Annotated in this window: 56 protein-coding genes and 1 tRNA gene (2 of these 57 only partly in view); 4 read left to right on the top strand and 53 right to left on the bottom strand. The window is 37.0% G+C overall.

Annotation, left to right across the window (positions count from 1 at the left end; all coding sequences use genetic code 11):
* The 6 genes from KQI83_RS04905 to KQI83_RS04930 form a co-directional block, all read right to left on the bottom strand.
* Positions 1-172: the start of an acyl-CoA carboxylase subunit beta gene (locus KQI83_RS04905; RefSeq protein WP_216555139.1), read on the bottom strand. It extends 1,259 nt beyond the left edge of the window; the window shows 172 of its 1,431 coding nt (coding positions 1-172); it begins with the start codon at positions 170-172; its stop codon lies beyond the left edge, outside the window.
* Between the two features lie 133 nt (positions 173-305).
* Positions 306-1,526: a D-alanyl-D-alanine carboxypeptidase family protein gene (locus KQI83_RS04910; protein ID WP_216555140.1), complete on the bottom strand. Its 1,221-nt coding sequence runs from the start codon at positions 1,524-1,526 to the stop codon at positions 306-308.
* A gap of 210 nt (positions 1,527-1,736) precedes the next feature.
* Entirely contained in the window at positions 1,737-2,576 is an 840-nt protein-coding gene (locus tag KQI83_RS04915) for a methyl-accepting chemotaxis protein (RefSeq protein WP_216555141.1), read from the bottom strand.
* A gap of 70 nt (positions 2,577-2,646) precedes the next feature.
* Positions 2,647-3,216, bottom strand: a complete 570-nt coding sequence (gene scpB / locus KQI83_RS04920; RefSeq protein ID WP_216555142.1) for an SMC-Scp complex subunit ScpB — start codon at positions 3,214-3,216, stop codon at positions 2,647-2,649.
* A 19-nt stretch (positions 3,217-3,235) separates the two neighbouring features.
* Positions 3,236-3,982 carry a segregation and condensation protein A gene (locus tag KQI83_RS04925; protein WP_216555143.1) on the bottom strand — a complete coding sequence of 249 codons (747 nt, stop codon included), beginning with the start codon at positions 3,980-3,982 and terminating at the stop codon, positions 3,236-3,238.
* Positions 3,983-4,049: 67 nt separating this feature from the next.
* Positions 4,050-4,922, bottom strand: coding sequence for a metallophosphoesterase (locus tag KQI83_RS04930; RefSeq protein WP_253295490.1), 873 nt, complete (start codon positions 4,920-4,922; stop codon positions 4,050-4,052).
* A 99-nt stretch (positions 4,923-5,021) separates the two neighbouring features.
* On the opposite strand from KQI83_RS04930, the gene KQI83_RS04935 reads away from it, so the two are divergent.
* A complete protein-coding gene (locus KQI83_RS04935) occupies positions 5,022-6,197 on the top strand; it encodes a D-alanyl-D-alanine carboxypeptidase family protein (RefSeq protein WP_216555144.1) in 1,176 nt (391 codons plus the stop codon).
* Between the two features lie 10 nt (positions 6,198-6,207).
* Here KQI83_RS04935 and cls read toward each other — a convergent pair whose 3' ends face one another.
* The 19 genes from cls to infC all read right to left on the bottom strand — a co-directional run bounded on the left by cls (position 6,208) and on the right by infC (position 24,360).
* Positions 6,208-7,746 carry a cardiolipin synthase gene (gene cls / locus KQI83_RS04940; protein WP_216555146.1) on the bottom strand — a complete coding sequence of 513 codons (1,539 nt, stop codon included), beginning with the start codon at positions 7,744-7,746 and terminating at the stop codon, positions 6,208-6,210.
* 38 nt (positions 7,747-7,784) lie between these two features.
* On the bottom strand, positions 7,785-8,669 hold the full coding sequence (locus tag KQI83_RS04945; RefSeq protein ID WP_216555147.1) for a S8 family peptidase: 885 nt from the start codon (positions 8,667-8,669) through the stop codon (positions 7,785-7,787).
* Positions 8,670-8,781: 112 nt separating this feature from the next.
* A complete protein-coding gene (locus tag KQI83_RS04950) occupies positions 8,782-10,875 on the bottom strand; it encodes a polyribonucleotide nucleotidyltransferase (protein ID WP_216555149.1) in 2,094 nt (697 codons plus the stop codon).
* Positions 10,876-11,153: 278 nt separating this feature from the next.
* Entirely contained in the window at positions 11,154-11,420 is a 267-nt protein-coding gene (rpsO, locus tag KQI83_RS04955) for a 30S ribosomal protein S15 (RefSeq protein ID WP_216555151.1), read from the bottom strand.
* A 138-nt stretch (positions 11,421-11,558) separates the two neighbouring features.
* Positions 11,559-12,611, bottom strand: a complete 1,053-nt coding sequence (locus tag KQI83_RS04960; protein ID WP_216555153.1) for a C40 family peptidase — start codon at positions 12,609-12,611, stop codon at positions 11,559-11,561.
* A 162-nt stretch (positions 12,612-12,773) separates the two neighbouring features.
* A complete protein-coding gene (locus KQI83_RS04965) occupies positions 12,774-14,405 on the bottom strand; it encodes a Na/Pi cotransporter family protein (RefSeq protein WP_216555155.1) in 1,632 nt (543 codons plus the stop codon).
* A 5-nt stretch (positions 14,406-14,410) separates the two neighbouring features.
* Positions 14,411-15,340 carry a bifunctional riboflavin kinase/FAD synthetase gene (locus KQI83_RS04970; RefSeq protein WP_216555157.1) on the bottom strand — a complete coding sequence of 310 codons (930 nt, stop codon included), beginning with the start codon at positions 15,338-15,340 and terminating at the stop codon, positions 14,411-14,413.
* Positions 15,341-15,349: 9 nt separating this feature from the next.
* Entirely contained in the window at positions 15,350-16,282 is a 933-nt protein-coding gene (gene truB / locus KQI83_RS04975; protein WP_216555158.1) for a tRNA pseudouridine(55) synthase TruB, read from the bottom strand.
* Positions 16,283-16,289: 7 nt separating this feature from the next.
* Positions 16,290-17,237: a DHH family phosphoesterase gene (locus tag KQI83_RS04980; RefSeq protein WP_216555159.1), complete on the bottom strand. Its 948-nt coding sequence runs from the start codon at positions 17,235-17,237 to the stop codon at positions 16,290-16,292.
* A 3-nt stretch (positions 17,238-17,240) separates the two neighbouring features.
* Positions 17,241-17,597, bottom strand: a complete 357-nt coding sequence (rbfA, locus tag KQI83_RS04985; RefSeq protein WP_216555161.1) for a 30S ribosome-binding factor RbfA — start codon at positions 17,595-17,597, stop codon at positions 17,241-17,243.
* A gap of 16 nt (positions 17,598-17,613) precedes the next feature.
* Positions 17,614-20,310 carry a translation initiation factor IF-2 gene (gene infB, locus KQI83_RS04990; protein WP_216555163.1) on the bottom strand — a complete coding sequence of 899 codons (2,697 nt, stop codon included), beginning with the start codon at positions 20,308-20,310 and terminating at the stop codon, positions 17,614-17,616.
* 16 nt (positions 20,311-20,326) lie between these two features.
* Positions 20,327-20,647: a L7Ae/L30e/S12e/Gadd45 family ribosomal protein gene (locus KQI83_RS04995; protein WP_216555165.1), complete on the bottom strand. Its 321-nt coding sequence runs from the start codon at positions 20,645-20,647 to the stop codon at positions 20,327-20,329.
* The gene (gene rnpM, locus KQI83_RS05000) at positions 20,634-20,906 is read right to left on the bottom strand and encodes an RNase P modulator RnpM (RefSeq protein WP_216555166.1); all 273 of its coding nucleotides are present in this window, start codon (positions 20,904-20,906) and stop codon (positions 20,634-20,636) included. The genes KQI83_RS04995 and rnpM overlap by 14 nt, the downstream gene beginning before the upstream one ends.
* On the bottom strand, positions 20,899-22,029 hold the full coding sequence (gene nusA, locus KQI83_RS05005; RefSeq protein ID WP_216555167.1) for a transcription termination factor NusA: 1,131 nt from the start codon (positions 22,027-22,029) through the stop codon (positions 20,899-20,901). Before nusA ends, rnpM begins: the two co-directional genes overlap by 8 nt.
* 51 nt (positions 22,030-22,080) lie before the next feature.
* Positions 22,081-22,548 (bottom strand): ribosome maturation factor RimP, encoded by a 468-nt coding sequence (gene rimP / locus KQI83_RS05010; RefSeq protein ID WP_216555168.1) that lies wholly within the window; start codon positions 22,546-22,548, stop codon positions 22,081-22,083.
* A 546-nt stretch (positions 22,549-23,094) separates the two neighbouring features.
* Positions 23,095-23,166, bottom strand: a tRNA-Glu gene (locus tag KQI83_RS05015).
* Between the two features lie 95 nt (positions 23,167-23,261).
* Positions 23,262-23,618, bottom strand: coding sequence for a 50S ribosomal protein L20 (rplT, locus tag KQI83_RS05020; protein WP_216555169.1), 357 nt, complete (start codon positions 23,616-23,618; stop codon positions 23,262-23,264).
* 26 nt (positions 23,619-23,644) lie between these two features.
* On the bottom strand, positions 23,645-23,842 hold the full coding sequence (rpmI, locus tag KQI83_RS05025) for a 50S ribosomal protein L35 (protein WP_075719429.1): 198 nt from the start codon (positions 23,840-23,842) through the stop codon (positions 23,645-23,647).
* A gap of 23 nt (positions 23,843-23,865) precedes the next feature.
* Positions 23,866-24,360: a translation initiation factor IF-3 gene (infC, locus tag KQI83_RS05030; RefSeq protein WP_216555171.1), complete on the bottom strand. Its 495-nt coding sequence runs from the start codon at positions 24,358-24,360 to the stop codon at positions 23,866-23,868.
* Between the two features lie 353 nt (positions 24,361-24,713).
* On the opposite strand from infC, the gene KQI83_RS05035 reads away from it, so the two are divergent.
* On the top strand, positions 24,714-25,247 hold the full coding sequence (locus KQI83_RS05035) for a nitroreductase family protein (RefSeq protein ID WP_216555172.1): 534 nt from the start codon (positions 24,714-24,716) through the stop codon (positions 25,245-25,247).
* Complete coding sequence (locus KQI83_RS05040) at positions 25,244-26,101, top strand: PHP domain-containing protein (RefSeq protein ID WP_216555173.1); 858 nt, start codon at positions 25,244-25,246, stop codon at positions 26,099-26,101. The genes KQI83_RS05035 and KQI83_RS05040 overlap by 4 nt, the downstream gene beginning before the upstream one ends.
* Before the next feature lie 96 nt (positions 26,102-26,197).
* On the opposite strand, the gene KQI83_RS05045 is transcribed toward KQI83_RS05040, so the two are convergent.
* Genes KQI83_RS05045 through pheA form a run of 5 tightly spaced genes read right to left on the bottom strand, consistent with a single transcriptional unit; the run spans position 26,198 to position 33,207 of the window.
* Positions 26,198-27,022, bottom strand: a complete 825-nt coding sequence (locus KQI83_RS05045; RefSeq protein ID WP_216555174.1) for a Cof-type HAD-IIB family hydrolase — start codon at positions 27,020-27,022, stop codon at positions 26,198-26,200.
* 43 nt (positions 27,023-27,065) lie between these two features.
* On the bottom strand, positions 27,066-29,192 hold the full coding sequence (locus KQI83_RS05050) for an RNA degradosome polyphosphate kinase (RefSeq protein WP_216555175.1): 2,127 nt from the start codon (positions 29,190-29,192) through the stop codon (positions 27,066-27,068).
* A gap of 12 nt (positions 29,193-29,204) precedes the next feature.
* Positions 29,205-30,740, bottom strand: coding sequence for a Ppx/GppA phosphatase family protein (locus tag KQI83_RS05055; protein ID WP_216555176.1), 1,536 nt, complete (start codon positions 30,738-30,740; stop codon positions 29,205-29,207).
* 30 nt (positions 30,741-30,770) lie between these two features.
* A complete protein-coding gene (locus KQI83_RS05060; RefSeq protein WP_216555177.1) occupies positions 30,771-32,063 on the bottom strand; it encodes an ATP-binding protein in 1,293 nt (430 codons plus the stop codon).
* A gap of 13 nt (positions 32,064-32,076) precedes the next feature.
* Positions 32,077-33,207, bottom strand: a complete 1,131-nt coding sequence (gene pheA / locus KQI83_RS05065) for a prephenate dehydratase (RefSeq protein WP_216555178.1) — start codon at positions 33,205-33,207, stop codon at positions 32,077-32,079.
* A 179-nt stretch (positions 33,208-33,386) separates the two neighbouring features.
* Between pheA and KQI83_RS05070 the strand changes: the two genes are divergently transcribed.
* Complete coding sequence (locus tag KQI83_RS05070; RefSeq protein ID WP_216555180.1) at positions 33,387-34,424, top strand: DUF5050 domain-containing protein; 1,038 nt, start codon at positions 33,387-33,389, stop codon at positions 34,422-34,424.
* A gap of 71 nt (positions 34,425-34,495) precedes the next feature.
* On the opposite strand, the gene KQI83_RS05075 is transcribed toward KQI83_RS05070, so the two are convergent.
* From KQI83_RS05075 to KQI83_RS05185, 23 genes are all read right to left on the bottom strand, one after another.
* Positions 34,496-39,004: a PolC-type DNA polymerase III gene (locus KQI83_RS05075; RefSeq protein WP_216555182.1), complete on the bottom strand. Its 4,509-nt coding sequence runs from the start codon at positions 39,002-39,004 to the stop codon at positions 34,496-34,498.
* 2 nt (positions 39,005-39,006) lie between these two features.
* Entirely contained in the window at positions 39,007-40,074 is a 1,068-nt protein-coding gene (gene ispG, locus KQI83_RS05080) for a flavodoxin-dependent (E)-4-hydroxy-3-methylbut-2-enyl-diphosphate synthase (protein ID WP_216555184.1), read from the bottom strand.
* A gap of 11 nt (positions 40,075-40,085) precedes the next feature.
* Complete coding sequence (rseP, locus tag KQI83_RS05085; protein WP_216555185.1) at positions 40,086-41,120, bottom strand: RIP metalloprotease RseP; 1,035 nt, start codon at positions 41,118-41,120, stop codon at positions 40,086-40,088.
* A gap of 1 nt (position 41,121) precedes the next feature.
* On the bottom strand, positions 41,122-42,264 hold the full coding sequence (locus KQI83_RS05090) for a 1-deoxy-D-xylulose-5-phosphate reductoisomerase (RefSeq protein WP_216555186.1): 1,143 nt from the start codon (positions 42,262-42,264) through the stop codon (positions 41,122-41,124).
* Positions 42,265-42,277: 13 nt separating this feature from the next.
* Positions 42,278-43,078 (bottom strand): phosphatidate cytidylyltransferase, encoded by an 801-nt coding sequence (locus KQI83_RS05095; RefSeq protein WP_216555187.1) that lies wholly within the window; start codon positions 43,076-43,078, stop codon positions 42,278-42,280.
* 2 nt (positions 43,079-43,080) lie between these two features.
* Positions 43,081-43,788 (bottom strand): isoprenyl transferase, encoded by a 708-nt coding sequence (locus KQI83_RS05100; RefSeq protein ID WP_216555188.1) that lies wholly within the window; start codon positions 43,786-43,788, stop codon positions 43,081-43,083.
* Positions 43,789-43,855: 67 nt separating this feature from the next.
* Positions 43,856-44,410 carry a ribosome recycling factor gene (gene frr / locus KQI83_RS05105; protein WP_216555189.1) on the bottom strand — a complete coding sequence of 185 codons (555 nt, stop codon included), beginning with the start codon at positions 44,408-44,410 and terminating at the stop codon, positions 43,856-43,858.
* A gap of 31 nt (positions 44,411-44,441) precedes the next feature.
* Positions 44,442-45,137, bottom strand: coding sequence for a UMP kinase (pyrH, locus tag KQI83_RS05110; protein WP_216555190.1), 696 nt, complete (start codon positions 45,135-45,137; stop codon positions 44,442-44,444).
* 1 nt (position 45,138) lies between these two features.
* The gene (locus KQI83_RS05115) at positions 45,139-45,921 is read right to left on the bottom strand and encodes a polymer-forming cytoskeletal protein (RefSeq protein ID WP_216555191.1); all 783 of its coding nucleotides are present in this window, start codon (positions 45,919-45,921) and stop codon (positions 45,139-45,141) included.
* 23 nt (positions 45,922-45,944) lie between these two features.
* Positions 45,945-46,955, bottom strand: a complete 1,011-nt coding sequence (locus KQI83_RS05120) for a polysaccharide deacetylase family protein (RefSeq protein WP_216555193.1) — start codon at positions 46,953-46,955, stop codon at positions 45,945-45,947.
* Positions 46,956-47,170: 215 nt separating this feature from the next.
* On the bottom strand, positions 47,171-48,103 hold the full coding sequence (tsf, locus tag KQI83_RS05125) for a translation elongation factor Ts (RefSeq protein WP_216555194.1): 933 nt from the start codon (positions 48,101-48,103) through the stop codon (positions 47,171-47,173).
* Positions 48,104-48,191: 88 nt separating this feature from the next.
* Positions 48,192-48,926, bottom strand: a complete 735-nt coding sequence (gene rpsB, locus KQI83_RS05130) for a 30S ribosomal protein S2 (RefSeq protein WP_216555195.1) — start codon at positions 48,924-48,926, stop codon at positions 48,192-48,194.
* A gap of 143 nt (positions 48,927-49,069) precedes the next feature.
* Complete coding sequence (locus KQI83_RS05135; RefSeq protein WP_216555196.1) at positions 49,070-49,618, bottom strand: hypothetical protein; 549 nt, start codon at positions 49,616-49,618, stop codon at positions 49,070-49,072.
* Positions 49,619-49,622: 4 nt separating this feature from the next.
* The gene (locus tag KQI83_RS05140; protein WP_216555197.1) at positions 49,623-50,309 is read right to left on the bottom strand and encodes a DUF6115 domain-containing protein; all 687 of its coding nucleotides are present in this window, start codon (positions 50,307-50,309) and stop codon (positions 49,623-49,625) included.
* Positions 50,310-50,318: 9 nt separating this feature from the next.
* The gene (locus KQI83_RS05145) at positions 50,319-50,633 is read right to left on the bottom strand and encodes a hypothetical protein (protein WP_216555198.1); all 315 of its coding nucleotides are present in this window, start codon (positions 50,631-50,633) and stop codon (positions 50,319-50,321) included.
* A gap of 14 nt (positions 50,634-50,647) precedes the next feature.
* On the bottom strand, positions 50,648-52,249 hold the full coding sequence (locus KQI83_RS05150) for a DUF342 domain-containing protein (protein ID WP_216555199.1): 1,602 nt from the start codon (positions 52,247-52,249) through the stop codon (positions 50,648-50,650).
* A 20-nt stretch (positions 52,250-52,269) separates the two neighbouring features.
* Positions 52,270-53,034: a FliA/WhiG family RNA polymerase sigma factor gene (locus KQI83_RS05155; protein WP_216555201.1), complete on the bottom strand. Its 765-nt coding sequence runs from the start codon at positions 53,032-53,034 to the stop codon at positions 52,270-52,272.
* Between the two features lie 20 nt (positions 53,035-53,054).
* Positions 53,055-53,348 carry a hypothetical protein gene (locus KQI83_RS05160; protein WP_216555203.1) on the bottom strand — a complete coding sequence of 98 codons (294 nt, stop codon included), beginning with the start codon at positions 53,346-53,348 and terminating at the stop codon, positions 53,055-53,057.
* A gap of 13 nt (positions 53,349-53,361) precedes the next feature.
* On the bottom strand, positions 53,362-53,844 hold the full coding sequence (locus KQI83_RS05165) for a chemotaxis protein CheD (protein ID WP_216555205.1): 483 nt from the start codon (positions 53,842-53,844) through the stop codon (positions 53,362-53,364).
* Between the two features lie 13 nt (positions 53,845-53,857).
* The gene (locus KQI83_RS05170; protein WP_216555207.1) at positions 53,858-54,478 is read right to left on the bottom strand and encodes a chemotaxis protein CheC; all 621 of its coding nucleotides are present in this window, start codon (positions 54,476-54,478) and stop codon (positions 53,858-53,860) included.
* 87 nt (positions 54,479-54,565) lie between these two features.
* Positions 54,566-55,027: a chemotaxis protein CheW gene (locus KQI83_RS05175; RefSeq protein ID WP_216555209.1), complete on the bottom strand. Its 462-nt coding sequence runs from the start codon at positions 55,025-55,027 to the stop codon at positions 54,566-54,568.
* Positions 55,028-55,040: 13 nt separating this feature from the next.
* Positions 55,041-57,134 carry a chemotaxis protein CheA gene (locus tag KQI83_RS05180; RefSeq protein ID WP_216555211.1) on the bottom strand — a complete coding sequence of 698 codons (2,094 nt, stop codon included), beginning with the start codon at positions 57,132-57,134 and terminating at the stop codon, positions 55,041-55,043.
* Between the two features lies 1 nt (position 57,135).
* On the bottom strand, positions 57,136-57,671 hold the 3' end of the coding sequence (locus tag KQI83_RS05185) for a protein-glutamate methylesterase/protein-glutamine glutaminase (protein WP_216555213.1). The gene runs 541 nt beyond the window's last position; 536 of the gene's 1,077 nt are visible here — the last part of the coding sequence; its start codon lies beyond the right edge, outside the window; its stop codon occupies positions 57,136-57,138.

The raw sequence follows: 57,671 nt of genomic DNA on the forward strand, positions 1-57,671 counted from the left end.
AATTTCCATCAATCAGACCATAACCAGTAATTACTCCATCTGAAGGGGTTTGGGACTGTTGTAAATTAAAATCTGTGTTTCTTGCAGTCACCAGAGCACCGATTTCCATAAAGCTTTTCTCGTCAAGAAGACTGATAATCCTCTGTCTTGCTGAGTTTGTAGTATTGCTCATTCCTTAGACCTCCATGTGTATTTTTAATTTTTCTTACTTTTTATCCAATATAATTGTATATCTTTTGCACATATTTTTCAATAGACATTTTCTTATTTTTGTTTATTTTTTTGCCATTTTCCAGTATATTCCACTATTCATTTATACATAATTTTTTCACCATCCAGAATCTTTCCAGTAAATAATGTATGTACCATATTCCATCTACTTTTTTTACTGTTTTCTTTGCTCTTATGGCAAACTTTCCTATTTCTTTTTCGTCCAAATAATAGGTTACTGAACCAATCTTTTCTCCTGCTTGAACAGGTGCTTTTAATTTTTTGGGAATATCATATACGGTATGTATTTGCTCATCGCTTCGTTTTAACACACGCAATGTATTTTCCTCTAATTCTATTGGAACGGTTACTTGCTGATAAAGCTCATCATTTTGGGGAACCGCCATTTGAACAACTAGTTCTGCAAACTTCTTATCACGTTCAAATACATCTTCATAATGATAGTTTTCTAATGCATAATTCATTAATTGTTTGGTATCAGACCATTTATAAGTTTTATTGTTCGGCCATCCGCAAGCCAACAGACTTACAATAAATGTTCGGTCGTCTCGTCGTAGTGCACCTACATAACAATACCCTGCATTTCCTGTAAACCCGGTTTTTCCAGACAATGCCCCCTCCATCATTTGCAAAAATGCATTATGATTACTGCAACTATAATTTTTCGTTCCGGCAATATTAGAAAAGCTGTGATTAGGTGTTCGGGTTATCTCCAAAAATTTTTCATCTTTAATACAATAGCTCATAATTCGTGCCAAATCTGCTGCTGTTGTTCCATGGATTCCATTTTCATTCTGAGCATCCAGACCATTCGGTGTAATAAAATAGGAATCCGTACAGCCCAACTCTTTTGCTTTTCTATTCATCATATCCGCAAACCCTTCTACACTTCCACCGATATGTTCTGCAATTGCAACTGCCGAATCATTATGTGATTCCAGCATAAGGGAAAATAGCAAGTCTTTCAAATAAAAAGTATCTTCCGTAGTCACTCCCAGACGTACCTTAGGCATTGATGCCGCATAACTGCTTACTTTCACTTCATCATCTAAATTTCCATTTTCAATTGCCAGTATACAGGTCAGAATTTTCGTTGTACTGGCATTTGGCATGTGCGTATGCCCATCTTTTTCGTATAGGATTCTTCCACTATCTGCATCCATCAACACTGCACTTTTTGCATAAAGATTTAAGTTCGCCTGCTCTTGAGCACAAGTGGGAACAGATAAAAAATTGCACATTTGTAAGCTTAAGATAACAGATAAAAATATCAGCACATATTTCTTTTTTATCATTTTATCTTCTTTTCTGCTTTTTTCTTTTACTATATGCAAATTTTCTTTTCCATAGAACAAAGAGTCCGGGCAGTGTCGTTTACGACTAATTTCTTCTCCGCGAGATGCGTATCCTTAGCGGAGCGTTTTTATGCAATAGGACGTAATTTCCTATTGCATAAAAAACGTCTCTTACACGCATTGTATAAGAGACATTCTACTATCATGTTTTTAAGATTTTTTAACAAAAGTTGATAATTCATTTGCCCAGGAAACAACATCCTCTAAAGTTGAGATAATTTTATCTGTCTCTGTTGCCTGTGCTGTTGCAACTTCCGTTGCCTGTGTTACTTCATCTGTTACTTTTTTTATCGCTTCAAAGATATCTGTAAGAGATGTATCTATTTCCTTCGCAGAGCTTCCACTAACCTGTGCTAATTTTCCCATTTCATTTGCTACTACCGCGAATCCTCTTCCGGCTTCTCCTGCTCGCGCTGCTTCAATAGAAGCATTTAATGCAAGGATATTAGAACGTGATGCATTTCCCTGAATAGCACTTACTAACTTAGATGCTTTGTCTGCCTGATCTCTTACCATCTCAGATGTTGTATGTATATTACTCAGTTTTTCTGATAAATCAGTAGCACCCTGAGCTATTTCTTCTATGCTCTGTAATGACTCAATCAGATTAGAATCCAAAGAATCGGTCAATGCACCAACGCGAACTTTTTCTTTCGTAGAAACAAGGCTTGTCAATAATCCAACTACTTGTCCATCCTCGTAAATCGGAATCAGTTTTCCTCTTACCGGTATTCCAAATATTTCTTCCGGTGCCTCTTCTTCTGTTGCACTTCCATTTGCCATCGCATTGAGAACAAACTCATGTTTTGGGTTGGATGCGCTCAATGTTTCTCCCACCTGTACAAAATCAATTTGAAATCCATCTGCCTTCCATACCCCAAGAACCTCTGTTCTGCTAAATAATGCAAGATGCATATCATTTGTTGCCAACTGACGAAACAATGGCATTGTTTCCTTTAATTCCTCCAAAATTCTGCTTTCATTTCCCATTTATGAATTCCTCCTTCGTTTATCCGCTATGTAAATATCTTATGTGGCGGCAATATACTTCTATGATATTTTATACATCAAGTTTTAAATGCATTTCTTCTTCTGCCTGTTGCTTAAATTCCTCTACCTGTTCTGCATTTAACACTGGAAGTTCCTCTAATGACTGTACTCCAAAACTTCGTAAAAATTCTTCTGTTGTTCCGAAGAGTAACGGTCTTCCCGGTGCATCTAATCTTCCAAGTTCACATACCAAGTTATATTCTACTAACTTATTTACTGCATGGTCACAAGAAACACCTCGTATTTTTTCAATTTCCAATTTTGTAATTGGCTGTTTGTAAGCAATAATAGACAATGTCTCCAAGAGAACATCCGTCAGCACATGCCGTTTCGGTTGCTTGGCAATCTTGATTAAATACTCATACATTTCCTTTCTGGTACACATTTGAAATGCATCTTCTATCTCGATAATCTGAATACCACGATTCTCTTTTTCATACTTCTCCATCATGCCATAAATAATTTTTTTTGTTTCTTCTTTACTTAACTCTAATACTTCTGCTATTTTCTCAAGTTCTACTGATTCTCCCATGGAAAAAAGAACTGCTTCTATAATCGCTTCCTGTTGTTCTAATACCATTATTTTACTCCTTATATTCCTAAGCTGCAACCCTTGATTCAATAAAAATATCATCAAAAATATTTTCTTGAGATATGAAAATCTTTCCTGTTTTCATCAACTCTAAAATCGCTAAAAAAGTAACAATAATTTCCATCTTGCTGCTCTGTTCTTCAAGTAATCCGCGAAAGCTGAAATTTTTATGTTCCATAGCATACTCTTCTAAATATACCATGCGCTCCTCTAAAGACACTTCTTCCTTCTCTATCTTACCGAATTGAGAGCGAATCGGGTCAATCTTATCTACTTGTTTTTTCATTACAGATTTGAATATGGCGTTCAACTTTGTAAGAGTAATATCGGAAACCAGTTCTTCTATATCTATAGGTTCTTCATACTGTCTGACTTCGTCCGGTATCGTAGGCACTTTAAACAATACTCGTTCTGCATCCATTTGTCGGTCTTTTAGCTCATATGACATGCACTTGTACATCTTGTATTCTAATAACTTCTGTACCAATTCTGCACGAGGGTCTTCTTCCTCTTCTTCTGTCTCCTCTTTCGGCAATAACATTTTTGATTTAATATCAATCAAAGTTGCTGCCATTACCAAAAATTCGCTCATTATATTTAAATCCTGACGTTTCATTTCACCAATATATTCTAAATACTGATTTGTAATTTCTACAATTGGAATATCATAAATATTTACTTTATTCTTTTCTAACAGATGCAATAGTAAATCCAATGGACCTTCGAACACCTGCAACTTTACTGTTAATTCCATATACACGCTCCCATAATATCTAACATCCTCTATTTTACCTTCTGTTTCAAGAAAATTCAAGAAATTTTTATATGCACTCTCGTGAATTTCGAGGTACAAACCGGATGTCTAATAACTCTGCCCGATTAAATATACGAATGTGAAAGGTATGGGTTCCAAGCCCACGACTTACAATCACATTTTTATCTCCAAATTCAAATCTTCCTGCATCGTATTTCGGAAAAAAAGTGAGCTGTGGAGACAATAGGCTTCCTACTCCCGGAATTCGTATCAAGCCACCATGATTATGCCCGCAAAAAGTCACATCCGCTCCCCATGCAGCATACTGCTGCGCATAAGCCGGATTGTGCGCAAGTAAAATACCAAAAGCCTCCCCTGCCGGCTTGGGTAAAAAATCTTTCAGATCATTTTCTGCCATCGATACAATTCTTCCTTTTTCATAATACTCTATGGGAAGTTCTAATCCGGTAATGCGCACTCCCTCCCAGTCCTTTAACGAAACACTCTCATTATTTAAAACTTTTACGCCTAATTTTTCTACTTCTGACATATATGTTTCAAACGCCTTATGATTTTTTCTTTTTTCTTCACGCAAACGTGTTTCATGATTTCCGAAACTATAATATACCGGTGCAATCTGTACTAAATTCTTTAGAAATTCCAGTGCAACGTGAAATGTCTCCGAATATTTTGATACAATTAAATCCCCCGGAATAAGTATGATTTTTGGATGGCGTTTTTCTATTTGTTGCAATAAGCGTTGATTTTGTTCACCATAGGAAAACCCATGAAGGTCTGCAATTACAACTGCATGCTGTTCTTCTTTTATCTTTTCTGATTCTATCACATAATCATTTACTTCAAACTTTGTTAATTCCCATCTTTGCCAGAACACAAAGACTACCACAAGTAAAATTAAAACTATCAGTATTTTTATCATTTTACTACCTTTCTCTCTTATAATTACATACTTGTAAAAAACAAGAATAACAGACAAGTATCCTGCTTAAACTGTATTATAATATTTGGAGGTTATGCCATGCGTTGTATTTTATCGCTATTTTTATCAGCATCCATGTTGTTTACTTCTCTTTCTTTTACCGCTGAAACGCCTGCTCAGACTTCTACCGAAGAATTAAATATTTCTGCTCCCTCCGTTGTATTAATGGAATCTTCTACCGGACAAATTATCTATGAAAAAGATTCCCATACCTCTCTTCACCCAGCCAGCATTACCAAAATCATGACTATGATTCTTATCTTCGATGCATTAGAAAAAGGAACCATCACTTTAGATGATACGGTTACAGTATCTGATTACGCTGCAAGTATGGGCGGTTCCCAGGTGTTTTTAGAGCCCGGGGAAACCCAAACAGTCGATACCATGTTAAAATGTATTTCCATCGCAAGTGCTAATGATGCCTGTGTGGCTATGGCTGAATATATTTGTGGTAGTGAACAGGAATTTGTAAACCAAATGAATCAACGCGCCAAAAGTCTTGGTATGAAAGATACTACTTTCGTAAACTGCTGCGGACTTGATACCGATGGTCACATGACTACTGCCTATGATGTAGCATTAATGTCTCGTGAACTGATTACAAAATATCCCCAAATACATAATTACTGTACTGTCTGGATGGATACCATTACCCATGTAACGGCTAAAGGTTCCTCGGAGTTTGGCTTGACTAACACAAACAAACTCATTAAACAGTACGAATATGCCACCGGACTTAAAACCGGTTCCACCTCACAGGCGAAATATTGTCTTTCCGCAACTGCCAAACGGGATGATATGGAACTTATTGCTGTGGTGATGGCAGCTCCTGACTATAAAGTTCGCTTTCAGGATGCCGTATCGCTTCTAAATTATGGATTTGGAAAATGCAATATCTATCATGACGAAAATCAAGACGAATTACCGAACTTACCGGTTACCGGCGGTGTCTCTGACTCTGTGGCAATCGCCTATGAATCCGAATTTTCTTACTTGGATGTATCCGGTGCGGACCTTTCTAAAATTACGAAAGAACTAAAACTTCCTAAGACAATTTCCGCTCCTAAAAAGAAATCCTCTATTGCTGGAAAAGCAGTTTATAAGCTCAATGGAAAAGAAATCGGCTCTGTTAATATTCTCTTTCAAAGTTCTGTAAAAAAAGCTACCTTCCGTGATTACTTTAAATGGACACTGGATGCTCTTTTTATGTCTTAATTTTAAATTTTTATAATAATGGTGCAAATATTTTTAAAACACCTAACATTGTACGGATAACTGCCGGTCTTTTCCGGCAGAATTCCATGGTAATCTCTTCACACTGTTGCAAGGTATCCAATACATCTTCTTTTACCTGCATGACTGCCTTTGACTGGTACATCCATACTCCACATTCAAAATGCAAGTATAAACTCCGGTAATCCATATTAATGCTTCCAACGGTAGCAATCTCATCATCACAAACAAAGCATTTTGCATGTACAAACCCTGGTTTGTACTGATATATTTTCACGCCACATTTCAACAATTCTTCATAATAAGACTGTCCCATCCAATAGATAATTTTCTTATCCGGTATTCCCGGCATAATAATCCGCACATCCACGCCACTTTTAGCTGAGTTTTCCAAACACTTAATCATTTCATGATCCGGAATTAAATATGGCGTAAAAATATACACATAATCTTTCGCACGGCTAATCATATTCAGATAAATATTTTCACCGGAAGTTTCATGATCCAATGGACTGTCATCATATGGTTGCACATACCCATCATTCTCATTTTTTTCTTTTTGATATACCTGTGGTTTAAAACAAACAATGTCTTTTTCAATTTCTTTTGTAATATAGCTCCACATTTCTAAAAACATTACTGTAAAGCTCCAGACAGCCTCCCCTTTTAAGCGAAGTCCCGTATCTTTCCAATATCCAAATCGTTCAATGGCATTAATGTATTCATCTGCCAGATTGATTCCTCCGGTAAATCCAATTTTGCCATCTACCACTAAAATTTTACGATGATCTCTATTATTCATAATTACGGACATCACCGGATACAACGGATTAAATTTTACGCATTTTATACCAAAGGACTGCATAGTCTCATAATATCTTGCCGGCAGTGTGGTAACACAGCCGAAATCATCATAGATAAAACGCACATCTATCCCAACCGCTGCTTTTTCCTTTAAAATATCTAATATCTGATTAAACATTACGCCTTCTTCCACGATAAAATATTCCATGAAAATAAAGTGTTCTGCGCTTTTTAATGCCTCCAATATGTCAGGGAACATTTCTTCTCCAACACGATAATACTTTGTTTCTGTGTTTCCATATACCGGGAAATTTGCCCAATCACTGATATATTTTGCCTGATTATAAATACTCTTATCCTTTTGGCGTATTTCTTCCATGTATGAACCTCCATCCGGAAGTTCTTTTTCAAGTTCTCGGTTAATTATTTCCATTCTTTTTCTTGTTCTTCTAGTCATTTCAGAACGTCCAAAGATAAAATATATCAACAATCCCACAATAGGAATGGAAAGTATCACAAAACTCCAGGCAATCTTATATGAGGGATTACTTCTTTTATTTACTATGACCAAAACCACAATAACCGCAATTAATTGTACAATCGTATCTACATACGAATATTTCGCCATAACACCATTCAAAAGCGATAATAGCCATAATAACTGTATGAGAATTGCCATGGCTACAATCATAGTTCTTCCCATTAAAAGTTTCTTTATTTTCTTCACATAACCATCCTCTCATGTACATTATCTCTTCTACTTTATCACAATAATCTTCCAATGTCTACCATTCCCCACCCCTGTTTCGACGGCACCATTCCTAAGTCTAAGGCTCTTTCATAAAGTCGAAGTTTTACTTCTGCCGGGGAAAATCGCGGATATTTTGAAAGCAAAATTGCCACACAACCACTGACAATCGGTGCTGCCATAGAGGTCCCGCTTTTTTTAACATATTCCCCTGTTATAGAACAACTGATGATATTTGTTCCCGGAACCACCAATTCCGGCTTTACAACACAATGATCGGTAGGTCCTTGACCGGAATAGTCTGGTTTTAGTCTGGAAACACCAATCTGTTCTTTGGTATCATCACAACATCCTACGGTTATAATTTTTCTTGAAATTCCCGGAACCGTTACACTATTCTCTCCCGGGCCATTATTTCCGGCTGCCGCCACAACTACAATTCCATTATCCCAGGCATAATCTACTGCCTGAAGCAATCTTCTTCGTTCTGAACTTTCTGCTTCTAATACCATTCCAATGGAAATATTCACTATTCGGATTTTATATTTTACTTTTTCAGCAACCAGCCATCGAATGGATTCTACTACATTTTCGGTGTTTCCGTTTCCCTTCTGATCCAATATTTTTACAACTATAAAATGTGCTTTTGGTGCAACTCCCATATATTTTCCACCGGAAATACTACCGTTTCCGCCAATGATACCGGCAATATGAGTTCCATGTCCATTGTCATCATAGGGCTTTGTTCTTCCATTTATATAATCACGAAAACATACCACCCTTTTTTCAAAGTCCTGATGTAAAAAAATCCCCGTATCTAAAACTGCAACCCCAACACCTTCACCATAATAACCGCGACGATATGCCTGATTCGCACTGATAGTCCTTCTTACTCTGTCCATTGTTATTTTCCTTTTTCTATTACTATATGCAAAAAAGTTTACCGGGGCTATGTAAAATACATAAAAAGAGGTCTGTTTTCTATCTGAAAACAAACCTCTTACCTTTTTCCTTTTATGCTTCTGCCGGAACGTCTTTGATAGAGAAACTGATTCTTCCCATCTTATCTTTTCCAAGACAAACTACTTTTACCATGTCTCCTAATGTCAAAACATCTTCTACATGATTGATACGTTCTTTTGAAATCTTAGAAATGTGAACCATTCCTTCTTTTCCCGGAGCAAACTCAAGGAATGCACCAAATTCTTTGATACTGATGACTTTTCCTACAAAAATCTGTCCTTCTTCAAAGTCCGTAGTAATAATCTGTATCATCTTTACAGCCTTGTCCATCATTTCTTTATCTGTACCGCAAACAGAAACTGCTCCTTCATCAGAAATGTCAATCTTTACACCTGTCTGTTCGATGATTGCATTGATTGTCTTTCCACGCTGTCCAACTACATCACCAATCTTAGCCGGGTCAATCTGAATCTGAACAATTTTTGGTGCATACTTGCCAACTTCTTTTCTTGGCTCTGCGATTGCCTTAGACATTACATTATCCATAATATAAAGCCTTGCTTCTCTTGTTCTTGCGATTGCTTCTTCTACGATTGGTCTGGTTAATCCGTGAATCTTAATATCCATCTGGATAGCTGTAATACCATCATGTGTACCGGTTACCTTGAAGTCCATATCTCCAAAGAAGTCTTCTAAGCCCTGAATATCGGTAAGTACTACATAATCTTCATCTGTTTCTCCGGTTACCAAACCGCAGGAAATACCTGCTACCATCTTTTTAATCGGTACACCGGCTGCCATCAATGCCATACAAGAAGCACAGGTAGATGCCATAGAAGTAGAACCGTTGGATTCAAATGTTTCGGACACTGCACGAATTGCATATGGGAATTCTTCTTCTGTAGGAAGAACCGGTACCAATGCTCTTTCTGCTAATGCACCATGACCGATTTCACGACGTCCAGGACCCCTGCTTGGCTTTGTTTCTCCAACAGAATATGCAGGGAAATTATAGTGATGCATATAACGTTTGTTTACTTCATTTTCATCTAATCCATCAATTCTTTGTACTTCTGATAACGGCGCTAATGTTACAACATCACAAATCTGAGTCTGTCCACGGGTAAACATAGCCGAACCATGAACTCTTGGAATCAAATCTACTTCTGCTGCCAATGGACGAATCTGATTGATAGCTCGTCCATCCGGACGCTTATGATCCTTTAAAATCATCTTACGAACAGTCTTCTTCTGATACTGATAAATTGCTTCTCCTAATACAGCAAGCCATTCTTCATTATCAGCAAATGCTTCTTCTAATTGCTCTGTAATCTTTCTGATATTTTCTTCACGTTCCTGTTTTACATCTGTGAAAACAGCTTTCTCCATTGCTTCCGGAGGTACAATTTCTTTAATTGCTGCAAATAATTCTTCTGGTACTGCACAACTGGTATATTCATGCTTTTGTTTTCCAACTTCGGCTACGATTTCATTGATAAATGCAATAATCTTCTGATTGATGTCATGCGCCATATAAATAGCTTCAATCATTTTTGCTTCCGGAATCTCATTTGCCCCTGCTTCAATCATAATTACCTTTTCACCAGTAGAAGCTACCGTTAAGTTCAAATCTCCGTTCTTCCACTGTTCCTGACTTGGGTTGACGATAAATTCTCCGTCAATCATCCCCACCTGTGTCATTGCACATGGACCGGCAAATGGAATATCAGAAATACTTGTTGCAATAGCAGAACCTAACATTGCTACGATTTCTGGACGACATTCCGGGTCTACACTCATAACTAAGTTATTCAAAGTCACATCATTTCTATAATCTTTCGGGAATAATGGTCTCATAGGACGGTCAATAACACGAGAAGTTAAGATTGCATTTTCAGATGCTTTTCCTTCTCTCTTATTAAATCCTCCCGGAATCTTTCCTACTGCATATAATTTCTCTTCATATTCTACACTTAATGGGAAAAAGTCAATTCCTTCTCTTGGCTTTTCTGATGCAGTTGCAGTACTAAGTACTACAGTATCGCCATAATGCATCAAAGCAGCTCCGTTTGCCTGTGCAGCTACTCTTCCGATATCTACGCAAAGAGTTTTTCCTGCAAGTTCCATTGTAAACTGTTTAAACATTCTTCTATCTCCTTCATATATATTCTGGAAGACATTGTCCTCCGTTATGGCAGAAGAGACCGAAACTACTGAGTTACACACAAGTATTTATGTACATCTCAGTGGTCTCGGAAGTGCCTCCCGCCAATTTTTCTCCTCTACACGAGTAACGAAAAACTTCAGTGCTTGTATGAAGACTTGACAAGTACTGCGATAGCTTCTAACACTCGCAAAGTGTGTTTTTCATAGTTATGAAAATAGAGCGGAACTCCGCTCTATTTTCTATAACCGCCAGAAAATTACTTTCTGATACCTAAACGGTCAATTAATGTACGATATCTTTCGATATCAACCTTCTTCAGGTATGCAAGTAAACCACGTCTCTGACCTACCATTTTCAAAAGTCCTCTTCTGGAATGATGATCCTTTGGATTCTCTTTTAAGTGATCTGTTAACTCCTGAATTCTTGCTGTTAAAATAGCAACCTGTACTTCTGGTGAACCTGTATCTCCAGGTGTTCTTCCGTACTCAGCGATGATTGCCTGTTTCTTTTCCTTTGCTATCATAATGATAACCTCCTCTAATTCTTAAAATCGCCCTGTTACTGTGCATATTAAGTAATGGTTGGAGTGTCCGATTACTGAATATGGGCTTACTCACACCAATGCATTATAACATAGTTATTCTATGCTTGTAAAGCACTTTTAATCATTTAATAAACGAACAACACAAATCGGTGTACGATAAAAAGCATTTGAAATTTTAATTCCAGTTTTTGCTGAACTTGCATGTACAACTTGTCCACCGCCGATATACATTGCAACATGGCTGATGCTCTTACCACTTCCATAGAAGAACAAATCTCCCGGTTTTGCCTGTGAAGCATCAATTCTTGTACCGCAGTTCGCCTGTGCTTTAGATGAATGAGGTAAATAAATACCGTACTTTTCATAAATTCTCATCGTAAATCCGGAACAATCCACTCCGTTTGTAAGGCTTGTGCCGCCCCAAACATAACGGTTCCCTACGAACTGACATGCATATTGTATCATATCTACACGAACATCCGATACACCCTGTCCATACTGAAGTTCTGTTAATGTCATCGCCTTTGGCAACTCTTCTGCTAAAGTTACAAATTCTTTTGCAACATAACATTCATCACCATCTACATCTACTTTTATCCAATCACCTAAGTCTTCTAATACTTGTAATTCTTCGCCTTCAGCTATGGTTGTCCAAATACTGCATTCTGTATTGGGTTCGGTTCTTGCATTTAAAGTCATTGTATTAGAAGTTGCCATCGTAGACTTCACTTCTTCTGCCTTTTGTGCTGCCACATCTCCGGTAAATAAAAACTCACTTTTTACATATCCGGTAACATCACCTGACTGTATCTTGGTCCATTCTCCTTCGGTACCTAATATTTCACATCCGGCATCCTTTGGTAACTTTCCTACCAAATCATAATCTTCCCCGGCACCTTCACGAATATTCAAATGATTGTCAACATTTGCAATTCCAAGATTTGTATATCCACATATCGTAATTGCTGTGGCATCCGGATTTGCAGCTGTTGTATTCTGTGCCTCTACCGCAGATATTCCCACACCTGCACCACTGACAAGGCTCTCACCTAATACAGCGGTAATTCCTGCATTTACTCCATTTGCTGCTTCTGTATAAGTAGGAACTATACTACAAATTGTAACGCCTGTCATACAGGCTGCAATTATTTTTTTCACTTCATATCTCATATTTAACCTCCGTGCTGACTCTCCCGCTGGTTACTACTCAAATTTTTCGCTAATTGCGTAAACAAAAAACAGTAGAATATTTATGATACTCTACTGTTTTTCGTTGTTATTATATCAACAAAAAATTACATTGTCAAGTATTTCGTAACATTTATGTAATATTTATATGGTTGCTTCTTCTGGATCTTTCTCCAAAATAGAAAATGCAATATTGGTAGAATGATCTCCGATACGTTCCAATCCTGTCACCAGGTCTGTGAATATAATTCCTGCCATTGGAGAACATTTTCCCTTTGCCATACGTTTTACATGATTCTGCTGAAGCTCACGTTCCATACGGTCAATGCTGTTTTCTAATTCCATGATTTCATTTTGCATGTCCGCATTCTGTGTAATAAACATTTCCATGGATTCTTTGAAAATGCGCATCGCTCTTTCATGCATTTCTAAAATTTCTTTTGTTCCCTTCTTAGTAAAGGAAATTCCATCTTCGATACATTTGATTGCCGCATCTGCAATGTTTTCCGCATGATCGCCAATTCTTTCGATATCACTTACTACATGGAACAACCCGCCGATTCTTTCTGCATCTGTAACAGGAAGCTGCAACTGATTAATCTTTACCAGATAATTTGTGATTTCATGACTCAAAAAGTCAATCTGTTTTTCGGTTTCATATACCTGTTGAATCTTTTCCTGTGAACCATCAAAAAAGCCTTCCATAGAAAATTCCAAATTGTCATATGCCATCTTTGCCATACGTTCAATTTCCTGTGTTGTTTCTACTACAGCAGTAGATGGAGAGAAAATATTTTGTTTTCCAATATACATGAGTTGATAGTCCTGATTTTCTTTATCTTCTCCCGGAATAATCAGCTTTGTCAATGCCACAAATTGTGACGATAGCGGCAAGAACAAAATTGTCTGGAAAGTCTTAAACAATGTATCGGCATTTGCCACACATCTTCCTACGTCAGAACCTGATATTTTTAAAATAAACGGTTCGAAATATTGCATTCCTAACGCCAGCAGCAATCCGATAATCACCATTCCGAACACGTTAAACATTACATGGATTAACGCTGCTCGTTTTGCCTCTTTTCTTGTATCTAAGCTTGCTAAAACCGCCGGTGTACAGGAACCGATATTACATCCCAAGATTACATAGAAACAAACAGAAAGGTCTATCAATCCCTGTCCTGCCATTAATAATAAAATACTAACGGTAACGGAAGAACTTTGTACAATAACTGTAATTACAGTTCCCATTAAAATTCCAAGTAATGGATTATCAAGACTTCCTAATACATGAAGTACAGATTGATAATTTCTTAAATCTGCCATGGCATCTTTCATCATACTGATTCCCATAAACAGCGCACCAAATCCCAGAATTACCTCACCGATTTTCTTTACCATAGGCTTCTTTCCAAACATCATGAAAACGGCACCTACAAACAAAATAAACGGTGCTACTCCGGTTAAATTAAATGCAACTAACTGAGAAGTGATTGTTGTACCGATATTCGCACCAAATATAATTCCTACAGATTGTGCTAACGACATGATTCCAGCGTTAACGAAACTAACTACCATTACTGTAGTCGCACCTGACGACTGAATAATAGCCGTAAATAATGCTCCAAAAATAACTGCAACAATTTTGTTTTTGGTCATCACCTCTAAAATACTACGAAGTTTTGCTCCTGCTGCCTTTTGTAATCCCTGACTCATAAAAGTCATTCCAAATAAAAATAGTCCAAGACCACCTAACAATGTTAAAATAAGCTCCATATTTTTCACCCTTGATTTTCTCTGAAATATTGTTTTCCTAATGCAACATCATGTGACATCTGCTTTTTTAAATCCTCTAACGATTCAAACTTTTTTTCCGCCCTTATTTTTGTGATAAAGCTTACCTTTACTTCTTTTCCATAGATATCTTCATCAAAATCAAATATATGAGTTTCTACACCTACCGGATTTTTCCCTTCTACTGTGGGTTTGCACCCTATATTGGTTATTCCCGGATGTATTTTTCCATCCCATTCTGTTACAGAAAAATATACCCCAAAAGGCGGTAACAGTTTTTCATCTGGTGGAATCAGATTAATTGTGGGAATTCCAAGCACTGCTTTTCCCATTTTTTTGCCGTGAAGAATTGTTCCTTCTACGAAGTAACGATATCCCAACAATTCATTTGCCTTTTCAATATTGCCTGCTACTATCTGTTCTCTTACAAATGTGCTGCTAATATCTCTTCCATCCTCTTGCATCTTATCTACTACTTCTACTTCATATCCGTATTTAGAAGCATATTGCCGAAGCATATGATAATCTCCTCGGCGATTATGACCGAAATGAAAATCTTTTCCTACTACCATACACTTTACATTGAGTTGATTAACCATATACTCAATAAACAATTCCGGTTCCATGCACATAATCTCTTTTGTAAATGGACATTCTATAAGATAATCAACGCCAATCTTTTCAAAAAGCTGACTTTTTTCTTCGTTTGTAGTAAGTACCTTTGCCGCTACATGATTCACACTTTTTCTTGGAGGAATATCAAACGTGAAAACGACTGCTTTTAATCCCTCCTGTTTCTTTTGAAACATATAATCCATTAACAATTCATGTCCTCGATGAAGTCCATCAAATTTTCCCAAAGACAAAACCGTTGGTTCCTCTATTTTAAATGCTGTTGTTCCTTTTATGTATTCCATGATTGTGTCCTATTCCCTAAAAATCTTAATCGGTCTGATATCCTTATACTTATCGTTATATTGATAAACACCTATAAATTGATGCTTAGAATCATAAATTCGAAGTTTTTGTTGTTTTAAATCTTCCTGCCATCCCACCAGCCATTCTGCTTGCATAGCATTTCCATTATACAACATTTTGGTAAATTCTTCTCTGACACTAAGTTTTGGATATCCCTCAAAGACTTCTTCTATTTTAAGAATTACATCTCCTAAGCTTTCTGTGCTAAGTTCCTGTCCTTTTTCTTCTCGGACTTGTGCTGTAATCTGCTCTATCTGTGTTAAACGCAATGCATTTTCCAGTGTAAACCGAGATACTTTCGTACGAAGTAAGGATTCCATACATCCTCCGCACCCCAATTTTTCACCAATATCCTGACAAAGCGTACGGATATAGGTGCCCTTGGAACAGTGCACAGTTAATTTTACTTGTGGAAGCTCAATTTTTTCTATATCTATAGAAAAAATCTGCACTTCGCGCGGTTTTCTCTCTACCTCGATACCTGCCCTTGCCAAATCACAAAGCTTTTTCCCATTCACTTTCAATGCTGAATACATTGGCGGAATCTGGGCATAAGTACCTACAAATCCCGCTATTACTTCTTTTACTTGTTCTTCGGTGCAGGTAACTTCTCTTTTTTCCAGTACTGTGCCGGTGATATCCTGTGTATCTGTTTTTTCTCCTAGCAACAATACCGTCTCATATACTTTATCTTTTTCTGTAAGCATATCACATACTTTTGTTGCTTTTCCTAAGCATACAGGAAGAACCCCTTCTGCCTCCGGATCCAGCGTTCCGGTATGTCCTATTTTCTTTTGTTTGAGAATTCCACGAAGTTTTGCTACCACATCATGGGAGGTAAATCCTCTTTCCTTGTACACATTAATTATGCCATTAATCATAACGATATTACAGTTGCTCCTTTATATCTTCACACAATACACTGATGATTCGCTCCGGTGTCTCACTCATTGTAGCACCTGCTGCTCTAACATGTCCACCACCTTGATGTTTCATCGCAATTGCCGCCACATCAACCTTACCATTAGAACGCATACTTACTTTCCAGGTTCCGTCTTCATTTTCATATAAAAATATTGCCACTTCCACATCTTTTGTGATTCGTAACTGACTTACAATTCCCTCTAAATGTTTCGGTAAGACATGGTAATGTTCCATTTCTTTTTGAGAAATAGTCGTTGCAATACATGCTCCTTCTAAATACAGCATACTATTTAGTAATGCCTGACCTAATATCTTATTCTGTTCAAAGGTCTTTGTATAAAAAGTTTCATCTACAATCTTGGAAAAATCAATTCCTTTTTCCATCAATTTTCCTGCAATATTCATGGTTTTTGCCGATGTACAAGAATACTGAAATACACCTGTATCATGTACCATACCTACATAGATACATTCTGCAACCTCTTTTGTGATTTTTTCTTCCTCTAATAATTCAAAAACCAGTTCGGATGCCGAACTTGCTTCCGGAAAAATATAGTTTTCATCTGCAAAACTTGCATTACTTACATGATGGTCAATACATACTGTTTTTTTTGCAGTTTCAAAGTATTTCACTGCGTTTCCAAGTCTTCCTGTATCGCCACAATCCTGTACAATACACAAATCATACACTTGGTTTGAATCACAGTTATTTTTTATTTTCTCTGCATTTTTCAAAAACTTAAAAATATTAGGGATTGGTTCCAAATACAAATCTACTTCAATATTCGGATACCATGTTTTGATATAATTATAGGTCGCTAAACAGGAACCTACACAGTCCCCATCCGGACGTACATGTCCGGCAATGGCAACTGTTTCTACCTGTTCCAGCTGTGAAGCCAGATTCTCCATAATTTACTGCTCCTTATTTACATCATCAATCAGCTTTGACATATTTACACCATATTCAATAGACTGATCCAGTACAAACCGAATCTCCGGTGTATTTCTCAGATTAATATTCTTTGCTAATTTACTCCGAATATATCCTTCTGCACTCTTTAAACCTGCCAAAGTATCTTTTTGAGATTCTTCATCTCCCAATACACTGATATATGCTTTGCAGCTCTTTAAGTCCGGAGCAACTTCTACTGCTACCACGGAAGTTAACGGATTGATTCGTGGGTCTTTTATTTCCCCACGAATGATATTACTTAATTCTCTTAAAACTTCTCCGTTTACTCGTGTATTTTTAATACTGTTTTTTCTCATATTCTTTCCTCAAGTCCTATCGTGGAACCTCTACCATAGTATATGCTTCTACTATATCCTGTTCCTGAATATCATTAAATCCTTCAAAGACAAGACCACATTCATAGCCTGCTTTTACTTCTTTTACATCATCCTTAAATCTCTTCAAAGATGCCAAATCTCCTTCAAAAATCTGTTCACCTTCACGAGAAATACGCACTTTGCAACCTCTCTGGAATACACCGTCCAATACATAGGAACCAGCAATATTTCCAACTCCGGAAGCTTTGAATATCTGGCGCACTTCTGCATGACCCAAAACTTTTTCTTCGAATATTGGGTCTAACATGCCCTTCATAGCTGCCTGAACGTCTTCAATAGCGTTATAAATAACCTTATACAGTCTAACATCTACGCCTTCACGCTCTGCGGTTGCTTTTGCTGTTGCATCCGGACGTACATTGAATCCAATAATAATTGCATTGGATGCAGATGCAAGGCTTACATCAGATTCATTGATAGCACCAACACCACCATGAATTACCTTTACAACTACTTCTTCATTAGAAAGTTTTACAAGACTTTGTTTTACGGCTTCTACGGAACCCTGAACATCTGCCTTTACAATGATTGGAAGTTCTTTTACATTACCAGACTGAATCTGAGTGAACAAGTCATCCAGTGACATTCTGGATTTTGTTTCTTCCAACATTTTTTCTCTTCCTTCAGAAATAAAGGTATCTGCAAAACTCTTAGCTTCTTTTTCAGAATCTGTACATACAAAGATTTCCCCAGCATTTGGAACATTATTCAATCCTAATATTTCCACCGGTGTAGAAGGTCCTGCTTCTTTTACTCTTCTTCCCTTGTCATCAATCATAGCTCTGACTTTACCATAGCAGCTTCCGCATGCAATCGGCTGTCCTACTTTCAAAGTACCTTTCTGTACTAAAACAGTTGCAACAGAACCTCTTCCCTTATCAAGCTGTGCCTCGATTACAACACCTCTTGCATTTCTCTTTGGATTTGCTTTTAATTCACAGATTTCTGCTGTTAAAAGTATCATCTCTAACAACTGCTCAATACCTTCGTGTGTACGCGCAGAAACCGGTACGAAAATAGTACTTCCACCCCAGTCTTCCGGAATCAATTCATATTCTGCTAATTCCTGTTTTACACGCTCGATATTCGCACTTGGTTTATCCATTTTATTTACAGCTACAATAATTTCTACTCCTGCTGCTTTTGCATGGCTAATTGCTTCTACCGTCTGTGGCATTACACCATCATCTGCTGCTACTACAAGGATTGCAATATCTGTAGAATTAGCACCACGCATACGCATTGCAGTAAATGCTTCATGTCCCGGTGTATCTAAGAATGTAATCTTTTCTCCGTTACACTCAACCATATATGCACCAATATGCTGTGTAATTCCACCTGCTTCACGGTCAATTACATGTGTATCACGAATTGCATCCAACAGGGATGTTTTACCATGGTCTACATGCCCCATAACACATACAACCGGTGGACGTTTTACCATATTTGCTTCGTCCTCGTCATCCTCTTTCAAAAGTTCTGCAATAACATCAACTTTTTCTTCCATTTCACAAATACAGTTGAATTCTAATGCAATTTCTTCTGCTTCTTCAAATGTAATCTCACTGTTTACAGTTACCATATTTCCCTGTAAGAATAATTTCTTGATAATTACAGAAGCCTGAACTTTCATGCGATCTGCTAATTCTTTGATAGTCATCTTTTCTGGAAGTGTAATTGTTTTAATGGTATCTTCTTCCTTCTGCTGTGGTTGTGGAGCAGGTTGCTGTTTTTTCTTTTTAGTGCTCTTCTCTAAATTATCAAAACGCTCCTGCTTCTTTCCCATAATATCCTTTTCATGACGCTGGTTATTATTCTTACGGTTTTCGCGTTCGCGACTTTCTTTTCCTCTTTCCTCTACTGCCGGAACAGGAGAATTCTGATTCAACTTACTAATTTCCTGTTCAAAGCGGTTCTTGGAATTATTGGAACGGTTCTGACCATTTCGGTTATTATTTCTATCGCCTTGTGGACGTTGACGGTTTCCGTCCTGTCTTTGTCTCTGGTCGTTCTGCGGACGCTGCTGACGATTTCCGTCCTGTCTCTGTCTCTGGTCATTCTGCGGACGCTGCTGACGGTTTCCGTCCTGTCTTTGTCTCTGGTCGTTCTGTGGACGCTGCTGACGATTTCCGTCCTGTCTTTGTCTCTGGTCGTTCTGTGGACGCTGCTGACGGTTTTCATCACCATTTTGTCCCTGTGGACGCTGTTGACGATTTCCATCACCATTCTGTCCCTGTGGACGTTGCTGACGGTTTACATCCTGCTTTTGTCTTTGGTCATTCTGTGAATGTTGCTGACGATTTCCATCCTGTCTTCCACCCTGCTGTGAACGTTTTGGTGCAGTTTTGCTATTTTGTGGATTGAAAACGGCTGTGATACTGGACTTCTTCTTTGGGCGTTCTGCTGCCTTTTTGTCCTTGTTTTCCTCTTTATTTGTTTCCTTCGTTTCCTTTGTTTCTGCTGTTTTCTCTGTCTTACCGGAAAACTTCTCTTTTACCATAGAAATCACATCATCCTCAATGGAACTATTTGCTACTTTTCCGGTAATATTCTTCTCTTCAAGAAATTTTATAATATCTTTTGACTGTATATCTAATTCTTTTGCAAGTTCATGTACTCTGACTTTTGCCATACTCTTGTTACCTCCGCTATTTAGTTTTTTCCAATAATTTTAATTTTTTCTCCAGACTCTTGGCAAATCCTTCATCTAATACTGCCACTGACGCTCTGAATTGTTTACCTATTGCATGCCCTAACGCTTCTTTCTGAGCATATATATACATTGGAACCTGATAAAAGGAACACATATTGCGAAACATTTTTCTCGTATTGTCTGATGCCTCTTCTGAAACCAATACCAGAAATGCTGTGCCGCTTTTTACCGCTTTTTCTGTTGAAAACTCGCCGCTTGTCACTTTTCCTGCTTTTGCTGCTAATCCAAGCATTGACAATATTCTATCTTGCTGCAATGTTTTCCATCTCCTTTGTCAGATTCTCGATTACTTCCTGTGGTATGGCAGTTTTTAAGGAACGTTCCAGTCCTTTACTTTTAATTGCCTTTTTCAGACATTCTCCATTAGGACATATATATGCACCTCTGCCATTTTTCTTTCCAGTTGTATCTAAAAGGATTTCTTCTTCTGATGTTTTTATCACACGAAGCATTTCCTTTTTGTTTTTCATTTCACCACAGCCTACACATTGACGCATGGGAATTTTTTTATTCATTCTCCTGCTCCTCTTCATAACTTGAAGCTTCTAAATCTTCTTCAAAATCATCCTCATAGTCATTTTCATAATCCATGAAATCACCTGCTTCTCTTGCCTGTGTTTCACTCTTAATATCAATCTTGAATCCGGTTAATCTTGCTGCAAGTCTTGCATTCTGTCCTTCTTTACCAATTGCAAGTGATAACTGATAATCCGGTACGACTACTTTTGCTGTCTTTTCTTCTGCATCTGCAATAACAGAAATAACTTTTGCAGGACTTAATGCATTTTCAATAAGCATTGCTGCATTGTCACTCCAGTTAATAATGTCAATTTTTTCTCCACGAAGCTCATTTACAATCGCATTTACTCTGGCACCATTTAGTCCAACACATGCACCTACCGGATCTACATTCGGATCATTGCTCCATACTGCAATCTTAGTTCTGCTTCCTGCTTCTCTTGCAATACTCTTAATTTCTACGATACCGTCTTTTACTTCTGTTACTTCAGATTCAAATAAACGCTTTACTAATTCCGGATGTGTTCTGGAAACTAAAATCTTTGGTCCTTTGGAAGTTGATTTTACTTCTAAGATATATACCTTGATTCTTTCTGTTGGCTGGAACACTTCTCCCTTAACCTGTTCGTTTTCGCTTAAAATCGCATCTGCTTTTCCAAGGTTAATGCTGATATTCTTACCTACATAACGCTGTACCACACCGGTAACAACATCTTTTTCTTTTCCATAATATTGGTTAAATAATACTTTTCTTTCTTCTTCACGAATTTTCTGTAAAATTACGTTCTTTGCATTCATAGTAGCAATACGTCCAAATTCTTTAGACTTTACTTCTACATTTACAATATCACCCAGCTCATACTTAGAATCTATCATTTTTGCATTTCCTAAGCTGATTTCCAATGCATCATCCTGTACTTCTTCTACTACAGTTTTTTCTGCATACACATGGAATTCGCAAGTTTCCGGGTTGATATTTACCTTAATATTGTCTGATTTTCCAAAATGGTTCTTGCATGCTGTAATCAAAGAATTTTCAATTGCTTCTAATAAGGTATCTTTACTGATGTCTTTTTCCTTTTCCAGTATGTTTAACGCTTCTAATAACTCATTGTTCATTTTTTTATCCTCCTGAATATTTTCTTGTTATCGACGCATTTATGACGTATTCTAAAAATCAAAAGCTAAACGAATTAGCGCTATGTCTGACTTATTAAATATCATTTCTTCTTCATCTTCTGTTTGAATGGTAACAGTATTTTCATCATATGCTGTTAAAATACCATAAAATTCTTTTTGTTTGTTAATTGCACGGTAAGTTCTAATCTCTAATTCTTTTCCCATGCTTCTTACATAATCCTTTTCTTTTTTTAATGGTCTTCCTAACCCCGGAGAGCTCACTTCAAAAATATAGGATTCTTCAATAAAATCTGCTTCATCTAGTAAATCACTCATTTTCCTGCTTACTACCTCACAGTCATCTACAGTGATTCCGCCTTCCTTATCGATGTACGCACGAAGATACCAGTTGCCACCTTCTTTTACATATTCCACATCTACCAATTCAAAATTATTTTCTTCCATGATTGGCAGTAACAATTCTTCCGTACGTTGTTCATACGTCTCTTTTCTTGACATATTCTACACCTCTTTCCATATTCAGTTTTCTTTGCCTCACATAAAATTGAGAGTGGACCAATGCCCACTCTCAAGTCTAAGATTATCTTTGTTATCGTAAACATCATATCACTTAAATCACGGAATTGCAAGGGTTTTACTGAAATTTTACAAATTTAAGCCTATCTCTTGCTCTCTTTCCTGATTTCCAGATTCCTCCTATTGCAAAAATATTACGATTTTGTTACAATTCTTTTGTAATCAGCTGATACACACAAAAAAAAGAAATAAGGAGGACGAAACTATGTGTTTTAATTTCAATAGCTGTTCCGAGTTATTTAATGCTATCTGCAAATATTTTAACCTCGGTTGTTAATTTTATTGCCCCGACAAATGTCGGGGCTTTTTTATGCAATAGGCAATTGCGTCCTATTGCATAAAAAAGCTCCGCCAAAGTGTAAAAATCATAATTTTCCTATTATATTTCAACAAATAAAAAATGCTCAAAGTATGATATACTCAATACTTTCAGCATTTTCTACGGGTTGGGCTATTCTAAATAGCTAGCAGCTCGTAGGGGAATCGAACCCCTGATTCCGCCGTGAGAGGGCGGCGTCTTAACCGCTTGACCAACGAGCCATGTTGAAACTCAACAATAAAGATTATATATGCTGAGTTTCAAAAAGTCAAGTACTATTTTTCAAATTTTTCAAAAAATTGAAACAACTTGGAAATTAAGCTACTTTAGATTTTGCTAATTCTGCTAATGTTGCAAATCCTTCTGCATCATTTACAGCCATTTCAGCTAACATCTTACGGTTTACTTCTACACCAGCTAATTTTAAACCATGCATAAACTGGCTGTAAGAAATTCCGTTGATTCTTGCTGCTGCGTTGATACGAGCAATCCATAACTGTCTGAACTGTCTCTTTCTCTGCTTTCTACCTGCATAAGAACTTGTTAATGCTCTCATAACAGACTGTTTAGCTACTCTATACTGTTTGGAGCGTGCTCCTCTATATCCTTTTGCTAATTTTAATGTTCTATTATGTTTCTTTTTAGCATTTAATCCGCCTTTAATTCTTGCCATGACTTCTATTCCTCCTTAACTTATTCTTACAAATATGGTAAAATCTTCTTCATATTCTTAACATTAGTTGCATCTGTCATTGCTGCTTTTCTTAAGTTTCTCTTAGTCTTAGTAGACTTCTTTGTTAAGATATGTCTCTTATAAGCTTTATTTCTCTTTAACTTTCCTGTACCTGTCACTTTGAAACGTTTTGCTGCTGCTCTGCTTGTTTTAATTTTTGGCATTTTTGTTTCCTCCTTAAATCCTGTTATTTCTTTTCCGCCAGCACCAAACTGATACTGCGGCCTTCTAATTTAGGTGCCTTTTCCACTACTGCAACATCTGATAAAGCTTCTGCGAACTCATCCAGAATGTGCTTGCTGCTCTGCATATGAGCCATTTCTCTTCCGCGGAAACGCAATGTTATCTTTACTTTATTACCTTTAGCAATAAACTTTCTTGTTGCATTAATTTTTGTATTCAAATCATTGGTCTCAATGTTTGGTGATAAACGGATTTCCTTTACCTCAACAGTTTTTTGCTTTTTCTTGGCTTCTTTTTCTTTTCTAACAAGCTCGTATTTATACTTGCCATAATCGATAATCTTACATACCGGTGGCTTTGCAGTCGGGGCGATTTTTACCAAGTCAAGATCTGCCTCCTGTGCAAGCTTTAATGCCTCTCTTGCTGACATAATACCAAGCTGATCTCCGTTCTCGCCAATCAAACGAACTTCCTTATCTCTGATTTGTTCATTAATCATTAACTCGCTAATGGTTTTGCACCTCCAAAAATTAATATAAATAAAGTGGATAGGCAGACTATCCACTAATATTCAAATACTTCCGTATTTTTATCGAATATAAACCATTAGTCACTCAATTGTGCTAAGGTGAGAGTGGATACTCTACTTTGTTTTCTACTTACAACTTCATTACTTTACCACACATTTTTACTATCGTCAAGTGTTTTTTTCTATTCTTTATAAAACGATAAAAAACCTCAATTTATCTTAGTGGGAATGATGAATTATAATTGACGTATCAACATCTGTTGACGTACAATTATCTTGTATATTTTAATACAAAACATTGTACAACGCAAGGAGGAACTAGCATGGAATTTCAAAATGTATTAGAACAAAGAAGAAGTATTCGCCAATATACGGCACAACCTGTGGAAGATGAAAAACTCCACCAGATGATTCAGGCAGCAACACTTGCCCCTTCTTGGAAAAACTCACAGGTTACCCGCTATTATGTAGTAAAGGATTCAAAAAAACTTGCTGAAGTTACTGCTGCTTTGGCTGAATTTAATCAAAAAAATGTTGTAAATGCACCAGTCTTAATTATTCCTACAATCGTATTAAATCGTTCCGGTTTTGAAAGAGATGGTTCTCCAACAAATGAACTTGGAAATGGATGGGGATATTATGACTGTGGTTTGCACAACATGGCTTTGTTATTAAAAGCAACCGAACTTGGTCTTTCTACCCTTGTTATGGGAATCCGTGATGCAGAAAAAATAAAAGAGATTCTTGATATTCCAGAAAATGAATCTGTTGTCAGCGTCATCAGCGTAGGATATAGTGATGCTACACCTGATATGCCAAAAAGAAAAACCGTTGAGGAGATTGCACATTTCTTATGATTGACTTACATACACACTCCACAGAGTCTGATGGAACCCTTACTCCTCAGGAGTTAATGCAATTAGCCAGCGATATAGGGCTTTCTGCAATTGCACTCACTGACCACGATACCGTAGGTGGGCTATCCAAGGCAAAGCCTGTTGCCGAAAGTCTGGGGATTGAACTGGTACCCGGTATTGAACTTTCTACCGATTATAATGGTACGGAAGTGCACATGCTTGGTTTTTATATTGATGATACCAATCCTGCCTTTCTTAAAAAGCTACAGGAATTTATTGACAGCCGCAATCTCCGTAATGAAAAAATGGCATTTTTGCTTCAAAAAGAAGGATTCTCTATTACTTTAGAGGATTTATATCGTGAATATCCTGACAGTGTCATTACCCGTGCTCACTTTGCACGTTATTTAGTAGAACATGGCTATGTTAAAGACCGGGATACCGTTTTTCGCAAATATCTTGGTGATAACTGTCGCTGCTATGTTCCACGGGAAAAAATCACTCCATTTGAAGCAATTGACTTAATTCATCTTGGTGGTGGACTGGCATTTTTCGCTCACCCGGTACTCTGTCACATGAATCATGACAGACTACGTTTCTTTGTTCGGGATTTAAAAGAAGCCGGTCTTACCGGAATGGAAGCCGTCTATTCCATGAACTCTCCCGGAGATGAACGGAATATGAAAAAACTTGCTCAGGAGTTTGACTTACTTATCAGTGGTGGTTCTGATTTTCATGGAGAAAACAAACCTTATATCCATCTTGGAACCGGAAAAGGTAACTTAAGAATTCCCGATAGTATATTAGATGCTATCAAAGCAGAAAAAGAAAGAGTGTCCCAAAAGTCTTTATAGACTTAAGGGGCACTCCCTTTTTATATCATAGGCAATTAGTCATAAGTGACACCGCTCAGGCACGAAAGAGTCCGGCAAGTGACTCTTTTCATAATATTAATTCAAGATAAATTTTTCAATTACTTCTGCTACTGCGCCATGACAGTAATCATGTTCTGTAATGTAATCTGCCACTTGTTTTAATTCTTGCATACCATTTTTTACAGCTACTCCGACGTTCGCTTTTTGAATCATGGAGATATCATTTCTGGCATCTCCTACCGCCACTGTGTTTTCTATTGGTATATTTAAAAATTCTGCCAGGTACTGCACACCCATTCCTTTATTAACATCTTTGGGACAAAATTCTAAATATTCATCATTGGAAATAAAACAGTTGCAATATCTTTCCATGTGTGGATATTTGTTTTGTAATTTTTCTCTAAATTCCTGTAAAACATTGATTCCATCCACACTAATAGCTACTACTTTGTTCGGTTCCTTTTCCAAACAGTAAAAAACATCGGGAACTAACTTATATTCCATTTTAGTCCACTGCAAATAGAATTCAAGTTCTTCGGTATGCTCCTGGGTCAAAATATGATTGTTCTGATACGTCTGAACATAAATACTTTCTTTATCTGCTTCGTCAAAAATCTCTCTTACTACTTCTAACGGAAGTGTACGTTCCATTAAAATACGGTCTGCCGCACAATCATAAATAACCGCACCGTTGAATGCCGCCATATAGCATCCCGGCATAGTTAAACCCAAGTCTTTTATCACATTTCTCCCAACTACAATGGGCTTTCCTGTCACTGCCACAAAGTAGTGTCCCGCCTCTAGCATTTTTACAATGGCATCGCGGTTCTCCTTAGAAATTGTTTTATCTGGATTAACTAATGTATCATCTACATCAGAAAACAAAATCTTACTGTTCACTTTTTCTACCCCTCTCATTTCCTTTTTCTTTGGTTTTTATATTTTATTCTATCGGTTCCGCCGGTATAAACACTCTTTCCTGATAAATATTTTTCTGCTTTGGAATCGCCTTTTTCGCTTCTTTGCAGAATTGTTCCTGAGAATTTACCAAACGTTTACCTCTTTTATCTATTTTAGCATATTCACCATCACTTTGCAAAACATGTGCTTTGGTATTATCTTCTAACTGAGTGTTTAAAATGTGCTTAATTTCTTCCATCAAGCGTTCATTTTCCACCGGGAAAAGTATTTCAACTCTACGGTCCAAGTTACGAGGCATCCAGTCTGCACTTCCCATATAGATTTCTTCCTGTCCATCATTGTGGAAATAGAAAATTCTACTATGTTCCAAGAAATTTCCTACAATGGATTTTACTGAAATATTCTCGCTGATTCCCGGTATTCCAACTCGCAGGCAGCAAATTCCTCGTACCACCAATTCGATTTTTACTCCGGCCGCAGAAGCTTCGTATAATGCTGCAATAATTTCTCTATCACACAAGGAATTCATTTTTGCTTTGATAAATGCCTCTTTTCCTGCCAGTGCATACTTTGTTTCACGCTTTATCAATTTTAAGAACTTCTTTCTCAGCCAGATTGGAGCCAATACCAATTTATTCCAGCTCAGTGGTTCTGAATATCCTGATAACATATTAAATACGGCTGTAGCATCTTCGCCGATTGCTTCCGAGCAGGTAAACATTCCTAAGTCTGTATACAGTTTTGCTGTAGAATCATTATAATTTCCCGTTCCTAAATGTACATATCTGCGAATGCCATCTTCTTCCCGACGTACTACCAACGCAATTTTGCTATGGGTTTTAAGTCCCACTAACCCATAGATTACATGGCACCCTGCTTTTTCCAGCTTCTTTGCCCATACAATATTATTTTCCTCATCAAATCTTGCCTTTAACTCTACCAGTACGGAAACCTGTTTTCCATTTTCTGCTGCCTGAGCCAAAGATGCAATAATTGGTGAGTTACCGCTAACTCGATATAAGGTCTGTTTAATTGCAAGTACATTCGGATCAACTGATGCCTGTCTGATAAAATCTACCACCGGGTCAAATGTCTGGTAAGGATGATGCAGTAAAATATCTCCTTTACGAATTTCTTCGAAAATATCTTCTCCCGGTACAATCTGTGGTACACGCTGTGGTTTATATGGAGGATAACGTAATTCATCGCAATCTTCTAATCCATACATTTTCATTAAAAATGTTAAGTCCAGTGGACCTCCGATTTTATAGATTGCCTCCTGTTGAATATGCAGTTCTTCTTTTAATATATTAAGCAGACGCTTATCAATTCCATCTTCTACTTCCAGACGAATAACTTCGCCCCATTGACGTTTTCGAAGCTGTTTTTGAATCTCCTGCAATAAATCTTCTGCCTCGTCCTCGTCAATACTTAAGTCTGCATTTCTCATAATACGATACGGATAAGCGCATAAAACATCATAATTCAAAAACAGTTGATTGATATTTCGCTCAATTATCTGCTCCAGTAAAATAAAACTACGCATCCCTTCCTTTCCCGCCGGAATCTGAATGATTCTGGAGAGCACGGAAGGCACCTGTACGGTAGCAAATTCTACTTCTCCTTTTACATCACCTTTTTTAGAAAGTAATGCCGCTATATTCAATGTCTTATTACGAATAAGCGGGAATGGTCTGGAAGCATCTACTGCCATTGGTGTTAATACCGGATACACATTTTCTTCAAAATATCGGTCTACATACTCGCCCTGCTTTTGGGTTAAATTTTCAAACTGGTCGATAATCTCAATCCCATTTGTTTTCATCAATGGAACCAAGGAACGGTTATAGGTGGAATACTGTGTCTCCACTAATGCTCTTGTATCCTTATTAATTGCCTCCAACTGCTCTGTTGCAGTCATTCCGGCAATATCCCTTTTCTTATATCCTGCATGGACCATATCCTTTAATGATGCTACACGCACCATAAAGAATTCATCTAAATTTGAAGATGTAATACTAACAAACTTCAAACGTTCCAGTAAGGGAATTGACTTATCTCTTGCTTCATTTAATACACGCCCGTTAAATTTCAGCCAGCTTAATTCCCGGTTTTCGTAATATTCTGGTTTTAAATAGTCTTTTTCCATAATGACACCTCCCTATTGAAAAACTCTCTTTTCTTTTATCGTTGGTTTTACACTGAAAATCTCTTCAAAAGAATCTGCGTATGTAGAAAATAGTCCCTTTTCTAACACAATACTTTCCATGGTTTCTACGGTAATCACCAATTCTTTTTCCCGTAATGTAGCCCTTACATTTTTAAATTTCTGTTTATGACTTCGATCCATTGCATTGGAAATTTTCAAAATAGCTGCCAGCTTTGCCACTATCATATAACTTTCCTGATCCATTTTATCCATCATTTGTTCGTAAGGAGGTAATGGATGGGAATTGTATTTTACGGTACTAGCCACAATTTCCCGTTCCAAATGAGTCATACCTATAATTTCTGAAGCCATAATAATCTGATAGGAGCATTCTGACTGATTGACTAGGCTAATGTATCTTCCACAATCATGAAGCATTGCTGCCGCTTGCATTAGAAGTCGTTCTCTCTCCTTCATACCATGCACTTTCTTCATCGCATCGAAAATTGTTAAGGACATATTTACAACTGACTCTGTATGTTTGGAATATCCACGATAACGTTCTGCTAAATTCCTTGTAGCAGAAAGAATATCATCCTCGAAATCATGTTCAAAACGAATCATTTTATGTTTTTCGGCATAGTCATATGCAATTCCATCACTTATATTTAGTCCCGGCACCCAGATATATGGTGCACCCATTTCTTCTATCAGTCGCTTATATAAAACTACTGACGGTAAAATTAACTGATCATGCTCATTGGTAAGATTTAATTCCTTTGCAATTTCTTCCGGAGACTTTTTGCTTAACTTATTCAGTAACTTTACGAAACGCTCTGTCTCAATACTTCCGTCCGGCTCTCTTTTGGAAACTCCTTTTACAATTTCACCGATATAATCTCCCATCATAATGACATATTTAATGTCCTTTTTGGGTAAGTATAGTCGTTTAAAGATATCTAATTCTTTGTCAATTAACTCCTGTATTTGATTTTCATAATGTGATACCAAGTTTTCAATTCCGGAAAGTTTTTCACGAATACGCATAATTCCCAATACAATATGCTGTGTTGTAATCGCACTTCCCTGCCAGAACAATGTAGCCTGCATACTTCCACCGCCTACATCTACTACAGCCGCTCCCTTTTGAATCATTTCTTCAAATTCAGGCATTGCAGCAAGTGACTTATAGCCCATAAAACGATGTTCTGAATTGCTTAGTACAGTTACTTTTATTTTTGTCCGAAGACGAATTTGATCTAAAATGAACAATTCATTACTTACATCATGCAACATATTTCCTGCATAAGCTGCATAGGCATCTACTTTATATCCGTCCATAATTGTATGGAATTCTTTTAGCACATCACAAAGTTCTTCTACCAGTTCATATCCGATAATTCCCTTTGTATATGCATCTCTACCTAATTCCACTCTGCTTCTCACATAATCAACAGGGCGGATTTTCTTGCGGGCAGAAATTTCAAATATCTTTAAACTCACTTCATAAGAACCAATGTAAATTGCTGCAAATGTTGTAATTTTCATTACTTCTTCCTTTCTCTTGGTATTGCAAAATTATTGTTTGCCTAATAAATAATTGATAAACTGTTGTGCTGTTCTTCCGGACAATCCTCCATGACTTAATTCCCATTTATTTGCTTCTGCCAAAAGCTCTTCTTCCGGCATTTGTACCTGATACTTTTCAGCTAATGTCTTTACAATGTTTTGGAATTCTTTCTTATCCGGTGCTCCGAAGTAAATTGTAACACCGAATCTTGCCACTAAGGACAGCTTTTCTTGTACCGTATCGTTGGTATGTAAATCATTATTTCGTTCTTCTTTATCTTTAAAGGTTTCTCGAATCAAATGACGTCTGTTAGAGGTTGCATAAATCAGTACATTGTCTGGTTTCTTTTCCAATCCACCCTCAATAACAGCCTTCAAATACTTATACTCAATTTCAAATTCTTCAAAAGACAAATCATCCATATATATGATAAACTTATAATTTCGATTCTTAATCTGTGCAATCACAGAATTCAAATCCTGAAACTGATGCTTATAAACCTCTATCATACGAAGTCCTTTATCATAATACTGATTGATAATGGCTTTGATACTGGTGGATTTTCCTGTTCCTGCATCGCCGAACATCAAGCAGTTATTTGCCTGTTTTCCCTGTACAAATGCTTCTGTATTATCAATCAATTTCTGTTTTGCGATTTCATACCCCACTAAATCATCCAAATGTACATGAGCAATATTGGTAATTGGTACAATTTTTGCCTCCTGTTCACCGTGTTCAATTCGGAATGCCTTATGCAATCCCAGTTTTCCTACCCCGAAATCTTTGTAAAAATCTGTTACTGCATCTTTAAACTCTTCTGCACTTTCTGTTTCTTCCAAACGTCTACTTAAATTACAGATACGATCACGAATTCGATGATTGAAAATTTTTCCTGTTCCTTCTGTTCTGGTATAATTTTCTAATATAGGCATGCACTCTGTTCCAAGAACAGCTTCTACCTGATTCAAATCAAATTCAAATAATTCTCGAAAAATACTAAAATCATGTAATGCAAGCTGGTTAATGCTGCCCTCTATCTTTCCTTTAATTTCACAAGCCTTACTATAAGCATTTTCATTGTTTACCAATAGATATGTCAGATAGTTATGCCAAAGATTTCCTTCAAATCCATGACTTGCAGCTAATTCAATCAATTCGTGAAAACATTCATACCAGAGTGCTCTTACATCCTCTGTATTGTAATAGTCGTTTTCAAAGTTTTCTATTACCCATGCAACATCATAAAATACTTCTTCCTGGTCAAATTCTTTGTATAAAATCAAATCCTTTGTACTTTTCATTTTCTTACCTCTTTTAATAATTTCCTAATATTTTTACGGCACTTGCCTCTTCACTTAATCCTTTTAATGCATTCTGTACTGCTCCATCTGTAAGTTTTCCTTCAAATTCTACAAAGAATCGATATTCAAAACTCTTATCTTTAATTGGTCGTGATTCAATTTTTACCATATTAATATTATTAAAAATAAAATGTGATAACATGCGGTATAAGGAACCACTTTCATGTGGAATTTCAAAACAAATACTTATTTTTTTTGCCTCTTTGGTGTATACCTTCTTAGCAGTTACTATAATAAATCTGGTACTGTTATCTGCACTGTAATTAATATGCTCCTTTAAAATTTTAAGACCATATAATTCTGCATTTATGGAACTCGCAATTGCTGCCTGATTCTTCTTGCCTTCCATACTTACTTTTTTGGCTGATACTGCATTATTGGCTAATCTAATCTGCTCCCAATCTCTGTGCTCATTTAAGAAGTCTACACTTTGCAAAAAGGATTGTGGATGCGAATATACACAGGTAATATCTGAAATTTCTGCACCCGGTACTCCTAATAAAGCATGTTCAATTTTAATGGTCTGCTCTGCCACAATGTAATTATCATATTCTACTAGTAAATCATAGTTTTCACTTACAATTCCTGCTGAAGAATTTTCTATTGGTAGCACCGCATAATCTGCCTGTCCATTCTTGATTGCCTCCATGGCATCGCGCCAGGTATCTACATGAAAATTATCTGCATTTTTCCCAAAATAAGCCTGCATTGCAAGCTGACTGTATGCACCCTCTACGCCCTGATAAACAATTTTGGCATTTTCAAATGGAAGCTTATCCACTAATTCAAATTCGATTTTTTCTCCTAACCCCTGACTAACCAAAAGCTGATATTGGCGTTTACGGCTCATAGACATAATCTGTTCAAATAATTCCCGCACACCGTAGCGATTCTTTTCATCCTTTACCTGTGCTTCTGCTTTGTCTAATTTTTCCTTTTCACGCTGTTTGTCCAATACTTGTTTTCCGGTGGAAATCTTATATTCTGCCACTTCTGTAGTCAATCCCATTCGTTTTTCATACAACTCGATAATTTGACTATCTATATCATCAATTTCTTCTCTGATTTTTATTAAATCTTTCAATACGTCACATCCTTAAAGTGTTTTTTATTATCATATAACAACTGTAACGGAAAGGCAAGTTTTACGCTTGATTTTACATCGTTTTTACTTTGTTTTTTTGTTTCCCCAATTTCATATTGCATGTTTCTTTTTTAATCTATATAATATTTATATCAATTATTATGAAAGAGGGGGATTTTTTGAAAAAATCAACAAAACGTTTTATCCTAATAGCAATTATTGTGATTCTTGCAATTATTGTTATTTCTGTTTTTTCTTATCTGAAAAACCGTACACACTTTAATAATGCAGATGTTTCTGGAAATATCGGTGGAAATTACTACAATTCCGGTCTATTTTGTGAACATAATGATACGGTATACTTTGCAAATCCTTATGACGACTATGCTCTTTATAAAATGACTCCACAAGGAACCAATGCAGAGAAATTAAGCTCGGATAAAGTATCTTTTATCAATGCTGATAACCATTACATCTATTATGTTCGTGACAATATATCAAAATCACATTCCGGGTCCTCTTTAGGATTTATTCAGCAGGCTTCTAATGGCTTATGCAGAATCAATCACAATGGCAAGGATACGCTTCTTTTAGATGCAGACCCATCCCTTTATGCTGCTTTATCCGGAAACTACATTTATTATATTCATTATGATAAGGAAACAGCTTCTACACTTTATAAAGTAAAAATTGATGCTACGGAAAAGCAGAAAGTAGATGCTTCTCCGCTTCTACTTTCTCCAGCAGCAAATGGAACACTCTGTTACAACGGAGTATCCGGAAACCACAATATATGGTCATTTAATGCTTCAAATGATGGTTCTTCTCTCCTTTATGAAGGAAATTGTTGGAATCCAATTGATGATGGTTCTTACATTTATTTTATGGACTGTGAAAACGATTATCACCTAACTCGTATTGCTAAAAACGGACAGGAGAAAACAGACCTTTCTCAATGCCGCGTGGATTGCTATAATGTCTATGGAGATTATGTCTATTATGAAAAAAATGACATTAACAATGACATTCATATGCTTTGTCGGAAGTCCTTATCCCCTTCCGGGGAAGAAGAAGTGGTTGCCGAAGGCGTTTTTTGTGACATTAACATCACCTCTAATTATGTATACTTCCGAAACTTTAATAATCAGGATGAATTTTTCCAAACACCTACTACCGGTGCCATTGATGTTGAACCATTTTCTTTTGAAACCAAATAAGCATTATAAAACCAAACAGGAATCAAAGATTTTTTCTTTGATTCCTGTTTTTTATCTGTTTCATTATCGGTTTAAAAATCAAAAAGTGAAAGCTGATTAGATTCTGGTAAATCTCCTAAAATTCCAAGATCATCCATTAAGTCAATAACTGTCTTTGATACCTTCGTTCTTTGTCTGAAATCATCCTTTGACAGGAATTTTCCATCCTTTGCAGCCTCTACTACAGCATCTGCCGCCTTATCTCCCAATCCTTCAATAGAATCCAAGGATGGCATAAGTTTTCCATCGATAATCTGAAATGCATGTGCCTTTGCCGTAAATAAATCAACCGGCAGGAATTCAAATCCTCTTGCATACATTTCTTGTACAATTTTCATATCTTTATAGGTATCTTGCTCTTTCTTACTCAGAATATCCTTACGTCGCTCATAATCCGCCATAAAATAATTAAGTTTATCCTTACCCTGACACATCAACTCATAATTGAACGCCGTTGCACGAATACTGAAAAATGCGGCATAATAAGCAAGTGGATAATATACTTTGCAATAAGCAATACGCCAAGCCATCATTACATATGCTGCGGCATGTGCCTTTGGGAACATATATTTAATCTTTTTACAAGACCAGATATACCAATCCGGTACACCATGTTCCGTCATAATTTCTTCCCATTCCGGCTTTAATCCCTTTCCCTTTCGTACACTTTCCATAATGGTGAAGGAAAGTTCACTTTCGATTCCCATGTTAATCAGATAAATCATAATATCATCACGGGTACAAATTGCCGTAGAAATGGTTGCTTTTCCCTCTTCAATCAAGGTCTGGGCATTTCCTAACCACACATCCGTACCATGAGACAGCCCGGAAATACGAATCAAATCAGAAAAAGACTGAGGATTGGTATCAATTAACATCTGAATAACGAAATCTGTACCAAACTCCGGTATTCCCAATGAGCCCAGCGGACAACCACCAATATCTGCCGGTGCGATGCCAAGTGCTTCGGTACTTTGAAACAGTGACATAACTTTTTTATCATCTAACGGAATCTTTTGTGCATCAATTCCTGTTAAATCTTCCAACATACGAATCATGGTAGGATCATCGTGTCCAAGAATATCCAGTTTTAACAAGTTATGGTCGATGGAGTGATAATCAAAGTGTGTTGTGATAATCGGCGTTGTCATATCATTTGCCGGATGCTGCACCGGAGTAAACGTATTGATTTCCTCTCCTACCGGAAGTACAACAATTCCTCCCGGGTGCTGTCCGGTCGTTCTTCGTACTCCTACGCAACCTTGTACGATACGGTCAATCTCACAATTTCTCTTTCGTACTCCACGTTCTTCATAATAATTTTTAATATAACCAAATGCAGTTTTATCTGCCAGTGTACCAATGGTTCCAGCACGGAAGGTTTGTCCGTACCCGAAAATAACTTCACAGTAAGCATGTGCCTTACTTTGGTATTCTCCTGAAAAGTTCAAGTCGATATCAGGCTCTTTATTTCCCTTGAATCCCAAGAATGTTTCAAATGGAATATCGAACCCTTCTTTTTTGAGTTCTGCACCACATTTCGGACACTTTCGGTCTGGCATATCACATCCGGCTCTTCCGCTAAATGCTTTTACCTCTGGCGAATCAAAATCACTAAAATGACACTCCGGGCAATAATAATGCGGAGACAACGGATTTACTTCGGTAATACCGGACATGGTCGCCACAAAGGAAGAACCTACGGAACCACGGGAACCTACCAGGTATCCATCCTCGTTTGACTTCCATACCAATTTCTGGGCAATGATATACATAACGGCATATCCATTGGAAATAATGGAATTCAATTCTCTCTCCAAACGCTCATATACAATACTTGGAAGCTCTTCTCCGTATATCTCATGTGCCTTATTGTAACAAATATCTCTCAACATCTGGTCGGAATTCTCAATTACCGGAGGACACTTATCCGGACGCACCGGTGCTATCCGCTCACACATATCAGCTATCTTATTTGGATTAGTAATAACCACTTCTTCTGCCTTTTCATCTCCCAGATATGCAAATTCTGCCAACATTTCTTCTGTTGTTCTTAAAAACAACGGTGCCTGATCATCTGCATCCTTAAATCCTTTTCCCGCCATTATGATACGGCGATATACCTCATCCTCCGGATCAAGGAAATGTACGTCGCAGGTAGCCACCACTAACTTATTAAACTGCTCGCCTAACTTTACAATTTTGCGGTTAATATCTTTTAGTTCTTCTTCTGATGCTACCGTTGGACTATCTCCTCGTAACATAAATGCATTATTTCCAAGGGGCTGAATCTCCAGATAATCATAAAATCGTACCAAACGTGCAATTTCTTCTTCGGAACTTCCACGCAAAATTGCCTGATACAATTCTCCCGCCTCACATGCGGAACCTATCATTAACCCTTCTTTATATTTTAAAAACTCACTCTTTGGTATTCGCGGTTGTCTGTGGTAATACGTCAAGTGAGACTCTGATACCAAACGGTACATATTAATTCTTCCCGCATCATTCAGGGCTAAAATAATCGCATGATGTGAAGGAAGTTTTTTAATATTATCTACCGATGTATTTCCCATTTCATTGACCTGCTCCAAGGTCTCAATGCCACGCTCTTTTAACATTTCAATGAATTTTACAAAAATCTCGGCAGTACATGCAGCATCATCCACTGCTCTATGGTGATTATCCAAGGAAATTTTCAAAGCCTTAGCAACCGTATCCAGTTTAAAACGATTTAATTGAGGCATCAATACTCTTGCTAATGCCACGGTATCAATTACTGTATATTCACACTTAAGTCCCTGACGCTCACAATTTTTACTGATAAAACTCATATCAAATCCCGCATTATGCGCTACCATGATTGCACCCTCACAGAACTTCAAAAATTCCGGTAAAATCTCTTCGATTTTCGGAGCATCCAGTACCATATCATCCCGAATACCGGTCAATTCTTCAATTTTAAAAGGAATTGGTACCTCCGGATTAACAAACGTTGAAAAACGGTCTGTAATTTTTCCATTTACTACCTTTACCGCACCGATTTCTATGATTCGATTATTCAAAGGGCTAAATCCTGTGGTTTCCAAGTCAAATACCACATATGTATCATTCAGACTTTGTCCTTGAGGATTTTCAATGATACTCTTTAAATCATCTACCAAATATGCTTCTACACCATAGATAACTTTGAAATCATCATCCGGTGAAACTGCATGATTTGCATCCGGAAACGCTTGCACATCACCATGGTCTGTTATAGCGATTGCCTTATGTCCCCATTTCATTGCACGTTTAATGATGTCCTTTACTTCTGAAACACCATCCATATCACTCATTTTTGTATGACAGTGAAGTTCCACACGTTTTTGCGGACTGTTGTCCATTCTAATAGAGGTAAAGTCCGGTATCTTCTTAATTCCGGCTATGGAACCAATGGTAAGCTCACCATCAAACTTATCAATGGTCGTGACACCTTTTATCTTTAAAAACGCTCCTTTTTTCACCTCGGCAGTAATATCCGGTACAAATTCATTTTTGGAAAACATTTTCACCATAATGGTATCTGTAAAATCCGTAATAGCAAACATTATAATTGTCTTTTCGTTTCGGATTTCTCTGGTCTCTAAACTCAGAATCTGTCCACGAATTACAACTTCTCCCATTTCTCCGAGAATTTCTTTGATTTCAATAGTTTCTTCATCAAAGTCCCTGCCATATACCACATCCGGATTATCGGAACGTTTGAATCCTCCGCCATATCCACCGGAAAATCCACCTTTCTTGAATCCGCCTTTTGGCTTTTCTCCCTTTGGTGCTTCCTTCTTTTCCTCTTTTTTCTCCGGAACCGGGGCTGCTTCTAAAAGCACAGAATCCGGTGAAAAAGGTGCTGCTTCGCCCATTTCTTCACTTGGTACCACTTCCACAAATTCTGGTTCTTCTGCATTATGACCTTGTGCCAATGAGGATTTACTTACAATACTCTTTACTTCGTTTTCAATTTGAATATCACTGTTCTTCTTATATTTCTTTTCTTGAGGTTCTACATAATTAACCTGAATATTAATATCCATTCCACAACGTTCACAAATGATTTTTTCCAAAATCCGCACAATTTCTTCGGTACGCTGTCTTGCAATCACCGAATCTTCCAATGTGAGAATAAGCTTATTTTCCTCTGGAAATTCCATTTTTGCCATTCGCAGCACATTGTATTCTAAAAGACTGTATTCTCGAAATTCTTCTAAAATACTATCCTTGTATACATCCATCAGTTTTTGGGGATTATACTGCCCTGATAACTGATACTTCTCAATAATTTTTATAGAAACGTCATGATGTGGAAAAAGCTGTTTTTTGATATTATTTTCCAAGTGGAAAATATTGCTTTTCCAAATCAGTCTTGTACTAAGAAGGTACACCCGAAGTCTATCTCTTTGCCGATTGGTAGATACTTTTGTTACTTCTACATCTGCCAATAGCTTCTCCATATCCTGGTTTACCTTAAGTTCCGGAAAAACATCAAAAAACAGCTTACTCATTCTTATTCACTCCAATGTAATAACTCATATCGAAGAGCTTCTAACAGTTCTTCTTCTTTTACTTTTTTATATACTTCGCCGTGTTTGATAATCAGACCTTCGCCGATTCCACCTGCAATTCCGATATCGGCTTCCTTGGCTTCACCCGGTCCATTTACTACACATCCCATTACTGCAACTTTTATATCTAAAGGAATATCCGCTACCATATCTTCTACTTTATTTGCTAATCCGATTAAATCTATTCGGGTTCTTCCACAGGTAGGGCAAGACACTACTTCTATACCGCCTTTGCGAAGTCCCAACGTTCTTAATATAATCTTTGCAGATTTAATCTCCTCAAGGGGATCGCCTGTTAAGGACACTCGAATGGTATCTCCGATTCCTTGTCCTAAAATCATTCCCAGTCCTATAGCTGACTTAATATTTCCACTGGTAACTGTTCCTGATTCTGTAATACCTACATGTAATGGATAATTGGTTTTGTCTGCTATTAATTCATGTGCCTTTACACACATTAAAACATCCGAAGACTTAATACTAATCACCAGATTATCATATCCCATATCTTCAATGATATGTACCTTATCCAAAGCACTTTCTACAATTCCTTCTGCTGTAACTCCGTGATACTTTTCTATCAGGTCTTTCTCCAAAGAACCACTGTTTACCCCGACACGAATCGGAATATGTCGCTCCTTTGCCACATCAATCACAGCTTTTATTTTCTCTTTGGAGCCGATATTTCCCGGATTAATACGAATTTTATCTGCTCCATGTTCCATGGCTGCAATGGCCAAACGATAATCAAAATGAATATCTGCAACCAGCGGAATCGTAATTTGTTTTTTTATTTTCTCTAATACCTTTGCAGCTTCCATGGTTGGTACTGCACAGCGGATAATATCGCATCCCGCTGCCGTCAATTTTCTAATCTGCTCTACGGTTCCTTTGATGTCTTCTGTCTTTGTATTTGTCATAGACTGAATTAAAATAGGATTATTTGCTCCTATTTTTTTGTTTCCAATCTGTACTTCTTTGGTTTTCTTTCTTACTATTGTTGTTTCCATATGATATTCTCCTAAAAGATATTTCGAATGTCATTAAACATAACAAATACCATCAATGCCATCAAGGCTACAAGTCCAATAAAATGAACCATACCTTCTTTTTCTGGATTTACTCGTTTCCCACGAATCGCTTCAATAATTAAAAATACCAAGCGTCCTCCATCCAATGCCGGAATTGGTAATAAATTCATCACTCCAAGGTTGGCAGAAAGGAAAATACAAATATTCAACATACTCAAAAATACAAGATAAGCTCCTCCGGAACTTTGACTTGCATCATAAGTGTCTCCAATATTTTTTACAATTCCAACAGGTCCGCTTAAATCATTTACGCTAACTCCACCAGTTATTAAAAGTCGTAGGCTTTCCACCGTAGAATTAATCCAGTATCGTACTTCATAAAAGCTATGTGTAAAAGTCTCTACCACATTGCCACGTTCTCTTACAAGGGAACCTGTGATGCCCATCATATAGTTTCCGGTTTCTTTGTCTAACTTGGGCTGAAGTGTTACTTCATGCTTTTCTCCGTCACGTTCATATACTACTTTTACCTCTTTTCCCGGATAAAAGAAAGAATACATGCTGACCTCACGATAGAAATGAACTTTATGTCCATTTAGGGAAATGATTTCATCTCCTGCTTTAAGTCCTGCCTCTTGTGCCGGATATCCGTCCATAACATCTGTAATTACCGGTTTGTCATATCCTACACAAATCATAATAATTAAAGCAAATGCCCATGCCATAATAAAATTAAACACAGGACCTGCCGCTACAACGCTGATTCGAGCCCAGACAGACTTATTATTAAACGCTCCTTCGTCTGAGCTGTCACCGTCTTCCCCTTCCATCATGCAGGCTCCACCAAAAGGTAATAATTTAATAGAATACTTTGTTTCTCCTTTTGTAAAGCCAACTAAAGTAGGTCCTAATCCCAAGCAAAATTCATTTACCCGAATTCCATTCTTTTTCGCTAAAAGAAAGTGTCCTAATTCATGGAATAATATAATAATGCTAAAGATTAAAATTGCTATAATAATTTTCATACTACCACCTGCTCTCTATAAATGCGTATGTCTCTGCTTCTGTCTCAAGAATCTTATCTACATCAGGCTGTTGAATATATTGAATATTTTCCATAGATTCACCGATTATTTCCGGTATTTCTAAAAAAGATATCTTTCGATTTAAAAATAATGCTACTGCTTTTTCATTTGCTGCATTGAATATAGTTGGAACATTTCCACCTTGTTTCATTGCCTGAATTGCAAGTTTTAATCCTGTAAAAGTTTCTGTATCCGGTGCTTCAAAGGTCAAATTAGATAACTGATAAAAATCCAGTTTTTCGCCAGATAAATTTCTCCGGCTGGGATAGTAAAGTGCATATTGAATCGGTAATCGCATATCCGGAGTTCCCAGTTGTGCAATTACTGCTCCATCCGCATATTCTACCATGGAATGAACGACGCTCTGTGGATGTACCACTACCTGAATCTGCTCTAGCTCTACTCCAAACAGCCACTTTGCTTCCATCACTTCTAACCCTTTATTTACAAGGGTTGCTGAATCAATTGTAATTTTTCTTCCCATAGACCAATTTGGATGTTTTAATGCATCTTCTACCTGAACCTTACTAAGTTCTTCTCTTTTTTTACCACGGAAAGGTCCACCTGATGCCGTCAGTAAAATTTTATGAATCTTATTATCTGCCTTTCCCTGCAAACATTGGAAAATAGCACTATGTTCACTATCTACCGGAAGAATTGCAACTCCTTTTCGTGCTGCCAAAGGCATAATTAAGTGACCTGCTGTCACTAAAGTCTCTTTATTAGCCAGTGCAATATCCTTCCCTGCTTCAATTGCTGCAATGGTTGGTCGTATTCCCAACATTCCTACAATTGCAGTTACTAGTATCTCTGCCTCCGGTATCACTGAAACTTCCAGTAACCCTTCCATTCCATATACTACGTTGACTTCTATGTCACGCAAATTATTTCTTAAGGCATTTGCGTCTTTTTCTTCCCATACAGCCACAAGTTTTGGATGAAATTCGCGTACTTGCTTTTCCAACAGTGTAATATTTCTTCCGGCAGCCATAGCTACTACCTGAATATCCCCCTGTTCTCTTACCACATCCAACGTCTGTGTTCCTATAGAACCAGTTGAACCTAATATTGCAATTTTTTTCATATCTAAACCTCGTCTATATTAAATGCAATGCAAGATAATAAATAATCGGTGCTGTAAAAATAACACTATCAAAGCGGTCTAAAATTCCACCATGTCCCGGTATTAATTTTCCATAGTCTTTAATGTCGTAGTTACGTTTGATTGCTGACGCAGCCAAGTCTCCTACCATAGAAATCAAAGCTCCTACCGCACTAATTCCTGCCAGTACAAAAATATATTCTGTAGAAATTTCCATCTGATTCTTAAAAATAAATCCATAAATGATAGTAAGTAATGCTGCTCCAAGCACTCCGCCAACAGCACCTTCTACGGACTTCTTCGGACTTAATTTCGGTGACATTTTGTGTTTTCCGATTAATATTCCCACACAATATGCACAAGTATCACATCCCCAGGAGCACAAGAAAATCAGCCATACAATGTATGCGCCAGCCGGAAGTTCTCTTGTCTGGTAAATACAAGACAGCATTACTGCAACATAAAAAACTCCTAAGAATCCTGCAAACACCTGATCTGCCTTGAATTTTGGGAAAGAAAATACATATACTGCCATAATTACAATTAAAGTTCCCAAAACAAACATCATTGAGTCTGGTATAAATTTCCATAATAAATCAGCATAATACACAACAACAGCTATGTACCCTACTGCTCCAACCAAAGTTTTTTCTATCTGAAATACTCGGTATAGTTCAAATACTCCAATCAGTGAAACACTTGTAAGACCTGCCAGTAATACATTTCCACCGGTTATAATCAATGCAAGTGCTACTGCCACTAATACAATTCCACTTAATAAGCGTGTTTTAAACAATCTTACTCCTCCTTTATCCCACCATAGCGTCTATCTCTACTATTATAGTCTTCGATAGCTTTTACTAATTCCTTTTTCGTAAAATCCGGCCATGGTACATCTGTAAAATATAATTCTGTATATGCTAATTGCCATAACAGGTAATTTGAAATTCTCTGTTCACCACTGGTACGAATCAACAAATCCGGATCCGGTATATCTGCGGTATCTAAATAACTTTGAAATTTCTCCTCGTCCAATTCTTCTACCGGAAATGGATTTTCCTGATACTCTTTCAGCATTTTTCGCATACCGCGAAGCATCTCATCTCTACTTCCATAATTAATCGCAATTTGAAAGTTTAAACCATCTTGATCCTTTGATGCTTCTTCAAGCTTTGCGATACTTTCTTGAATATCTGCATCTAATTTTGATTTGTCACCAATAATACGAACCCGCATATGATTCTTTTCCGCTGTCTTAATGCAATTTTTCATGTAATTGCGCAATAGCTTCATTAACGCATCTACTTCTTCTTTGGGACGACTCCAATTTTCTGTGGAAAATGCATACACCGTCAAATATTTTACACCAAGGTTCCACGCTTCCCGACATATGGTTTCTACGTTTTTTGCCCCTTGTGTATGTCCGAAGTTTCTTGGCATTCCATGCTGTTTTGCCCAACGACCATTTCCATCCAGAATAATTGCTATATGCTGTGGAACATTCATACTTCCACCTCCTGTATTTTCCTACGATTCAAAAGGGACACGAACTAATGTCATGTCCCCTGAAATCTTATACGGTAAGAATTTCCTTTGTTTTTTCATCTACCGCTTTATCTACTTTGACAATATAATTATCTGTCAGTTTCTGTACATCATCTTCTAACTGTTTTACTTCATCCTCTGAAACTTCATTGGATTTTCCAAGTTTTTTCCACGCATCATTTGCATCTCTTCGGATATTTCGAATTGCTACTTTTGCATTTTCGCCCTTTTTCTTAACATCCTTTGCTAATTCTTTTCTGCGTTCCTCTGTCAGTTCCGGAAATACTAAACGAATTACTTTTCCGTCGTTTGTTGGATTGATTCCTAAATCAGAACTCATAATCGCCTTTTCGATTTCTCGTACCATGTTTGCTTCCCATGGCTGAATCTGAATCATACGAGGTTCTGGAACAGAAACATTTGCAACCTGCTGAATTCCTGTTGGAGTTCCGTAATAATCAACCTTAAGTTTATCTAAAACATGCGGATTAGCACGTCCTGCTCTGATTGAGCTATATTCTTCCAATAAGTTCTGCAATGATTTTTGCATCTTATTATCATACTGTTGTAATCTTTCATCCATAAAAAAATCCTCCAAAGATTATATTGTTATTTTAAACAGTAACTTTCGTTCCTGAAAATTCACCACTTACTGCCTTTACAATGCTATTTTCTTCATTCAATCCAAATACATACATTGGCATCTTATTTTCCATACACATAACAGAAGCAGTCAAATCTACTACCGCAAGTTTCTTGTCAATAACTTCCTGTATAGATACTTCGTCATATTTCACTGCATTTGGATTTACCTTCGGATCACTGTCATACACACCGTCAATTGCTTTTGCCAGGAAAATTCCTTCTGCTTCAATTTCAATTGCGCGCAAAACGGTTGCTGTATCGGTTGAAAAATAAGGATGACCTGTTCCGCCAGCGAAAAAGCATACCATTCCTTTGCCAAAATATTTGTTTGCTCTATCCTTAGAGAATAACTTTGTAAAAGAACCACATTCAAAAGGTGTCAGTACTTGTGTCATCATTCCAACAGAGCGGAATATTTCTGATACATAAATGCAATTCATAACTGTTGCCAACATACCTATCTGGTCTGCCTTGGTTCTGTCAATTGTCTCGCTTGTTCTTCCACGCCAGAAATTGCCGCCACCAATTACAATTCCAATCTCTGTTCCTGCATCTACAAGCTTTTTTACCTGTTTTGCCACTTCTGTAACAGTAGGCTCATCAAAACCAGTATGTTTTTCACCAGCTAAGGCTTCACCGCTTAACTTTAATAATATTCTTTTCATCCTATAAACCCTTCTTTTCATCAAAAAGGCTGTTTACATCTACATCCGCATAGCACTGAGAACAGAATCCTTCGATAACTGCTCCATTGTTAATCTGTACAGAACGAGATTTGATATTTCCCATAACAACTGCAGAAGTATCTACCACTACTGGTCCCTGTACATCGATATCACCTTTGATTGCACCTGCAATAACTGCACTGGAAGCAGAAATATTACCAATTACTACGGAACCAAGACCGATTTTTACTGTTCCAGTTGTTGTAATTTCACCCTCGATTTTTGCTGCATCTGCGAAAAATTCAGCTGCATCAGAGTTACCTTTGATGCTACCAGTTACTGTCATTTTTCCATTACAATGAACATTTCCATCAATTTTCCCGCGTAATTCAAAAGATCCTGTTGATTCCAAATTACCTGTTAAAGATGTTCCTTCGGTAATAATAGTTACTTCATCTGATACTTCTTTTGGCATATTATCTGTTGTTTCAGTATTCACAGTTTTTTCCTCCGTTTTTGTTTCTTCTACTGTTTTTGCTGCTTCTTCTTTCTGATTCTTTTCAATTACACTTTCCAATGTTTCTTCAGTTTCATCTACTTTTTCAAAAAGTCCTTCTAACTTTTCCAGTTCAGACTTTACATCTACTTCTTCTTCCAATGTATTTACACCAGTATCTGCCTGTTCCTGTTCTTCTTTTTTCTCTTCTTCTTTTACTTCTTCCCCTGGCATTAATTCATTGACTGCCTGTGAAAGGTCGTCCTTAAAATCTTTAAAAAAACTCATATATGTACCTCCATAATTTTATTTTACTTTACACTGTCAGCTGGTATATGCTGAATCAGCTTTGTATTTTCATCAATAGGCAGTAATTCAACGCCCATTGCCTGTAACTGATCTATCATCGGTCCTAACGCATCAACCGTAGTTCCTTTTGTAGCTGCATCATGCATCAAAACAATTGATGTATCATACTTTTCTACATCTGTAATAACATTCTGAACCAATTCATCTGCTGTATATGCCTGGCTGGTTGCATCTCCACTGGCTACATTCCAATCATAGTATGTAATTCCTTCCTGATTCAGATAACGAATAAATTCCGTCATATCAATATTGCTTACCTGATTGCTGCTTCCTCCAGGAAAACGCATGATATTCGGCTCTACACCTGTTATCTCCGCAAGATAACTACGCAAATGATTCACATCTTCTTCAAAAGCATCCAAAGAATCATATATTACACTATACTTATGCGTAAATGAATGCATTCCCAATGTATGTCCCTCTGCAATTATTCGCTGATACAGTGCTTTTGATTCTTCATCTTCCTTTCCTATTACAAAAAAGGTTGCTTTGACATTTTTTTCTTTTAAAATGTCCAAAATCTTAGCGGTATTTTCACTTGGCCCATCATCAAACGTAAGATATACCTTCTGAGTTTGTCCTTCTACCTTCTTATTTCCAGTGTTTGCCTGCGCCTGTATTTGCGCATCTGTATTAGCCTCCGTACTCTGAACATCCGTAGTATCTGCCCCATTCTCCTGTGGCAAAGTACTATCTTGTGTTTGCTCTTTTTCCGGAACCGATGCACTTTTTGTATCTCCGCTTTCCGCTATCTGTTCAGCTGAAATCATTGATTCCGCTATCTTATCTACTTTGCTTTCTAACGAAAATAATTTTACCAATAATGTAACAATCAATATCATTGACATTAGTACCCACAATGCCAACGTCATTACAATTGTACTTTTGATTCTATTAATTCTTCGGCGACGCAAACGTTGCTCCCGTAATCCACCAGTTGCTTTATCTTCCATGTAATGCCCTCCCAAGATATTGTAACACATTTTTTTCAAAACGCATTAAAAATATGCGAAAAAATATGTACTATTTTTTCGCTTTTTTTTCAAAATATTCTGAAAATTTATCTTTTTATAAGCGAAGCGTTTTTTTGCAATAGGATATAATTTCCTATTACATGAAAAAAGAGCACTCCACTTTATATGGAATGCTCCTTTGGGTTCATCACTAATTATTTCAACTGTGCTGCTACTTCTGCTGCGAAATCTTCTTCTTTCTTTTCAATTCCTTCGCCTGTTTCAAAACGAACAAACTTCTTAACACTAACAGTTGTTCCAACTTCTTTAGATACCTGCTCTAAGTATTTTGCAACGGACTGTTTTCCGTCTTCAGCTTTTACATAAACCTGATCTAATAAGCAGATTTCTTTAAATTCTTTATTCAAACGTCCTTTAATCATTCCATCAATAACTTTTTCTGGTTTTTGGGATTCTTTTGGATCGTTCATAATCTGAGCACGAAGAATTTCTTCTTCATGTTTCTTATATTCATCACTGATTTCATTTTCAGAAACATACTTTGGATTTAAAGCTGCAATCTGCATTGCAATGTTTGTTAAAGCTTCTTTTACTGTATCATTTACAACAGAAGTTTCTGCTTCAACAACAACGCCGATTCTACCGCCACCATGTACATAAGAAACAACGCATCCGTTTTCTGCAACAACCTTTTCAAATCTTCTGATTGTAAGATTTTCACCGATTACTGCAACTTTTTCAATCAATGCATCCTTTACAGTCTTAGAAGTATCTGCATTCCAGTTTTCTGCCATAAATGCATCAATATCTGCTGCGTCAGATTCTACTGCCTGTTTTGCAACTGCACTTACGAACTCCTGGAAAGTTTCATTTTTAGCAACGAAGTCTGTTTCGGAGTTAACTTCTACAACTGCTGCTGTCTTATCATCTTTCATTACAACTGCACAAAGACCTTCTGCTGCTACTCTACCAGCTTTCTTTTCTGCCTTTGCCTGTCCATTTTTTCTTAAGAATTCAACTGCTGCTTCCATATCTCCATTAGTTTCATTTAAAGCTTTCTTGCAATCCATCATTCCTGCGCCAGTTGCTTCTCTTAATTCTTTTACCATTGCTGCTGTAATAGCCATCTTAATCTCCTCCATAAAATCCTATCTTTTAATTGAGGACAGGCAAAGCTGTCTGTCCTCTTACATTCTAATCTAATATTACAGATTCTTATGCTTCTTCGTTTACTTCTTCTTCTGCAAAAGTTTCATCTGTTTCAATTGTTCCCTGATTTGCTTCGATAACAGCATCTGCCATTTTAGCAACGATTAATTTTACTGCACGGATAGCATCATCGTTACCTGGGATTACATAATCTAATTCTTCTGGGTCACAGTTTGTATCACAAATACCGATAAGTGGAATTCCTAATGTATGTGCTTCCTGTACGCAGATTCTTTCTTTCTTAGGGTCTACAACGAAGATAGCATCTGGAATCTTCTTCATATCCTTGATTCCACCAAGGTTCTTTTCTAACTTATCCCATTCTTTCTTTAATTCATTAACTTCTTTCTTAGGTAATACATCGAAAGTTCCGTCTTCTGCCATTGTTTCGATTGCTTTTAATCTTGCAATACGGCTCTGAATGGTCTTGAAGTTTGTTAACATGCCACCTAACCATCTCTCGTTAACATAGAACATTCCACAACGCTCTGCTTCTGCCTTAATAGCATCCTGTGCCTGTTTCTTTGTTCCAACGAAAAGAATTGTACCGCCTTCTGCTGCGATATCAGAAACTGCCTTGTAAGCTTCATCAACTTTTCCTACAGACTTCTGTAAGTCAATGATATAAATACCATTTCTTTCTGTGTAGATGTATGGAGCCATTTTAGGATTCCATCTTCTTGTCTGATGTCCGAAATGAACACCTGCCTCTAATAACTGTTTCATTGAAATAACGCCCATTTTTCTTACCTCCATTGGTTAAATTCTTCCATACGCTTCTTACCAAAAAGCTACCGATAGGGCACCGGCTTTTCAGTCCACATATGTGTTTTTTGATTAATTGCCTCAAAGATTATATCACAAAGAATTTCTTCTGACAATACTTATTGTGCTTTTTCGCTTAAAATTTTAATAATTTCGTCCTGGCTTGCTCCCATAGGAATTTGATAGGTTCCAACCATAATATTTTCATCTTGCTTTGAATCTGTTAAATACTTGTTAAATGCTGTCGCATCAGGTATTAATCCGGCTTCAAATAATTTTTGACTTACCACATCTGAATATTCTCCCGGCAATACGTCAATGGTCTTTATCTCCGGTTCTGTTGCCACCGGCTGCTGTTGTGACTCATCCGGAAGAATTTGTCCTTCGTCTTGAACTTGAGGAATTGTATTATCCTGGCTATTATTTTCTTCTGCTCCATCCTCTGTTCCATCTTCCGCTTTATCGGAAGCATTTTCTTCCTGGTCATTTGTATCATTTGGCGTTTCCTCTTGTTTTTCTTCCATAACCATACCAAGAAGTCTCGCCCGTTCTATGATTTCGGCATCTGTTAATTTTTCTTTTTCTTTTCCTGATAAAGCAATTCCCATAATAATAGCTGTGCAGATAATTCCAACACCAAGTCCGCGTAAATAATATTTCAGTTTCATAGTATTATATATCTTCCTCTCTGAACAATCCTATTATCAATTTTACTTCTCCAACTCCCATATCCAGTTCTTTTGCAATTTCCACAGCATCCATTCCATCTTTATGCATTTGTAAAATCTGTTGTTTCTGATTTTTTTCCTGTACTTGCTGTTCTGTTTTTTCCTCTATCTCTTCGATAATTTTTGCTGTTTCTTCGGACGGTTCACTTTTTTCTAATGGTTGTTCTAAAAATTCCTGTGATTTTTCAATGGTCTGTTCTATGTTTCCCTGCAATTCTTCTAAATGAATTGCTAACTGTGCCATTTTTCCGGCATATGTTGTCAACTCAGAATGTTTATCATTTAGCATGCTATACAAGAACATAACTTCATTGTGGGTTTTATTGATAGATTCCAATACTGTATCTGAGTATTCACTGATTGCTTTGATTTTCTCATTTGTTTCTTTATCTAAAGCACGTTCTACTTCTTCCTTCGACTGTTCTATAGTTTCTTCAATTACCTCGTCAATTCTATCACTAATTTTTTGTTCTGCATCTTTCATACTGCGATCCATGATACGCTGTATTTCTTCCGAACTTAGTTCAGCCATCTTGCTTACTTCTTTATTCGAGAGTTTCTCCATGACAAAAAAGCTGGCAACCATCATAATAACACCTATTACGATTAAAACAATTTCTATTGCTGTCATAACTTCTACCTATATCTTGATATCAAATCCGCTTTTTACAGACTTTTCTATCACCTTTCCGTCTTTCTTTTTTTCCTTGTTTTTCTTCTTTTGTTGGTTTACATATTCGTTACTTCCCTTTTCTTTGGCATCGTAACGCTTTTGCTGATTTTCTGCATCATCTGCATGAGTAACCTGCTTCATATGATGTATCGTTTCTTTACTAAACTGTGTCTGAATATTTTGCTGCTCCATAAAGGGTTTATTGTCCTCATTTTGTTTCAGCGTACTAACATCTTGTGTTCTTTGAATCATTCCATTAAATTCAACAGGTCTGATTGACATCTAATCAACTCCTTCTATAACGGTTTTACCACTATCTCACCTTGTTTTTTCACAAACTTTGAATGAGATACTGTGCCTTTTACATTATAGCTAACATCAGATATCGTAATGGAAGCACCTTGATAAACGCTTCCCTTTACATTTACTTTTGCATCTGTTTCTAACTGAATTTCTTCGTGAAGCTTTACAAATTCTTCACGAACCTTTACTATTTCTTCCTGTTTTTCCTTATAGGTCTTGGCTACAGTTTGTACCTGTGCGATTGTGGCAGGATTAATTTTTTCTTTTTTTGCTACTCGCTCACTGTAATTCACAAGAATCGGTTTTAGTTTTTCCAGTTCCTTATTTGTATCTAATATCTGCTTCTGTAAGAAATTATATCTTTCTTTTACCTCTGGCGCAACTCCCACTTCAATCCTTGTGATAGTTCCCATATCAGAACCGATAGTCTGTGCCTCTACTAAACTTCCCGCACGAATTACACCACCTGTAACAAATCCCTTCTTCCCGCTTACGCGTATCTCGGTGGCTGCCGAAACCTGACTATGTAAAATAGAACCAGCCTCAATAAATCCTTCTGATATAACCGTAGCATTTTCAATGAATTTTGTAATAATGTTTCCTTTTGCTTCAACTTTTCCCTTATTCATTCCATGGATTCCACGCTTTACTATGATTTGACCACCTGCAAAAAGTACTGCGCCTTCTACTACTCCATCTATAACAATATCGCCTTTTGCTTTTACAGAAAATCCACTTTTTACATTTCCCTTTATAGAAACATTTCCATCATATGTAATATCACCGGTAGTATTATCTACATCAGCCGTCACTTCAAAAACATCTGACACGAACACTTTTCCATTTACCAGGCTTGCATGTCCTGTCACTTCTGAATAAATCTCCGTTTTATCTTCTGATATGGAGATATTGTTTCCATATTCTAACTTTTTGTTTTTTTCCTGTCTTGCCGGAATTGGAGTTCCGAAAACATCCTGTCCTGCACATCCTTTGACAGCTTCATGCAGTTTTGCCAAAACTTGTCCTTTTTCTACTCTGCTAATGGTATTTAAATCATGATAATCTACGGTACCATCTTCATTTTTCTTTGGTTTCAAATTAGGATTTGTATTAAAAAAATACTCAATTGTAGCATCTGTTCCATTTACCGGTGGTTTTCCTTTTGCTAAAACATAATTGGTACAATATTTTCTTTCTTTTAGAAATTTCTTTATTTCTTCTTCCTGAATACCCACAATGATTTTTAACATTCTTAATTCACTAAGAATATCTTCTTCTGTCATGTTTTTTCCATTATTGGATGGAGGATAAAACCGACAAAATGCCATCATTTTATCACTTGAGACATTTACTTCCATTGTTTCATTTTCATAAAGCCCGTTCCATTCACCAATATAAACTTCTTCTGAATCCTTTTCGCTATTTACAGCACTATTCACTGCTTTTAAATCATACTTATCAAATTTCTTTTCATCAAGGTACGCAATGACTTCTTTAATTTCTACCGGTTTTCCCTCTTCTTCCGGGGCATATACTACGAGAAACACTCCTGTTTCTCTCATATCCAACTTGAAATATCCATTTCTACCTTCCATAATCTCCTCCACGATTTCTATTAATCCGTTAATATCTCCATATAAGGTCCCATTACTTTTTTCATTTTGGTTAGTGCCTTTGTATGAAGCTGTGAAACACGCGATTCCGACACTTCTAAAATATTGCTGATTTCCTTTAAAGTAAGATTTTCATAATAATATAGTGTGATAACCTTTTGTTCTTTCTCTGTTAATACCTCTAAGGATTGTGCTAATACCCTTTTCAATTCCTCTTCTGCGACAGCATCTTCCGGCTGTGCAAAATGTGAATTTCCTCTGGCATCCATTACCGGTTCCAATCCTTGATCTACATATTCATTTAAAGAAACAAGATTCGTTATTTTTAACTGGGATTGCCAATTATTCAGTTCTTCTTCGCTTACTCCTATCTCCCTGGCAATTTCCTCGTCTTGAGCATTTCTTCCTGTTTCTGTTTCTATTTTGCGAATCGCTTCGTCAATCTTCTTTTGTTTTTGCCTTACTGTCCTTGGAATCCAATCCATTTTACGAATTTGATCTAAAATAGAACCACGAATTCTAAGGCTTGCATATGTCTCAAATTTTACTTCTTTATTTATATCGAATTTATCAATTGCATCTATCAATCCAAAAATTCCATATCCTACTAAATCATCGTATTCCACATTATATCCTAAATACATGCTCAGTCTTCCCGCTACAATCTTTACTAACGGTGCATACTCCACGATAATTTGCTCTCGTAACTCTGCTGATGGATTTTTAAAAAACTCTTCCCATAATTTTTCTCTTTCTGTTGTTTTCATTTAAAGCCCCCAAGATTTGGTTATTTCTCGGCCTGTGCTTCTTGTGTTCCCTGTGCTTTTTCCACAGTTTCTTCACTTTCTCCAGCCGTTTCACTTTCTTCAGCCTCTGTCTCCGACCCGGCATCTTCTACCTCTTCCTTGAAGTTCTTATCTAAAATTACTTTTACAACGCAGCCCGCAATATAAAATACGATTAGGACAATCACAAGAATTTTCAAAAACTGCATTGTTTCCATATGTGTTATAACAGCAACAATACTAACTACCAAACCGGCAATCAGCATAATCATTGCTGGTACTTGCTTTGTTTTCATTTGTCATCATCCTTTAAATTGTTTTTACTGTTTTTCCTACGGACTTAATACGGAATTCTCCTGTTTCTGTATAAAGCTCTACTGTTCGACCATAATTTAATCCGGTATCTTCTGCTTTTAATGGAATTCCCATTTGTTTTAATTTTGCCTTAGATGCAAGTGCATTTCTTTCTCCAACGTTACCTATCGCAGAAAGTCCACTTACTTCAAACATTTTTGCCCCGCCTGCTATTTTAGCAACCAATCTGCTCTTACTTGCTCCCGCAGCTACCATTCTTTTCACCAGTTCTTCAATTCCTGTATCTGCAAATTTTGCAATATTGGTATTATTTCTCATCTGTGTACTATCTGGCAACATAATATGCGCAAGCCCTCCGATTTTCGTTACGGGATCATACAATGCTATTCCAATACAAGAACCAAGTCCCAGCGTTGTAATCATATCTGGCGATTTGCATATATTCAAGTCTGCCATTCCTACTTTAATTGTAGCCATATACCTGCACTCCTTATATTTGGATTCCTAAAGATGTTAATATCTTATCATATGAATCAATATCAGGTAGTAATATGAAAAATCCCTGTATTTTCACATCATCCCCAAATTCTGTTTCAATCAAAAGAGCATTATCTCCAAACTGACCAAACTGTATTGCCGGTACACTTAAAATTGCTCCAGCCATATCAATTGCAAGGTATGGTACAGATGATGTAATACACATATTTGTCATCGTAGATAACGCTGATAAATAGGAACCTGAAATGATATTTCCAATTTCCTTTAATGCCGACAAGTCAATTTCATTAAATTCTTCATTGTAATCATCCGGTCTTCCCATTAAGCGATTTACTAAATAATGGGCTGAATCCATTTTTAATAAAAACATCATACTCCCGCTGATGTCACTTTCTACTTCCAGGTAAATTCCTGCAATGGTTTCTTCTTCTGCAGAAATTGCTGCCGGAAGTTCCTGAAATGTCAAAAGTTCAACTTTCGGTACATCCATATTTACTTTTAAATTAAGCATATTGGATATTGCTGTTGTTGCGTTTCCTGCACCTATGTTTCCTATCTCTCTCAACACGTCAACGTACATGTCATTTACTTGATTCAAATCAAACTTAGCCATACTGTCTCCATTTCTACTTTATTAGGAACAGGCTGTTGCCCACGTTTTAACGCTTCTGCAACAGCCTTTCATTTTCCAAAAGCTTATTTATGAATTTTCTTTTTCATCAATAATTGCATTAATATCAAAGAGTGAAATTAATTCTTCGCCGTGTTTTCCGATTCCATTGATGAAGTTGCTCTTTTCATCTTTTGCACTGGCTACCTTGTCAATTTCATCTTCGCCTAATGTTACAACTTCCTTCACTTCATCGATGATGATTCCAAGTGAACCCTGTTGTTCAACCTTTAAAATAATGATTCTGGAAGCATCTGTGAACTGATCTGGCTCTAATCCCATCTTGGTACGGATGCTCATAACCGGGACCACTTCTCCACGCAGATTGATAATGCCCGGAAAATAATTCTGTGCCTTTGGTACTCTTGTGATTTTTTGCATTCGAACAATATTATCTACATAACTAATATCTATTCCATACTGTTCGCTTCCAATTTTTACTACAATATACTGTTTTCTATCGTTTTCTAATACTGCTACATTGCTTGCCATGTTTGCGCACCCCCTACATCAATGCATTTGCATCTAAGATTAATGCCACTTCACCATCACCAAGGATTGTTGCGCCGCTAATAATCTTATTGTTGTTAATATATTTTCCAATAGATTTGATAACAATTTCTTGCTGTCCCATCAGATTATCTACTACAAGTCCAGCGAATTTTTCACCTTTCTTAACAATAACAACTGTTAAGCTTTCTTTTTCTTCCTCTGACGGTTCCATATCCAAAATCTTTTCCAAGCGAATTAACGGAATAACAGAACCACGAATATGGATTACTTCTTTGGCTTGTACATACTTAATTTCGCTAACAGGTATATCTTCAATTGTCTGAATAGAACCTAATGCAATTGCATATTTTTCATCGTGTACTTCTACCATCAAAGCCTGAATAATCGCAAGTGTCAATGGTAATCTTACAATGAATTTTGTTCCTTCGCCTAATACACTCTTAACTTCAACATCTCCGCCTAATGCTTCGATATTTGACTTTACAACATCAAGTCCTACACCACGACCGGAAATATCTGTGATTTGTTTTGCCATGGAAAAACTTGGCATGAACAAGAAATCAATAATTTCTTTCTGGCTCAGTGCTTCTGCCTGTTCCGGTGTAACCAAACCACGTTCAACAGCTTTTGCTTTAACACGTTCTGTATCGATTCCGTTACCGTCATCACTTACTTCGATAATAACGTTATTTCCTTCCTGGAATGCATTCAGGCAGATAGTTCCTTTTTCTGGTTTTCCTCGTTTTGCACGCACATCAGCGTTCTCCAGTCCATGGTCTGCTGAATTACGAAGTAAATGCTGTAATGGATCTCCAATCTGGTCTACAACTGTTCTGTCAAGCTCTGTATCTTCACCAGTCATAACCAGTTCCATTTCTTTATTTAATTTCTTAGATAAATCACGAATCATACGAGGGAACTTATTAACTACACTTTCAATAGGTACCATTCGCACTTTCATGACAGATTCATGCAAGTTTGTTGTGATTCTTTCCAGATATTCAATCTGTTCATGGAAAGTCTGACTCTGTAAACTGCTTCCCTCTGTACTGCTGATTGATACCAATGAGTTTTTAGCAATAATCAACTCACTTACCTGATTCATTAATGCATCCAGTTTTTCAATATCTACACGCACAGTACGGTTTGTAACAGGCTTTCCTCCATTTTGCTTTTTAGCAGGTGCTGCTTTTGCTTTTTGCTGGGTTGGTGCAGGTGCTGCCTTTTCTGTAGGTGCCGGAGTCGTTTGTGCTGCCTCTGCTGTTTCCTTTTTCTCTGCAGCGGCAATTAAGTCATTATATGTTACTTTTTCTCCTACCACTTCTGCAATTTCAGAAACCGTCTTAGATACTTCTATAATTTTCTCTAATGGTGCTTCTGTTTCCAAGAAAAAGCTGAAATCATTCTCAAACTTCTCATCTTCGATATCCTGAGAGCTTGGATAATATACTAAAATATCACCATAATCTTCTACTGCTTTAAACACTAAAAATGCACGAGCCGCTTTCAGCAAGCACTCTTCCTGAATATAAACTGTGATACCATATACATTTGCGCCACGTTCTTCTGCACTTTTAATGGCATCTTTTTCCTTTTCAGATAATTCTGCATTCTGATATTTCTTTTCATATCCATTCTGTGCTGCCGGCTCTTCTTTCTTTTCTTCTGCCGGTGCAGCTTTTTCTTCCGGTGCACTTCCGGTCTCTGCTGCTAAGATATCATTCAATTCCTGAATGATTGCTTCGTTGTCTTCTGTTCCTTCATCTGAACTTTCTTTTACGTTTTCCAAATATGCATCAATTGCATCTAAGCATTGGAATAATACGTCTACCAATCCGCTGGTAACCTTCATATTTCCACTGCGCACTTCCTGGAATACATTTTCCATATCATGAGTCAAGTGCTGCATACGCTTAAATCCCATTGTACCAGCCATTCCTTTTAATGAATGTGCTGCACGGAAAATCTCATTAATCGTATCCATATTTTCCGGATCTTTTTCCAGACTCATAATGCAGTCGGATAAGTTCTGCAAATGTTCATTTGTTTCATCAATAAAAATTTCAAGATATTGGCTTACATCCATTTTAATGTACCCCCACGTTCTTAATAATTGTTGGTGCTACTTCCGTTAATGGAACCACTTCGTCTACAACGCCGGATTCTGCAATTGATTTTGGCATACCATATACTACACACGTTTCGGCATTTTGGGCTATTACATGCAATGGCTTTTGTTCTTTCAAGGAAAGAATTCCTTTTGTTCCATCTGCTCCCATTCCAGTCAACACTACACAAACAATTTTGTCAAAATCTGTTGTGCGCAATGATTCATATGTAATGTTGGCACATGGCTTTAATCCACCTATTGCAGGTTCATCATTCAAATGAATCTTGTGTTCGCTGCCTCCTGCTTTTACCACTTCCATATGCTTTCCGCCTGGTGCGATATAAACCCATCCTTTTTTCAGTATATCTCCTTCTTCTGCTTCTTTTACGGAAATTTCACTGATTTCATTCAGACGTTCTGCCATGGACTTAGTAAACCCTTTCGGCATGTGCTGTACTAAAACCATTGGAGCATCCATATTCTTTGGAAGATATGGGATTACACTTTGAAGTG

The organism is Roseburia sp. MSJ-14, from assembly GCF_018918225.1.
Taxonomy (GTDB): Bacteria; Bacillota; Clostridia; order Lachnospirales; family Lachnospiraceae; genus Petralouisia.

Bases quoted from the DNA above. Each gene is read 5' to 3' on its own strand.
- infB (WP_216555163.1), bottom strand. From the start codon at position 20,310: ATGGCAAAAGTCAGAGTACATGAACTTGCAAAAGAATTAGATATACAG.
- KQI83_RS04950 (WP_216555149.1), bottom strand. From the start codon at position 10,875: ATGTTTAAACAGTTTACAATGGAACTTGCAGGAAAAACTCTTTGCGTA.
- KQI83_RS04960 (WP_216555153.1), bottom strand. From the start codon at position 12,611: ATGAGATATGAAGTGAAAAAAATAATTGCAGCCTGTATGACAGGCGTT.
- rnpM (WP_216555166.1), bottom strand. From the start codon at position 20,906: ATGAATAAAAAAATTCCCATGCGTCAATGTGTAGGCTGTGGTGAAATG.
- KQI83_RS04965 (WP_216555155.1), bottom strand. From the start codon at position 14,405: ATGGAGCTTATTTTAACATTGTTAGGTGGTCTTGGACTATTTTTATTT.
- truB (WP_216555158.1), bottom strand. From the start codon at position 16,282: ATGATTAATGGCATAATTAATGTGTACAAGGAAAGAGGATTTACCTCC.
- rseP (WP_216555185.1), bottom strand. From the start codon at position 41,120: ATGAAAATTATTATAGCAATTTTAATCTTTAGCATTATTATATTATTC.
- KQI83_RS04925 (WP_216555143.1), bottom strand. From the start codon at position 3,982: ATGGAATTAACAGTAAAGTTGCAGGTGTTCGAAGGTCCATTGGATTTA.
- KQI83_RS05055 (WP_216555176.1), bottom strand. From the start codon at position 30,740: ATGAAAATTACAACATTTGCAGCAATTTACATTGGTTCTTATGAAGTG.
- infC (WP_216555171.1), bottom strand. From the start codon at position 24,360: ATGATTAATGAACAAATCAGAGATAAGGAAGTTCGTTTGATTGGCGAG.
- KQI83_RS05040 (WP_216555173.1), top strand. From the start codon at position 25,244: ATGATTGACTTACATACACACTCCACAGAGTCTGATGGAACCCTTACT.
- KQI83_RS05035 (WP_216555172.1), top strand. From the start codon at position 24,714: ATGGAATTTCAAAATGTATTAGAACAAAGAAGAAGTATTCGCCAATAT.
- pyrH (WP_216555190.1), bottom strand. From the start codon at position 45,137: ATGAAAAGAATATTATTAAAGTTAAGCGGTGAAGCCTTAGCTGGTGAA.
- KQI83_RS05160 (WP_216555203.1), bottom strand. From the start codon at position 53,348: ATGAAAACAAAGCAAGTACCAGCAATGATTATGCTGATTGCCGGTTTG.
- rplT (WP_216555169.1), bottom strand. From the start codon at position 23,618: ATGGCAAGAATTAAAGGCGGATTAAATGCTAAAAAGAAACATAATAGA.
- KQI83_RS05150 (WP_216555199.1), bottom strand. From the start codon at position 52,249: ATGGAAGGTAGAAATGGATATTTCAAGTTGGATATGAGAGAAACAGGA.
- nusA (WP_216555167.1), bottom strand. From the start codon at position 22,029: ATGAACAATGAGTTATTAGAAGCGTTAAACATACTGGAAAAGGAAAAA.
- KQI83_RS05145 (WP_216555198.1), bottom strand. From the start codon at position 50,633: ATGTCAATCAGACCTGTTGAATTTAATGGAATGATTCAAAGAACACAA.
- KQI83_RS05120 (WP_216555193.1), bottom strand. From the start codon at position 46,955: ATGGAAGATAAAGCAACTGGTGGATTACGGGAGCAACGTTTGCGTCGC.
- KQI83_RS04930 (WP_253295490.1), bottom strand. From the start codon at position 4,922: ATGATAAAAATACTGATAGTTTTAATTTTACTTGTGGTAGTCTTTGTG.
- KQI83_RS05060 (WP_216555177.1), bottom strand. From the start codon at position 32,063: ATGAAAAGTACAAAGGATTTGATTTTATACAAAGAATTTGACCAGGAA.
- KQI83_RS04935 (WP_216555144.1), top strand. From the start codon at position 5,022: ATGCGTTGTATTTTATCGCTATTTTTATCAGCATCCATGTTGTTTACT.
- KQI83_RS04915 (WP_216555141.1), bottom strand. From the start codon at position 2,576: ATGGGAAATGAAAGCAGAATTTTGGAGGAATTAAAGGAAACAATGCCA.
- scpB (WP_216555142.1), bottom strand. From the start codon at position 3,216: ATGGTATTAGAACAACAGGAAGCGATTATAGAAGCAGTTCTTTTTTCC.
- rpsO (WP_216555151.1), bottom strand. From the start codon at position 11,420: ATGATAGCAAAGGAAAAGAAACAGGCAATCATCGCTGAGTACGGAAGA.
- KQI83_RS05115 (WP_216555191.1), bottom strand. From the start codon at position 45,921: ATGAGTTTTTTTAAAGATTTTAAGGACGACCTTTCACAGGCAGTCAAT.
- KQI83_RS05165 (WP_216555205.1), bottom strand. From the start codon at position 53,844: ATGGCTACAATTAAAGTAGGAATGGCAGACTTGAATATATGCAAATCG.
- rimP (WP_216555168.1), bottom strand. From the start codon at position 22,548: ATGTCAAGAAAAGAGACGTATGAACAACGTACGGAAGAATTGTTACTG.
- rbfA (WP_216555161.1), bottom strand. From the start codon at position 17,597: ATGAGAAAAAACAGTATTAAAAATACACGAGTAAACGGAGAAGTTTTA.
- KQI83_RS04980 (WP_216555159.1), bottom strand. From the start codon at position 17,237: ATGGAGAATCTGGCTTCACAGCTGGAACAGGTAGAAACAGTTGCCATT.
- KQI83_RS05140 (WP_216555197.1), bottom strand. From the start codon at position 50,309: ATGACAGCAATAGAAATTGTTTTAATCGTAATAGGTGTTATTATGATG.
- rpsB (WP_216555195.1), bottom strand. From the start codon at position 48,926: ATGGGCGTTATTTCAATGAAACAGTTATTAGAGGCAGGTGTTCATTTC.
- KQI83_RS05135 (WP_216555196.1), bottom strand. From the start codon at position 49,618: ATGAAACTGAAATATTATTTACGCGGACTTGGTGTTGGAATTATCTGC.
- KQI83_RS05155 (WP_216555201.1), bottom strand. From the start codon at position 53,034: ATGAAAACAACAGAAAGAGAAAAATTATGGGAAGAGTTTTTTAAAAAT.
- tsf (WP_216555194.1), bottom strand. From the start codon at position 48,103: ATGGCTATTACAGCAGCAATGGTAAAAGAATTAAGAGAAGCAACTGGC.
- KQI83_RS05100 (WP_216555188.1), bottom strand. From the start codon at position 43,788: ATGAATGTTCCACAGCATATAGCAATTATTCTGGATGGAAATGGTCGT.
- KQI83_RS05170 (WP_216555207.1), bottom strand. From the start codon at position 54,478: ATGGCTAAGTTTGATTTGAATCAAGTAAATGACATGTACGTTGACGTG.
- rpmI (WP_075719429.1), bottom strand. From the start codon at position 23,842: ATGCCAAAAATTAAAACAAGCAGAGCAGCAGCAAAACGTTTCAAAGTG.
- ispG (WP_216555184.1), bottom strand. From the start codon at position 40,074: ATGGAAACAACAATAGTAAGAAAGAAAACCAAAGAAGTACAGATTGGA.
- KQI83_RS05175 (WP_216555209.1), bottom strand. From the start codon at position 55,027: ATGGCAAGCAATGTAGCAGTATTAGAAAACGATAGAAAACAGTATATT.
- KQI83_RS05090 (WP_216555186.1), bottom strand. From the start codon at position 42,264: ATGAAAAAAATTGCAATATTAGGTTCAACTGGTTCTATAGGAACACAG.
- KQI83_RS04910 (WP_216555140.1), bottom strand. From the start codon at position 1,526: ATGATAAAAAAGAAATATGTGCTGATATTTTTATCTGTTATCTTAAGC.
- KQI83_RS04970 (WP_216555157.1), bottom strand. From the start codon at position 15,340: ATGGAATACATAAAAGGAACAACAGCATTTAAAATAGAGGAACCAACG.
- KQI83_RS05050 (WP_216555175.1), bottom strand. From the start codon at position 29,192: ATGGAAAAAGACTATTTAAAACCAGAATATTACGAAAACCGGGAATTA.
- KQI83_RS05075 (WP_216555182.1), bottom strand. From the start codon at position 39,004: ATGAGTAAGCTGTTTTTTGATGTTTTTCCGGAACTTAAGGTAAACCAG.
- KQI83_RS04945 (WP_216555147.1), bottom strand. From the start codon at position 8,669: ATGGACAGAGTAAGAAGGACTATCAGTGCGAATCAGGCATATCGTCGC.
- frr (WP_216555189.1), bottom strand. From the start codon at position 44,410: ATGGATGAAAGATTACAACAGTATGATAATAAGATGCAAAAATCATTG.
- KQI83_RS05180 (WP_216555211.1), bottom strand. From the start codon at position 57,134: ATGGATGTAAGCCAATATCTTGAAATTTTTATTGATGAAACAAATGAA.